The sequence below is a fragment of the Bradyrhizobium diazoefficiens genome, from assembly GCF_016612535.1.
In the GTDB taxonomy this organism is placed as follows: domain Bacteria; phylum Pseudomonadota; class Alphaproteobacteria; order Rhizobiales; family Xanthobacteraceae; genus Bradyrhizobium; species Bradyrhizobium diazoefficiens_C.
The window spans coordinates 1,123,377-1,179,031 of the sequence record NZ_JAENXS010000001.1 but is presented as its reverse complement, the minus strand read 5'-3'; the positions used below and the strand labels follow the sequence as shown (position 1 = coordinate 1,179,031).

Genomic DNA, 55,655 nt, shown 5'->3' with positions numbered 1-55,655 from the left:
ATTCGCAGCTCGTTCACTCTGATTGGCGGTTTCCACCGCGCAATAACGACCACTTAGGCGATGGCCATTCATAAAGTCACCCGGGAGAAATAGGCAGAAATGCCCGGGAGTTAAGATCGTGCAGACGACCCTCGCGCGCACCTTTGCAGCGTTGAGTGCCATCAACGAAGCGATCCTCTACGCGAAATCGCCGGACGAGCTGTACCAGAAGGTCTGCGACGCCGGGTTTTCGAGTGGGGACTTCATGGCCGTCGCCGTGTTCCTGCTGGAGCCGGACGGCCCTCGGTTGCGCTTTGCCGCCGGCTGTGGCGACGACGTGGCGCGCCTGCGCGCGATCGAGATTACCACCGAAGCCGGCGTGCCCGAGGGCTCGGGCGTCGGCGGCGAGGCGTTTCGTAACCAGAAGCTCTGCATCAGCAACGACTATTTGAACGACCCACGCTCGCAGGCGTGGCGTGTGGGCGCGGCCAAGGCGAATATCGGCGCGGCCGCGGCACTACCGCTCTCTTGCAACGGCAAGAGCGTCGGTGTTCTGTTCGTGACGCGCAGCGAGGCCGGCTCGCTGAGTGCCGAGATGGTGTCGCTGTTCGAGCGCATGTCGGCCAACATTTCCTACGCCCTGGACAATTTCGCGCGCGAGACCGCTCGGCAGACCGGCGAGCGCGCGACGCGCCGGCTCAACCGCATGTTCGGCGCTCTGAGCGCCACCAACGAAGCGATCCTGTACGCCAAGACCGAACTGGGCATGTACCAGCGTGTCTGCGATGCGGCGGTCCATAGCGGCAAATCGCTTGCCACTTTCATCCTGCTGCGCGAGCCGAATTCGCATTGGTTGACGCCGGTCGCCGCGACCGGACAAAACCTCGATCTGATCAGACAGGCGCGCTATTCGATCGATCCGGACAACCGCTATGGCAAGGGCATTTCCGGCCAGGTCTTCCGAACGCAAAAGCCGATCGTCGAGGACGATCTCGCCCGCCGCACCAGGGGAACGGCCTGGGAGAAGGCCAACGTCAACGCCGGGGCGGTCGCTTGCGTTGCGACACCGCTGATCAAGCGCGGAGCCAGTGTCGGAGTGATCTTCTTCTTCGTCGGAAAGTCGTGGGCGAAGGACGAAGAGGTCGTCGCGCTCCTGCTGCGCATTACGGAAAACGTTTCCTTCGCGGCCGAGAGCTTCGATCGCGACGAGGAGAAGGCGTTGATCGCTGCCGAAGAGGAGCGCCTGGCGCGGATGTATGCCGCTCTCAGCGAAACCAACGAGGCTATCATGCGCGCGCGGTCGCGCGCCGAGCTGTTCGATCTGGTCTGCGAGGCTTCGGTGCACGGCGCCAAGTTCGGCTCGACCACCATTGCGCTCGCCGATCAGGGCGACGAACTGCTCCGGGTCGTCGCCAGTGCCGGCCCGAACGCCAGGGAGATGCGCAGCCTTCTATTCGTCACGACGGAGAAGGTCGCCGAAGGGAGGGGCCTGACCGGAACCGCGTTCCGAACCAGGCAGCCCTGTGTCAGCAACGACCTCCTGGTCGAGGAGCGCTGCAGGCCCTGGCAGGAAAGCATCCACCGCACCGGGATCAAATCCTCGGCTGTGTTGCCGCTGCTCAATGGCGAGCGTGCGGAGGGCGTGTTCATCTTCAACTCGCTTGAAGTGGGCACATTCACCCCTGAACTGCTCCAACTGCTGGACCGACTGGCCAAGAATGTGTCCTTCGCCCTTGAGAGTCTCGATCGTGCCGAGCAGAAAGCCCGTGCCGAAAAGCAGAAGGATCGGCTTAGCGGCATGTTCCAGGCACTCAGCGCCACCAACGAAGCCATCATGCGGGCCAAGACCCGCGAGGAACTGTTTGAAGTGGCGTGCCAAGCGGCGGTGCTGGGCGGCGTGTTTGGCTCAGCGACGATAGGCATCATGGATTCCGATCGCGAGTTCGTTCGGGTCGTGGCCGCGAAAGGACGCATGCACGAACGGATGTTGGGCCGGGCCTGCACAGTCTCGGCCGACCACCCAGAAGGCCAGAGCCTGATCGGGATGTCGTTGCGCTCGCGGCAGCCCTGTGTGATGAACGATTATCTGAACGATCCGCGATCCGAATACTGGCGCGCCAGGGCGACCGAGGACGGCACGCTTGCCGCGGCAAGCTTCCCGCTGCTGCGCGCCGGGCGGGAGTCCATCGGCATCCTGTTGTTCCTGGCGCCCGAGAAGGATACGTTCACGCCCGACCTCGTCGAACTGCTTGGACGGCTGGCGGAGAACGTTTCTTTTGCGCTCGACAATTTCGACCGCGCCGAAGAGAAGGCTCGAACCGACGCGCAGAAGGAGCGGCTGACGCGCATGTTCGCAGCGCTGAGCGCCACCAACGAGGCGATCATGCGTGCCAAATCGCGCGCCGAGCTGTTCGACCTCGTCTGTCTCGCTGCATCGAACGGCGCCAAATTCAACTCGACGACCATTGCGCTCGCGAAGGCCGGCAGCGACCAGCTCGAGATCGTGGCTGCTGCCGGGCCGTCCGCCGACACCACGCGCAACGTTCGTCTCTCCATCGACCCCGAACGTCCCGACGGGCGGGGCATGAGCGGCACGGCCTTCCGCACCCGTCAGCCGTGCATCAGCAACGACTATCTCAATGACGACCGCGTCCGCGCCTTCCACGCCGTCGTCCGCGTCGACGGCGCGCGGTCGGGCGCGGCCTTCCCGCTGGTCGCGCACGAGCAGGCCGTCGGCGTCATGATCTACATGTCGACCGAGTCTGGCACTTTCACGGACGAGTTCGTCGAGCTGTTGCAGCGTCTCGCCGAAAACGTCTCGTTTGCAATGGAGAATTTCGATCGCGCCGATGAGAAAAACAAGGCCGATGAGCGGATCGAGTATCTCGCCTCGCACGACAGCCTGACCGATCTGCCGAATCGCGAGACGTTCAACAGCCTGCTGCGCACGGCGATCGATACGGCACAGCGCCATGACCACCGCTTCGCGGTGCTGTTCATCGATCTCGACCGCTTCAAGGTCATCAACGATTCGCTGGGCCACGAGGCCGGTGACCTGCTGCTGCTCGAAGTGGCCGCCCGCCTGCGACGCGCGCTGCGGGCAGGCGACGTGGTGGCGCGCCTCGGCGGCGACGAGTTCGTGGTGATCCTCGACCAGTGCGGCGAGATCGACGACGTCCAGCGCATCGCCAGCGGACTGCTCACGGCGCTCGCCGAGCCCATGGAGCTCGCCGGCCATGAGTGCCACACCACGGCCTCGATCGGCATTGCGATGTATCCGGCCAACGGTGCCGACGCCCAGACGCTGACCAAGAACGCCGACATGGCGATGTATCTCGCCAAGGAAGACGGCAAGAACGGCTATCGCTTCTTCTCCAAGGAAGTGAAAACGCAGTCGATTGAACGGCTGTCGCTCGAAAGCGCGCTGCGTCGGGCGCTGGAGCGCGAGCAGTTCTCGCTGAACTACCAGCCCAAGGTCGACATGGAAACCGGCCAGATCACCGGCGTGGAAGCGCTGTTGCGCTGGAACCATCCCGATCTCGGCAATGTCTCGCCGGCGCAGTTCATTCCGCTTGCGGAGGAGACCGGCCTGATCGTGCCGATTGGTCGCTGGGTGGTGAGGGAGGCCTGCGCGCAGGCGATGGCCTGGCAGCGCCGTGGTCTGTTGCCGGTGTCGATGGCGGTCAATTTGTCCCCGCGGCAGTTTGCCGACGAGCATCTGTTGCAGGACGTCGACGAGGCGCTGGCAGCCTCCGGCATGTCGCCGGTGCTGCTCCAGCTCGAGGTCACCGAGAGCATGATGATGCGCAATGTCGGACGCGCGCTGAAAGTGCTCGACGCCATTCAGAGCCGCGGCATCCGCCTTGCCATCGACGATTTCGGCACCGGCTATTCGTCGATGTCGCTGATGAAGCATTTCCCGATCGACACCATCAAGATCGACCGCTCGTTCGTGCGCGACCTGCCGCATGATTCGGAGGACCAGGCGATCGCGCAGGCGATCATCAGCATGGGCAAAGCGCTCGGCATGACCGTGGTCGCCGAGGGCGTCGAGAACGCCGAGCAGGAGGTCTTCCTGCGCACCCATGGCTGCGACGAGATGCAGGGCTTCCTGATCGCCAAGCCGCTGCCGGCGAAGCAGATGGCCGAGTTGCTGCGGCCGATGGAGCTGCCCGTTGCGCCGCCGCTTCAGCCGGAGGCGGATCCGGCCTTGGACGAAACCGTGGCGCAACGGCTGAAACGCGCTGTCGTCTGACGGCAGCGTTGCCTAACGCGGCTTCAGCGGATGCGCCTTCTGGTGCCAGGCCCAGGCGGTCCGGATCACGGTCGACAGGTCGGAATGGCGCGGCACGAAGTCCAGCACTTTTCGCGCAGCCGAGGGGTCGGCGACGAGATAGGTCGGATCGCCGGCGCGGCGCGGCTTGACGGTGTGCGGCACTTCGCGTCCGGTTTCCTGCCTGATGGCGGTAAGGATCTCGCGCACCGAGAAACCCGAGCCGGTGCCGAGATTGAAGCTGCCACCGGCATGTCCCGCTTCCAGGAGCTTCAATGCCGCGACATGCGCTGCGGCAAGGTCGGTGACGTGGATGTAGTCACGGATCGCGGTGCCGTCGGGGGTGTCGTAATCGTCGCCGAACACGGCGAATTCGACATGGCCCTGCAACGCCATCATGGCGCGCGGAATGAGATGCGTCTCGTTGTCACGCAATTCGCCGATGCCACCGGCGGGATCGGCGCCGCTGGCATTGAAATAACGCAGGCAGAATGCGCCGAAGCCGTAAGCTGCGCGATAGTCGGCGAGCATGCGCTCGATCATCCATTTCGAAGCACCGTAGGGATTGATCGGCGCGCAGGGAAAGTCTTCCGGCAGTTCCTTGGAATCGGCGTTGCCGTAGACCGCGCCGGTCGAGGAGAACACGATGCGGTGACAGCCCGCGTTGCGCATCGCCTGCAACAGCGACAGCGTGCCCTGCACATTGTTGATGTAATATTTCTGCGGGTCGGTCATGGACTCGCCGACGAGGCTCGCTGCCGCGAAATGCATCACCGCGGTAACCTTGTGGTCGGCAAAGGCGCGCGCCAGCGTTGCGCCATCGAGCAGATCGCCCGTGACGAGTTCCCCGGACACGAAATTGCGATGACCTGTCGAGAGATTGTCATAAACGACGGGCCGAAAGCCGGCAGCGGCCAGAGCGCGGCAGGCGTGCGAGCCAATATAGCCCGCGCCTCCTGTGACGAGGACTGTCGGTCGATCGGTCATCGTTTGTCTACTCTTCTCAGCGATTGAAGGGCCGGTTGCGGCTGAAGAGAAGATAGATCGCGCGGGGGTTGGTGGTCAAATAGCGCCACAACAGGCGGCGCGGCTCCAGCCAGGTGCGCCAGGCCCATTCGAGCCCGATTCTCTGCATCCATTGCGGCGCCCGAGAGCGGCTGCCCGACAGGAAGTTGAAAAGGCCGCCTGACGTCTTGATGACGCCGACATTGGTCAGCAGCGGCGTGTATTCCTTAACGAAGGCCTGCTCGGATGGCACGCCGAGTGCGACCCACAGGAAATCCGGCGCGAGAGCGTTGATCTCCTCCACCTTGGCCCGCAGTGCGTCGCGTTGGAGATAGCCATGGCTATATCCGACGATCTTGAGCTTCGGATACATGTTCTGGACTTTTTTCACCGCCGCGGCGTTCTCTTCCTCACTCGCGCCGAGCATGTAAAAGCTGCGGCCGGCGACTTCCGCCTTGCGCGCGACGACATGGAACAGGTCCGTGGTGGCAACGCGCTCGGGGAGCGGAAACCAGGATTGCAGTCTCGACACCGCGACCAGAGGCTGGCCGTCAGCATTGATCAGATCGGCGGCACGGAACAGGCGCTCGGTCTGCGGCTCCGTCGAGCAGCGCGCCAGCACCTCGCCATTGGCCGAGGTCAGGTACAACGGACGACCGATGCGGTGACGCGGATCGGTCGCCTCCATCATGAAATCGGCGGTCGCTTCCATGTCGAGCGCGGCCATGCGAAGGCCGCCGACGGTAATGCGTGGCACCTCTGCGGTCGCGGCCCGACCGTCCAGATTGACGCGGCGCTCAAGCATATTGTTTGCCTCGCTGGCGCGCTTGGGTTGCGGGGGTGAGCTCGTCGAGCACGACGCCGACGAGCTTGCGCTGGGCACCGCCGAGCGCGGCCAGGATCTCTTCCATGCTGTCGTTGATGTCGAGGCTGGTCGGCAGCACCGCCACCAGAGCATCGGTGCTTTCGAGCAATTTACGGCCGGCGGCGGAGAGCGGCATCGCGGGGCCGTCGAGAATGACGAGGTCATAGCCGCCCGCCGCGCGCGCCTGCGCGATCGTCTTGCGGATGGCGTCAGCGGCCTTACCGGCATCGGTTTCCGCGGCCGGCAGCACCGAAATGCCGTTGACGGTCTTGATCTCGCGCGCGGCCTTGCTGCCGATCGATAGCCAGCCGAGCTTGCCGGGTTCGCTCTTGGCGGGGCGGTTGACCTTGCTTGAGAGCGCATGCGCGTGATGGTCGGCGTCGATCATCAGCACACGGCTGCCGTCGCGGGCCGCCGCCAGTGCAAAATTCAGCGCGGTCACGCTGCGTCCGGTGGTGTCGCCGGCGCCGACCAGGGCCATCACCGGCAGGGTCTTGCCGCCGGCACGACGAGCCATCGCCGCGCGCATGTCGCGCAAGGCGTTGAGCAGCCTCGTCAGCGGAAATCCGGGACGCAGCGTCGGCCAGCCGACGCGCGTCAGATCGACGCCGCCGCCGGTGGCTAGAATGGCGCCGAGCGTGCGGATCACGTCGGCCTCCTGGAGCCTGGCGATCAGGGGCTTCTCGACCAACGAAAGCACTGGCGGAGGCGCCTCGGCTTCCAGCTTCGGTCTCGAAACGTCCGGTGCGGACGTGCGTTCGCGACGACTTGGCTCGGGGGCAGTCGCGCCGACGAACAGATGCTCGGCGGCCACGAACCAGCAGGCGGCGGCCAGCCCGCCGAAGATGAAGCCGATCATGGCGAACAGGCTCATCGCCGGCGGGAACGAGCGACGCTGCGGTACCGTCGCTTCGCCGATGACACGGGCGGCCGAGGTGTTCAGGGTCTCCTGCTCTTCGGTCTCGCGCGAGCGCTTGAGGAAGGATTGATAGACGTCGCGGCTGGCATCGGCCTCGCGCTCGAGTTCGCGCAGGCGCACGGCAGCCTGGCTCAACTGGACGCTCTGCCGTTTCTGCACCTCCAGCGCCCTGTTGAGCGAGGCCTCATAGTCGCGGGCGCGCGTCAAATCATTCTTGGCGGATTGGGCGAAGCGGTCGATCTCCTCGCTGATGGTGCGCTTGAGATCCTCGACCTGCTTCTCGGTCTGGCGCAGCGCCGGATGGCGCGGTCCGAGTTCGGCGGTCTGCTCCGCATATTTCTTGCGGGCATCGGCATATTGCGCGCGCAGGTTTGCGATCGTCGGCGATTGCAGCGCTTCGGGGATCGCGCCGGCATCCGCGGCGGTACGCTTGTTCGCCTCGATCTGGTCCAGGCGGGCCTGTGCGTCCATCGTCGCGGCGCGGGCCGCGGATAGCCGCTGGTTGCTGGAGGAGAGCTGCTGGTCGCTGATCAGCGCGTCCTGCGTGCCGACGAAATTATTCTGCGCTTTGTAGGTGGCAAGCGTGGTCTCGGCGTTACGCAGCCGTTCGCGCAGCTCCTTCAGTCGGCCGGACAATTCGCTGGTGGCGCGACGGGCCGCCAGGGCCTGCGAATTGCGCGAGTCCGTGAGGTAGGTGTTGGTCAGCGTGTTGGCGAGCATCGCCGCCTTGGCCGGATCGGTCGACCAGATCTCGATGTCGACGATGAAGCTCTTGTCGCCCTTTCGGATCGTGATGTGCTTGTTCAGCGCGTCGAGGGCCGCAAGCTGCACGTCCTTGATGTCAGCCGCCGACGGCGCGCGCGGCTGAAAGCCGATCAGGCCCAGCAGCGACGTCATCAAGGTCCTGGCATCGCCGCTGCCGCCGAATTCGGGATCCTTGTCGAGACTGGCCTGCTGGATCACCTGGAGCAGCACGCCGTTGGATGTGATCAGGCGCGCCTGGCTCTCGATCACCATCGACATGCCGGATAGGTCTTGCGCGCGCGGTGTGAGCTCGCGATCGACGAGCTGAAGCTCGCGCGGATCGACATAGAGCTGGGCGGTCGCGGTGTAGCGGGGTGTCAGGCTCTTGCCGATCGTGACGGCAAGGCAGGCGCCGAACAGGGCGGCGGCGGCAATCGCAATCTTGCGCCGCCACAGCAGGTTGACGAGCTCCAGCACGTTGAAGCCGGCCTCGGACCTCCGCTGTGGGGGCTCTGGTCTGGCCCGATCTATCGGCTGGTTATAGTCAAGCATAGTCCCCAGCTTCCATTCCAACTGCCGCGGGCTGAGGGGTTACTCTTCGCTTTACGCCACGCACCGGGTATATAGGCGCAATCAACGCAACAGGGAAAATTAACCATACTCATTGAGGGACTATTCACCGAAATGGCAAACAAAGCGTTTAAGCTCATGCTGCTGTTTGCCGCGTCGTTGTGAAGCTTTCGGCGCCTCGGTCCCGTAGTGATTAACAGTTCGTTACCGTGCGTGCTTCGTGGCGCGCGCATGTGGCTTTGCAGGGTCACGGCGCGCCTGCGCGCGTAGTGCTTGAACTTGTCCACCCGACTCCTGCGTTTCGATGGCATCATTCCCGCGCCCATGCCCGCCTATTCGTCGTCGCGGAACTGCTTGACGATAGCCGCCGGGTTTCCGGCGACGACCACGCGCGGGGGGACGTCCTCACGGACGACCGTTCCGGCGCCCACAACGGAGTCGTCGCCGATCGTTACTCCCTTGAGCACGATCGAGCGCGCGCCTATCCAGACATTGTCACCGATGTGTACCGGCGCGACGGTCCGAGGAACCAAGGGCTCGTGTCGAAGCCGCGGGGAAAGGTTATGAAAGGCAGTGTCGGCGATGTCGCAGTCGCTGATCAAGCAGAACGAGCCGATATCGACCTTTTGTTCGCAGCCGATCCAGCAGCCGTTGAGCAAGGTGTCGTTGCCGACCGTCACTTGGCCACGCCCGGTGATGAGCACGCGCTTGCCGATCCGGCAGTTCGCGCCGATCGACACCCGCACGCCGCGACCGAGCACCAGCCGACCCGTGAACACAGTCCCAGGTCCAAGCTGGAGCCGGCGCCCGTACCGCATCGTGAGCCACGCGCGCCGATAGGCGAAGAGCAGGAGCGCACCGGCTCGTAGCACCGGGTTCTCGATCTTGCGCACCACATTCGCTCCTGGTCCTTGCGGCGCTCCGCGCCTCTCACGCCGGCTCGAGTCGAGATCGTATCGGCATCGCGATAGTGCGTGTCATTCCGACCGCGCTTATTCGACTCAAATTTACAGGAAAAATCTCTCGTTCGCGAAGAGCAAATCCAATGCCGCGTGCCCTCACCGAGTGCGGTGCTTACGGCTGGGTTAATTCGAACATGCGTTAACTAAGGCATTGCCCATGTCGCGCCGTCGGTGGGCGATGGACTGCAATTTGCAGGACCGCTCGTGCGGCAATTCGCAGGGAAAACACGCGAAAAGGTAAGCGCATGACAGGATGCGTCAAAGCGAGAACATTAGCGTTGCGGTGCAGTCTAAGCGCCGAAGCAAGCCGTTCATTTTGGGACGTATCTGTCCCGCGCGGGCGTGTCGTCCTGAGACAATGCGCGCAAGGCTTTCTCAATATGTCTCAGCCATCTAGAAGGCCATGACGCTGATCCCGACAGATTTGTCCGCCAGCCGGATCTCGGATGCCGTGCGAGACTCCAACCGGGAGATCGCGGCGAGCTCGCGCGTCATTGATCTCTCGGTCGGCATCGTCGTCTGCATTCCCTGCTTCCGCCGCCCCCAGCATCTGCGGCTGACGCTTGACTCGCTGGTCAATCAGCGCACTCCGCGCTCCTTCGCGGTGGTCATGGTCGAGAACGACGCGGCGGGACGTGCGAGCGCCCCGGTGGCCGCGGAATATCTCGCTGCCGGAAAGCTCCAGGGCGTCTGCTTGGTCGAGAAGCGGCAGGGCAATTGCCAGGCGATCAACGCCGCGTTCGAGACGGCGCAGGCGCTGTTTCCCGCCGCAACCCGCTTCCTGATGATCGACGACGACGAGATCGCTTCGCCCGATTGGCTTGAGCTGATGGTCCGTACTGCGGAGGCGACCGCCGCCGACGTGGTCGGCGGACCGGTGCTGCCAGTGTTCGACGACGACAGCCAGCCCTGGCTCGCGCGTCATCCGGCCTTCTGCCCCACTTACGATTACACCGGTGCGGTGCCGCTGATCTATGGCTGTGGCAATTGCCTGATCACGCGCGGAACGTTCGAGCGGCTCGGCAGTCCCGCCTTCGATCTGCGTTTCAATTTCCTTGGCGGTGGCGACTGCGATTTCTTCAATCGCTGCCGTGATGCCGGTCTAAATTTCTACTGGACGGCAGAGGCCGTCATCACCGAGACGGTGCCGCAGAGCCGCAGCAGTCCGGGGTGGATCGCAAAGCGTAGCCTGCGCATTGGCGTGATCAACTACAGTGTGCAGGTCAAGGCCGCGCGGAGCGCGGCGGCGCGGATGGGTCTGTTTGCACAGACGTTGGCGCGGTTGCCGCTGTCGTTGGCGCGCTCGGCTCGCCTGCTGGCATCATCGAAAGCGGTCGTCGCCATGCACCCTATGCTGATGGCTGTCGGTTCTGCGCTTGCGGCTCTTGGTTACGATCCGAAGCCTTATGAGGCCTCGAAGATCGTTTCCTGACGCGTTTGAGCCGAACCGCCGCTAGATACCAAGATAGGAAAGAGCCATCTTGGCCGCGGACCGCAGCATCGCCTTGAGTGAGCGCCGGCCGACCATGCCAAGATAAGCCAGCGCGTCGCGATATCTTCCGAAGCGGACCGCTTGCGTCGCCGCATAGGTTACGAGATGGATTTCGGCAGCTTGCCGTAGCCGGGGCGCCGTGCCCGGTGGCAGCTTACCCAGGACTAGCGGATCGTTGAACACGCGTGCGACAGCCGGGAAGAAATCCTGCGGCGTTCGCACCGCCGCATTCATCGTGTTGGCCGTGTGCAGGCGGTAGTCGAGCAGAAGTTTCGGAACGTAAGCGAACTCGCCGAGCGCGGCGAGGCGGCACCAGCAATGCCAGTCCTCGCAATAGCGGAGCGAGACGTCGAAGCCACCGGTTGCGCGGAAGGCGTAGGCGCGAACCAGCATGATGCCGCCGTTGACGATAAAGTTTCCGCCGGCGAGACGTTCCAGCACGTTGCCGGATGGTTTTTGGCGGCCCTTCAGCACGGCGCGGCGGCCGCTCGCGCGCCCTTCGCTGTCGATCGTGTTGTAGTCGCCATAGACCAGAACCGCGTGCGGGGCGGCCTTGGCTGCCACCAGCAGCGTCCTCACCGCGTCGGGCCGCAGACGATCATCGGCATCGAGGAACATCAGCCAGTCGCCGCGCGCGCTGCGTGCGCCGAGGTTGCGCGCGGCCGACACGCCGCTGGCGTCGTTGGTCATCAGGCGCAGCCGCGGATCGCGAATGGAACGGACGATCGCCACGGTGTCGTCAGTCGAGCCGTCGTCCACGACGATGATCTCGGTGACGTCGGCCTGCGCCAGCGCGCTGTCGATGGTTTCGTCGATATAGGCCGAGGCATTTTTCGCGGGGATAACCACCGAGACGACAGGCGACATCGCGCGCGCATTCCTCGCCGCGGGCACGGCGGTCGGTGCATCGAGCATGGCGTCGGCGAGGGGCAAGCGATGGCTCGTCGTGTTTAACGATCTGTTAACCGGCGGCTTGTCGAAGGCGGCAACCCGGCCGCCGCGGATGATACCCCATATGGCGATCAAATCGTTGTTGCGAAGGCCGCCGCCCCGTCGGTTTCGTAGATTAGCGTTAAGCCTGTGGCATTAAGTCTGTCGCAGCTTTCAAGAGGTGCGGCAGCCGGTCTCATGCGAGACTACAGGCCCGATGCCGCGGATGGACCCGGTGCCCGCAAAGACATTTGATTACGATTCCGACGCCATGATCCTCAACCTGTTCTACGAGGACAAGGACGATCGCTGGTTTCCCGGCGACCGGCATCTGCGACGCATGGCGCGCAAGATGTTGTTTGGCGAGCCGCGCATGAGCGGACAGCTGCGCGTGTTCCTCAATCTCTGCGCAGGGCTCGACCGGCTCGGCATCCGCTACCGCGTCAACGACTACGGCCACATCGCAGAGCATCCCGGCGAACTCGCCTGCATCATCGGCCGCACCTTCCTGCTCGACAAATTCGCGTGGAAGAACCCGATCCTGCTTGGCGTTGCCGCGTATAATCATCCACTCGACGACCCTGACCTGTTCAAGCGGCTGCCGGTCAGGAAGGTCGTGGTGCCCGGCCCATGGTACGCCGACATGTACCGGCCCTATTGGCCGGAGACGGAAGCCTGGCCCGTCGGCATCGACACCGATCTATGGGCGCCGTCGCGCCCGCGCGACAAGACCGTCGACGTCCTGCTTTACGACAAGGTCAGCTGGGATCGCGAGCGCTACGTCCCGGAGCTGGTCGAGCCGGTTCGCGCGCGGCTGGTCAAGGAAGGCCGCTCGTTCACCGAGCTGCGTTACGGCAGCTACAAGGAGGAAGACTATCAGGCAGCGCTGGCGCGCTCGCGCGCGATGATCTTCCTGTGCCAGAACGAGAGCCAGGGCATTGCCTATCAGCAGGCCCTGTCCAGCGGCGTGCCGGTGCTCGCCTGGGATCCCGGCGGTCCCTGGCCGGATCCCGACTATTATCCGCATCGGGTCAAGTTCGAGCCGGTGTCATCGGTGCCCTATTGGGACGACCGCTGCGGGCTCAAATTCACCGATCGCGCCGGCTTCGAGGACTGCTGGACCGATTTCTGGTCGGGCTGCACCGCGGGCAAATTCGATCCGCGCGGCTACATCCTGGACAATCTGACGCTGGAGCAGCGCGCGCTGCAATATTACGAGATCGCGCGCAGCGTCGCACGGCAGAGCCAGGTTCCTGCCGCCTCCGGCATGCTGGTTGACGGATGGTTAACGGGGATGGGCTAGACCTGCGAGGTCCCCGTTCGTCCCCTACCGGCCTTGAGACATGGATCGCAGCGCCGCAGACATGACTGACGTCGAGGCCCGCTCGCTCGGCCGGGCGCTGCGCGACGAGCTGACGAGGCTGAACGTTGTGCAGATGGCGCGCTGCCTGATTGCGATGGCGGCTCTGCTCCTGGTCATGATCACGCTCGATCCGTTCGCCGATTTGCGCAGCGAGGATGTCGCCAACGTCATCGGCGGACGCATGGCGCTGGACTACGTCACCTTCGGCCTGCTGGCCGCGGTCGCCGTGCTGTTTGCCCTCGCCACCGATGCACCCTCGCTGAAGACGCTGGTGACGCCGCTGCATCTCTGCTTCGTCGGCTGGATGCTGCTCAACCTGGTGCTCTCGGAGAGCCGCGAGGTCTCGATCCAGCGCTTCGTGCTCGCCGCCAGCGTGACGTCGCTCGCCGTGCTGCTGCCGCTGTTGCCGCCGACGCAGCGGAGCTTCAATCTATGCCTCGGCGGCGCCGCCCTGGCGCTGCTGGTGCTGTGCTATCTCGGCGTTGTCCTCGCCCCGCAATATGCGATCCACACGGCGCTCGACATCGCGGAGCCGCAGCTCGCTGGCGACTGGCGCGGCAGTTTTGGCCACAAAAACGTCGCCTCGCCCGTCATGACGATTCTGGTCTATGTCGGCATTTACCTGTCAGCCGTCGGCTCGTTCGTCATGGGACCCACGATCGCCGTGCTGGCCGGCATCTTCCTGATCTTCACGGGTGGCAAGACGTCGTCGGTGCTGTGCCTTACCATCTATGCCCTGGCATCGCTGGTCTATGTGGCGCGGGGCCTGTGGCTGAAGCGGATCATCTGCTTTGCGCCACTGATCGTGATGAACCTGCTGACGGTTGGCAGTGTCGTGAGCCCGGTGCTCGGCAGCATCACGCGGGCGCTTCCGGTCGATCCCACTTTCACCGGCCGTTCCGACGTCTGGGAGTTTGCGCTCGCCGCGGTCGCGGAAAAGCCGATCACCGGTCACGGTTATGCGGCGTTCTGGGACGGCGTGACGGAGCGGCAGACCGCCCAGGGCTCGGAATGGGCGGTGACGGCGGCGCACAGCCACAACAGCTATCTCGACCTCGCCGTCACCATCGGCCTGCCCGGCCTGCTGCTGGTCGTCCTCATCTTCGTGTTTGAGCCGCTGCGCAATTTCCAGGAGGCTCAGGCCCACAACCGCAGCAACGCGCTGGGCAAGTTGTTCCTGACCATCTGGCTGTTCGGCCTGTATTTCGGGACGACGGAGACTTTCCTGCTCGAGCGGCAGAATCCGGTCTGGTTCATGTTCGCGATGGCGGTCGCCGGATTGCATTTCCTGGCCAGGTTCCAGTGCGTCGCGCAGATGGAACCCGACCGCTGACAATCTGTCGCAGCCGTGCGTTTCATATCGGCACATGAGAGACAGCGCGCGTGCCGCGACGGTATCCATTTAACGATAAGCAGCGACATAACTTGTGGTCTGCGGCAAAACATAATCTATCTGGAAACGTTCAGTAATTGTATGCCCCGCAAATGGCGTTTCTCAGCGTCGAACAACTAGACGGTCAGGTGTCCAGCACGTCGGGAATCTCAGTCGATTTCATGCGTGACTGGCCGAGGGCCGCATTGCGCCTGAACGCTGGCCATCGCACCGCATTTCAACATGGTTACTGGCTCGGCGCCTGGTACGAGGCCTTTCATGGCGTCGCGCCGCTGATTGCCGTGATCTCCGATTCCGCGACCGGCAAGGACATCGCGGTGGTGCCGATGATCAGCCACATGCGGCGCGGCATCCGTGTCGTCGAGTTTGCCGATCTCGGGGTTTCCGACAACAATGCGCCGGTCCTCGCCTGCGACGCGACGTTCGATGCGAGCGGTGCGCAGGCGATCGGCGCGGCGCTGGTCGATGCGTTGCGCGCATTGCCTGATGGCTTCGACCTGCTGCGCCTGAAGAAGATGCCGACCTATGTCGGCGCCAGGTCGAACCCGCTGGTGGCACTCGGCCGTCTCGGATCCTGCTCGCTCAACGGCAACCTCGTGCTGACCGGCGACGACTATGCGGACTACCAAGCCTCGATCAAGCGCATGCAGATGCCGCGCTGCTGGCGTGTGTTCAGCCGCCATGCCGGCGCGCGGTTCGAGATCGCGACCGATGTCGCGCGCGCGCGCGAGCTGCTCGAGGTGATGGATGTCCAGCAGCAAGAGCGCATGCAACAGCTCGGCTCGCGGTTCGTCCTCAACGACGAGGCGCATGCCAGATTTTACCGCGAGGTGGCGCGGCAAGGCGTCGCAGAAGGTTATGCAATCGTCTCGGCGCTCGTCTGCGACGAGGGTATCGTCGCCACCACGCTCGGCGTCAGATACGGCGCAACTTATTTCCTGCTGCGGATCGGTCACGCCGGCAAGTCGTGGGCGAATTGCTCGCCGGGGCTTCTCGTCACCGAGCGCACCATGGCGGCGCTGCATGCGCAGGGCGTGCGGCGCTTCGATCTCAGCATCGGCAATCACGACTACAAGCGGCGCTTCGGCGCCGAGCCGGTACCGCTGACTGATGTGAGCGTCGCGCTGTCCTGGCGCGGGCTGCCTTACGTTCTGCGCGACCATGCGGCGCAGGGCTTGCGGCGTCACCCGAAGCTCGCCGCCTTCGCGGCGCGAGCGATGGGCAGGTCGGCACGCTGAAGCGCGCAGCGCCGCCGGTTGCGGCAGTCACTCGAATATCGCATTCGTTGTGCTATCGTTGCCTCCGCAGCCCGGAGGCGACATGGACAATCGTTCGGACAAATATCGCGCGTTCTATGCGCAGTTGGTCTGCGCCGCAGCAAAAGCCACGGACCCTCGCATCGAGCAGGCGTTTCGCAACGTGAGGCGCGAGTCCTTCGCCGGACCCGGGCCGTGGTCGATCTCGCTCGGCGGTCACCCCTATGTCGTGACGCCCGACGACGATCCCGCCTTCCTTTATCAGAATGCGCTGCTGGCGCTGGACCCGGCGCGCGGCATCAACATCGGCATGCCCGGCGCGCACGCTTATTGGCTCAGCGGCTGCGGCGTCAGGGAAGGCGAGACCGTGCTGCAGATCGGTGCGGGCACTGGCTACTACACCGCCATTCTCGCCGAGCTCGTCGGACCCAATGGCCGCGTCTATGCTTACGAGATCGACGAACGCCTGGCGGCGCTGGCGCGCGAGAACCTGAAAGACATCGTCACAGTCGAGTTGCGCGAGCGCTCGGGCATTGCGTCCGATCTGCCTGATGTCGACGTGATCTATGTCTGCGCCGGCGCGGCGCAGCCGGCCATCGAATGGCTCGATGCGCTGCGGCCGGGCGGGCGGCTGGTATTTCCGCTTGCGCCGGAGGGCGTGCTCGGTGGCATGCTGATGATCACGCGGCCGGAGCAGGGCGCAATTTGGCCGGCCAAATTCTTAGGCCGCGCCCAGTTCATCGGCTGCGCGGGACTCCAGGATGCCGAGGCCGGCCGGCGACTGGCCGAGGCTTTCGCAAAGGGGTGGGAGGGCGTGCAGTCGTTGCGGAGAGGGGACACGCCCGACGAGACGTGCTGGTTCGCCGGCGACGGCTGGTGGCTTTCAACGGCGCCCGCATCTGCGCCGGCGGTCAGCATCCCGGCGCATGCGGACATCACGCAGACCTAGCAAGTCGCTTGTGCGATCGAGTGGATGTGAATCGGGCGGCATTCTCTTGAGAGAACGCCGCCCGTATCGCATCAGCCGTGAAGCTTCTTGGCGGTCTCCGCGATCTGGCGCCCCTGATAGCGTGCGCCGGCGAGCTCGTTGGCGCTGGGTTGGCGGCTGCCGTCGCCGCCGGTGATCGTGGTGGCGCCGTAGGGCGCGCCGCCGGTGACCTCGTCGAGCTTCATCTGCCCGGCGAAGCCATAATTCATGCCGACGATCACCATGCCGAAATGCAAGAGGTTGGTGATGATCGAGAACAACGTCGTCTCCTGGCCACCATGCTGGGTTGCGCTTGCGGTGAAGGCGCCGCCGACCTTGCCGTGCAGCGCGCCCTTGGCCCAGAGCCCGCCGGCCTGGTCCAAAAAGTTCGCCATCTGCGAGGCCATCCGACCAAAGCGGGTGCCGGTGCCGACGATGATCGCGTCGTAATTGGCGAGGTCCTCGATCTTGGCGACGGGAGCGGCCTGATCGACCTTGTAATAGGAAGCTTTCGCGACTTCGGCCGGCACGAGCTCCGGCACGCGCTTGATGTCGACGGTGGCGCCGGCTTCACGGGCGCCTTCGGCGACGGCATTGGCCATCGCTTCGATGTGGCCATAGGCGGAATAATAGAGGACGAGAACTTTGGTCATGGTGGTCTCCGTTGGGATCGAGTGAGTCGATTGGTTGCTTGGGTCGTTATGCCGCGTCGACGAGCACGAGCTCGGAATCTTCCAGAGCCGTGATCTTCAGCCTGGCCTCGTCGCGGATCGCGGCGCCGTCGCGGGCGTTGACGCGGATGCCGTTGATCTCGACCGCGCCTGCCGCAGGCACCAAATAAAGGTGCCGCGACGTCTGCGGCTCGTACTCCGCGCTCTCGCCGGCCTTCAGCGTGGTGGCGAGCACCCGCGCATCGGCGCGGATCGGCAGCGCGTCGGTGTCACCTGCGATGCCGCTCGCGATGGTGACGAGCTTGCCGGAGCGGTCCGACTTCGGGAACGGCTTTGAACCCCAGGTCGGCTGTCCGCCGCGCGCGGTCGGCTCAATCCAGATCTGGAAGATCCGCGTCTTGGTCGGTTCGAGATTGTACTCGGAGTGACGGATGCCGCTGCCGGCACTCATCACCTGCACGTCGCCCGCCTCGGTCCGGCCCGCATTGCCGAGACTGTCCTGATGGGTGATCGCGCCCTCGCGCACATAGGTGATGATCTCCATGTTGGCGTGGGGATGGGCGGGAAAGCCGGTGTTCGGCGCGATCTCGTCGTCGTTCCACACCCGCAGGGCGCCGTGACCCATGTTGTTCGGGTCGTAATGGCTCGCGAAGGAGAAATGATGCTTGGCATTGAGCCAGCCGTGATCGGCGCCGCCGAGTTTTGCGAAAGGTCTGAGTTCGATCATGGGAGTGGTCCTCGTATGGAATTGTTGATGGTTCGATCAGGCGCCAAAGCCGCCGTCGACGTTGAGCACGGTGCCGGTGACGAAGGAGGCTTCCGGGCTTGCGAGGAAGACCACGCCGGCGGCGACTTCCTCGGGGCGGCCGAAGCGCTGCAACGCGTGTTGCTTGCGCTGGGCTTCCGCGAAGTCGCGGTCGTCGTCCGGGTTCATGTCGGTGTTGATCGAGCCGGGTTGCACGACGTTGACCGTGATGCCGCGCGGACCGAGATCGCGTGCCGCACCCTTGGTGTAGCCGACGACCGCTGCCTTGGTGGCGACGTAGTCGGCCAGGCCCGGGAACGAGGCACGGTCGGCAAGCATGGAGCCGACGGTGACGATGCGGCCGCCTTCACCCATCAACTGCGAGGCGGCGCGGATCGCGGCGATCACGCCATGCACGTTGACCTGGTCCTGCCGTTCCAGCGCGGCGGTGTCGGTATTGGCATCGTCGGTCGCGCCGCCAGCGGCCACGCCGGCATTGTTGACGAGGATGTCGAGGTGGCCAAATTCCTTCGCCACGTCGTTGACGAGCTTGGCGACGTCCTTGGCGGAAGCCTGGTCCGCCCGGAAGGCGCGGGCCTTGACGCCCCGGGCCTTCAGTTCGGTGACGACCGCTTCGGCCTTTTCGGGCGAAGCGACGTAGCTGATGGCGACATCCGCGCCTTCGTCGGCGAGAGCGCGGGCAGAGGCCGCGCCGATGCCGCGCGAGCCGCCGGTGACGAGGGCAACCTTGCCTGAGAGCTTCTTTGTCATTGGATTTCTCCAGTCCTGAATTTCTGATGACCCTTGGATAAGCCTGCGCCTGTGGTATAGAAATAGAAACTGTCGAAACGCATTGTTTCATTAAATAACCCATTGGACCAACTGCCATGGCCAAACTCCCCGATTTTGAAGCGCTCGCGATTTTCGCGAAAGTCGTCGAGTTACGGTCGTTTGCGGCCGCGGCCGGCGAACTCGCAATGTCCAAGGCGACGGTGTCCAAGGCGGTGACCCGGCTGGAGGAGCGGCTGGGCGCCCGGCTGTTCAACCGCACGTCGCGCCGGCTCGCGCTGACCGATGCCGGGCACAAGCTCGCCGACCGCGCGACGCGCCTGCTCGCCGACGGCGAGGCGGCCGAGAACGAGGCGCTGGCGCAATCGGTGGCGCCGCGCGGCCTCGTGCGGCTAGCAGTGCCCATGACATTCGGGACCAAGGCGGTGGCGCCGCTGTTGCCGGAATTCTTCGAAACCTATCCCGAAGTCTCGGTCGATCTGCATTTGAGCGATGCGACCGTCGATCTCATTGGCGAAGGTTTTGACATGGCGGTGCGGATCGCACGGCTGCCGGATTCCTCGCTGATCGCGCGGCGGCTCTTCACCATGCCGCGCTTTACGGTGGCCGCGCCGTCCTATCTCAAGAAGCACGGTCGGCCGACGCATCCGATGCATCTCGCCGAGCACAAATGCTTCAGCTACGCCTATCTCTCGACCCCGAACGTCTGGCACTACACCAATTCCGCCGGCGAGCAGGCGAGCGTCCGTCCGGGTGGCCAGCTTCGCGTCAACAATGGTGAAGCCGTCATGCCCGCACTGATCGCCGGCCTCGGCATCGCGGAGCTTCCCGAATTCATCGTCGGCGAGGCGATTTCGTCCGGCGAGGTCGAAGTCATCCTGAAGGACTGGAAACAGGCCGAAGGTGCCGTGCACCTGGTGACGCCGCCCGGTGGCCCGCGCCCCGCCCGCGTCGAAGCGCTCGGCGACTTCCTCGCGGCGAAGCTGCCGGGCACGTGCAAGCGGCGGCCGCGCGGGAAGGCAAAGGCGTAGAGCGACCAGCTTCCACGACCTCCGTCATTGCGAGCGTAGCGAAGCAATCCAGAATGTCTCCGCGGAGGGATTCTGGATTGCTTCGTCGCAAAGAGCTCCTCGCAATGACGTCGTTCGACTACGACACCTTCACGCCGTCGCTCGCGACGATGCGCAGGCTCGGCTTCAGCGTTTCGTCCAGCCGCGTCTTCCATTCGTGGACGCGCGGGTCGGTCGAGCGTGCTGCGCAGACCGCATATTGATGCACGGACTGCGCCAATGCGCGCCGCGCTTCCGGCGTTCGCGTCACGTCCGGCTTCGAGAGCCGCAAGACGATCGCGGCGAGATTCACCAGCATCTCGTCCAATGCGAGGTCGATGGTTGCGAGCTTTCCCATGCGAGCTTTCCCATGGCAGACTCCCGAACGGCAACGTTGGCTGCGGGGATGCGTTCCGGACCGGGCTGAACATGGATAATGCTTCGTAAATCCCACCTGGCGACCTGTTTCTTGCGGACCACCGCGAGTTGGGGTTGGGCGCGCGGCTGATTACGGCCGTCAGGCAATCGGCAAGGTGGAATAGTTCCAGTCGTGTTTTCACATTTTTTTGTTGGTTCAGAACCTGTCCGCGTCTCATTGATTGATGAGAATTCGAGAGACTCGGGAAGGGATTAGGACCATGAGAACGGAGCGGATTGCGCTGGGTGTGGCGCTTGCGATTGGCGGCATCGTCGCGCAGAGCGCTGCGTCCGCCGAAGAGTATCGCGGAACCATGGAACAGCAGATGGCCTGCACACCGGACGTGTGGCGGCTGTGCAGCGACCAGATCCCGGACGTGAACCGCATCACGGCTTGTCTGCGGCAGAACACGCCGCAGCTCTCGAGCGGCTGCCGTGCAGTGTTCCAGTCCAACAACCAGATGCCGCAGCAGCAGGTTCCGCGTGGCCGCGCCGTGCCGTCACCGCGCTACAATGCTGCGCCGCCGCCCCCGCCTGCACAGCCCCGGCCTTACGACGATGACGACGACTAGCGTGTTCTAGGGCCTGATCTCGCAGACATCGACCCACTCAGCCGCGGTCAGCTCGGCCATTCGCTCCGGCGTGATGCGTACGGCACTGTGGGTAGAGCCTGCGGCCGGCACCACGATTTCGAACGCCTTCAGCGAGACGTCGCAATAGATCGGCAGCGGCGACTTCAGCCCGAACGGGCAGACGCCGCCGACCTCGTGGCCGGTGATCTCGGCGACCTCTTCCAGCCCCAGCATCTTCGGCTTGCCGCCGAACGCCGCCTTCACCTTCTTGTTGTCCATGCGCGAGGTGCCGGCGGCGACGATCAGGATCACGCGTTCGCCGATGCGCAACGATAGCGTCTTGGCGATCATCCCGGGTTCGACGCCATAGGCTTCCGCGGCCAGCGGTACCGTGGCCGAGCTGATCGGCGATTCCATCACTGATATGTCGGGGGCTTTCTCGGCGAAGAAGGCGCGAACGGATTCCAGGCTCATTCACTTCTCACGGGCGGGCGGCGATGCCTAAGCAATGTTTGGCAGCTCGGAGAGCGTGCGGACACGATGATCCGGCGCAAAGCCGAGTTCGTCCATCTGGGTGCGGATCGCCTTGAACATCGTCAGCGGTGCCACGAGTTCGTTCTCGACGCAAGCCAGCGCCATCGCTTCGGGCGTCACCCGTTCGATCCAGACGACGTTGAGCCCGAACGATTTCGCACCGGCGACGTCCCAGGGATTTGAGGAGACGAACAGCACCTCATCCGGCGCGGTGCCGAGCACCTCGCCGATCAGCTCATAGGCTTGCGGGCTCGGCTTGAAGATCTTCTTCGCATCGACGCTGATGGTGGCATCGAGCAGGCGGTCGAGACCGGAGTTGCCCACCAGCGCATTGAGCATGTCCGGGCTGCCATTGGAGAGGATGGCAAGCTTGCGCGGCTTCAACGCGGTGAGCGCGGCCGTCGCGTCGGAATAAAGATCGAGATGCAGATATTTCTCGATGACGCGCTCGAAAGCCTCGCCCTCATAGGCAAGCCCGAGCAGGCGCAGCGTATAAGCGAGCGAGTCACGGGTGACCGCGGCAAAATCCTGATAGCGCCGCATCAGCGAGCGCAACCAGGTGTATTCGAGCTGCTTGATCCGCCAGACCTGCGTGATGATCTCGCCATAGCCCGGGAACGCATCCTCGGTGATCTCAGCGACCGACTGGATGTCGTAGAGCGTTCCGTAGGCGTCGAAGACGACGGCTTTGATCGTCACGTTGGCCTCGCTAGAGCATGATCCGGAAAAGTATACAGCGATTTTCCGGTCAGATCATGCTCAAAAAACCAAAGCGCGATCGCGCCTAAATCCCCAAAATCTTCCTTGCGTTCGCCTTCAGCACCTTCGGCCGGATCTCGTCGCGGATCTCGATCTTGGCGAAGTCCGACAGCCAGCGGTCCGGCGTGATCACCGGCCAGTCCGAGCCGAACAGCATTTTGTCCTGAAGGATCGAGTTGATATAGCGCACCAGGATCGGCGGGAAATATTTGGGCGACCAGCCGGACAGGTCGATATAGACGTTCGGCTTATGGGTCGCGACCGAGAGCGCCTCTTCCTGCCAGGGGAAAGAAGGATGGGCAAGGATGATCTTGAGGTCGGGGAAGTCGGCCGCGACGTCGTCCATGTACATCGGGTTGGAATATTTCAGCCGCATCCCCATGCCGCCGGGCATCCCGGAGCCGACGCCGGTCTGGCCGGTGTGGAACAGCGCGATCGCACCGCCATTGTTGATCTCTTCATAGAGCGGATAGGCCATGCGGTCGTTGGCGTAGAAGCCCTGCATCGTCGGGTGGAATTTGAAGCCGCGGACGCCGTACTCCTCGATCAGCTTGCGTGCCTCGCGGGCCCCTAACTTGCCCTTGTGCGGGTCGATCGAGACGAAGGGGATGAGGACGTCGAGATGGTCGGAGGCGGCTTCGATCATCTCGTAATTGTTGTAGCGGCGGAAGCCGGTCTCGCGCTCGGCATCGACCGGGAAGATCACGGCGGCGATGTTCTTGGAGCGGTAATAGGCCGCGGTCTCCGGCACGGTCGGCGGATGCTTGTTGGGCGACTTGAAATACTCGGCCATCTGCGCCTGGAAATCGTCATAGCCGTCGTCGGCGTGACAACCGCAGGGCTCCTCGGCGTGGGTGTGGATGTCGATGGCGACAACGTCGTCGATATTGGGCAGCTTCAGCTTCGGCATTGGTTTCCTCCCGACGGGCTGTCAAATTGATTATATGATATAACGAATTTGGCAAGGGCCCCGGCGGGGCATTGGTAGGCGGCCGTCCCTGCGCTAGTGTTTTCGGCAACAATAAAGGCAAGGGAGGCCAAAAATGGCTGAGGCGCAAACCTTCGAGACCGATTTCTGGAAGGACGCTCAATCGCGCAAGGGATGGGACGAGATCGTCCCGGGCGAGCCGCGCCAGACCATCCCCTATACGCTCACCCGCGAAGCGATAGCGCTCTATTGCAAATCGGTCGGAGAGACCCATCCGCTCTATTTCGACGAGGCCTATGCGAGGACGACCCGCTACGGCGGACTGATCGCGCCGCCCTCGATCCACATCATGCTGATGTTTGCCTGCACGCCGGCCGACGACTGGATGCGTTCGCCGGGAACGGTCAATGCGGGGCAGTCCTGGAGCTACAACGTCCCGGCTCGCCCTGGCGATGTGATCCGGCTCGAGGCCCGCGCGCTCGACAAGTTCATCAAGCGCGAGCGGCTGTTCGTCGTGCACGACAACGTCTTCTTCAACAGGGCGGGCGAGGTGATCTGCTCCGGCCGCGGCTGGACCATCCGGCCGATGTGAGGGGAGAGCCACAATGACCGTCACGTTCGAAAGCCTCAATGCCGGCGACTCCATCGAGGGGCCAAGCTTCGCGGTTTCGCGCGAATCCATCCGCCTGTTCTGCGACGCCTCGCTCGACTACAACCCGCTGCATCTCGACGACGACTACATGAAGGGCAGTTTCGGCAAGACCCAGTTCGGCGGCGTGATCATGCACGGCATGAACAATTTTGGCCTGATCTCGCGCATGATCACCGACTGGGCCTATCCGGCCGGCGCGATCCACCGCCGGCTCGAGACAAGATGGGTCAAGCCGGTCCGGCCGGGCGACACCATCCGGCCTTCCGGAATCATCAAGGCGAAGCAGGTCACCGCCAAGTCGCGCTGGGTCGTGATCGATGTCGTCGTGCGGAATCAGGACGAGGAGCGGGTTGCGACCGGCGAGGCCATGGTCGAATTTCCGTTGTAAAACGGCCGGTTCCCTACTTTGCATGGGGTTGTTTTCAAGGATTTGTTGGCTGGGGGGCTGTTTGCATTGACATGCGGTCCCACCATGGCTTAGAAACCGCCGCATCCCGGGCGGTCGGTCCGCCAGCGGGAAAGATCTCATTTGCCACATTCGCGCGTGCCGAAACGGTAGTGCCGAACACGGCCTTTCGAACGTTCAGGATTCTGCCATGAAGGTCCGTAACTCGCTGAAATCGCTGCGCGGTCGCCATCGCGCCAACCGCCTGGTCCGCCGCAAGGGCCGGGTCTATGTGATCAACAAGGTGCAGCGCCGCTTCAAGGCTCGCCAGGGCTGATCTTTGGGCGGCTAAGCTAGCCCTCGCGCGCGCCCCGCAAGACCACGGTTTCACACGAGTTTGACGCCGCCCCTGCTATGCAAGGGCGGCTTTACGCGTTTAGACTTTGGCCATGGCAGTGAGATTCCCTTTCGCGCGCATCCTGTATCTGGCCCTCGTTCTGGGAGCCGCCGGGCTCGCGCCGGCATCGGCGTCGGATGATCCGGCCCCGCCGGCGAAGCAGCAGAAGAAGCTGCCGGAGGCGCCGGCCAAGCTGCCCAAGGCCGACCGCACCAAGAATCTCGACTTCCTGTTCGGCGCGCTGAAGGCCGCCCCTGACGATGCCAGCGCCAAACACGTCGAGGCGAAGATCTGGGCGATCTGGATCCAGACCCCGAGCGACACTGCGGCACTGCTGATGGCGCGGGCCAAGGCGGCCGTCGACGCACAGAAGATCAACGTCGCGATCAAGCTTCTGGATGCGGTCATCAAGCTCCGGCCCGACTACATCGAAGCCTGGAACCGGCGCGCCACGCTTTATTATTTGCAGAACGACTATGCCCGCTCGCTCGCCGACATCCGCGAGGTCCTGATCCGGGAGCCCCGTCATTTCGGCGCGCTCGCAGGGCTCGGCATGATCATGCAGGACGTCGGCGACGAGAAGCGCGCGCTCGAGGCCTACCGCAAGGCGCTTGCCGTCAATCCGCACCTCGAGAAAATCCCCGAGCAGGTGAAGGCCTTGACCGAGAAGGTCGAAGGCCGCGACATCTAGCCTATAACTCGATCATTTTTCGAGCGATTGCGGCGCGCGGTGATTAACCACGATAAGAAGCGCAATGCCGCAAGGACTATTGTCGCTGCGGCCGCAGGTCTACCTGCATGGCAGGAGCAAAAGCCATGAAGCGTTTGATCTTTGCTTGTAGCTTGCTGTTGGCGTCGGGAACGATGAGCCTCGCCGACGGACTGTTCTGGGTGGTCGGCAACCGTGCCACCGGCAAATGCAACATCGTGACCAGCAATCCGGTCATCAACGGCGACATCTGGTTCGGCGATGGTCCTTACAAATCCAAGGACGATGCCAAGCTGGCGCGCACGACCATCCGCGCCTGTCCCGCGCTCACCCCCGACGAGGAAAAGGCCGAGGACGGCGCCGGCTAGTGCAGGACGTTGCCGCCGCGCTCGGTGAGGCCCTGATCGACGGCTGCGGCATAGGCCTTCGCAAGCTCCGCCTCGAGATGCTCGTTAATCAGGAGCAGCGCCCGCACGGCACCGCGCAGGTCACCGTTGCAGCTGGCGACGATCTCGTCGATTGCGGTGTCATTCGATCTGAAGCTCATCGAAAATCCTCCGGTTCAAACCAGGACAATCTTGCCGGTCTTTCCTGCATCCCCTGAGGTTGCGAGGAGGGATCGGCGCCCATCCGAGTCTAGATGGCGGAACCGACCGTGGCGATTATAAGGAAGCTGCGATGACGACTGCATGAAGCTGGTCTGAGGCTTGTGCATCAACAAGCTGGATCATTGATTTTGTTGAATTTTTTGGTTCGGCAATTATGCACATATCCACAGGCCGGCCTTTCGGTGGAAGCGCTAAGCTTCCCTGCGCGAAACGGCCGCCTACGTAACCCGTAACTGCGATGTGCCCTGGATTGCCCGGACTCTCTTCATGATCGTGATGTCAGCCGTGACGGCGCTGGTGCTGCTGGCGCTGGTCACGCAGGCCGGAATTGTTGCCGTACAGCGCGCATTCCCGCCCCAGGGCCGGATGATCGAGGTCGACGGCGCGGCGCTCCATGTCGTCGAGATCGGCCCGCGCGATGCCGGCCTCCCGATTGTGATGTTGCACGGCGCGAGCTCCAACCTCGAAGTGATGCGCCACCCGCTCGGCGATCTCCTCGCCAAAGAGCATCGCGTCATCCTGATTGACCGTCCCGGCCACGGCTGGAGTACCCGCGCACGGCGGCAAGATTCAACGCCGGACATCCAGGCGCGGATGATCGACGAAGCGCTCGGCAAGCTCGGGATTGATCGTGCGGTCTTCGTCGTGCATTCCTGGAGCGGCGCGCTCGGTGCGCGGCTGGCGCTCGATCACGCGAACCGCGTCGCCGGCCTCGTGATGCTGGCGCCCGTGACCCATCCCTGGCGCGGCGGCGTCGGCCGCTACAACGAGATCATCGCAATGCCGGTGATCGGCCCGCTGCTCGCCTACACCATCACGTTGCCGCTGGGGTACTTCGTCGCCGAGTCCGGCGCGCGCAATGTCTTCCTGCCGCAGACGATGCCGGACGGCTTCGTGAAGGACTCGGCGACGCCGCTGTTGCTGCGTCCGCGCGAATTCATCGCCAATGCCTATGATCTGGTGACGCTGAAGGCGTGGGTGGCCGCGCAAGTCGCGCGCTACGGCGAGATCAAGGCGCCCGTCACGATCATCGCCGGCGAGCCCGACAGGACGGTGAAGACTGACATCCATGCGCGCCCGTTCGCCGCGACGGTGCCGAATGCGAAGCTGATCGTGTTGCCGGATCTTGGCCACATGGTGCAGAACGCGGTGCCGGATCTCGTGAAGACGGAGATCGAGACGATGATCGGTCAGATCGTCCCGCCGCGGGCGGCCGCCGACTAAAGCGTTTTCAAGCGAAGTGGATATCGGTTCGCGTGAAGAAAACGCGTCAAAACAAAAAGCTGGAGCTTCGGTTCTGATTCAATCAGAACCGAAGCTCCCACGGCCGCCGTTCACGCGCTTACTGCTTGATCTTGCCGTCCTTGTCGAACTGCGAGACGTAGGCCCAGAGATTGTTGATTTCGGTCTCGTTCTTGATGCCGGCGAATGCCATCTTGGTGCCCGGAATCTTGGCCTTCGGATCTTTGATGTATTCCTTGAACTGCGCCTCGTTCCAGGTGATGCCGGAATTCTTGTTCGCATCCGAATAATTGTAGTCCGGCGCGGTGCCGGAATGACGGCCGTCGAGGCCGTTGAGCTCGGGGCCAACCTTGTTCTTGGCGCCTTCGCCGATGGCATGGCAGGCCAGGCATTTGTTGAACGACGATTTACCGGCGGCGGCATCCTGCGCCATGGCGCTGGAGGCCGTGGCAGTGACGGTGAGGATCATCAGCGCGCCAAAAGTCAGTTTTTTCATAGGGTGCTCTTCGTCTCTTTCCCGGAGGGGGCTCTTATCTGGTCGGCGATCGTCGAACCTGCCGGTTTTGGCATGGCCGGCTCGGCTTGGACAAGCCACGAAACCATGACAGGTTTCATGATTTCCTACTTGTCCCAGAGCGAACTCGCGCAAGATCGTTGCTCCGACTTTCGGACGGCCTACCCAAACCATCGCGGACGTGGTTGATTTGGCGCGACAAATTGATCGTGCGGCGTGAGCCGGAAGGACAAGTCATGAAGGATGTGATATGGCCATCATGATGCCTGCGAGCGACCAGGCGGTGCTTGCGCGCCGCGCTGAGATCGCTTCTGCGTTGCGCGCAATCGTGCCCGGCGAGGGCGTGATCGACAGCGCCGCCGAGATGCGGGCCTATGAATCCGACGGACTGACCGCCTATCGGCAACCGCCGATGGTCGTGGTGCTGCCGGATACGACCGAGCAGGTCTCGCTCGTCCTGAAATATTGTGCAGAGCACGGCATCAAGGTGGTGCCGCGCGGCTCCGGCACGTCGCTGTCCGGCGGCGCGCTGCCGCTGGAGGACGGCGTGCTGCTGGGCCTTGGCAAGTTCAAGCGCATCCGCGAGATCGATTTCGACAACCGGGTCGTCGTCACCGAGCCCGGCGTCACCAATCTCGCCATCAGCCAGGCGGTCGCGCATGCCGGCTTTTACTACGCGCCCGATCCGTCCTCGCAGATCGCCTGCTCGATCGGTGGCAACGTCGCCGAAAATTCCGGCGGCGTGCACTGCCTGAAATACGGCATGACCACCAACAACGTGCTCGGTTGCGAGATTGTCCTGATGAGCGGCGAGATCCTGCGCATCGGTGGCAAGTCGGCGGAGAGCGCCGGCTACGACCTCATGGGCGTCATCACCGGCTCCGAAGGCCTGCTCGGCATCATCACCGAGATCACCGTCCGCATCCTGCAAAAGCCGGAGACGGCGCGCGCGCTGATGGTCGGCTTCGCAGCTGTCGAGGCGGCCGGCGAATGCGTGGCGCGGATCATCGGCGCCGGCATCATTCCCGGCGGCATGGAGATGATGGACAAGCCCGCGATTCACGCCGCCGAAGCCTTCGTCCATGCCGGCTATCCGCTCGACGTCGAGGCGCTACTCATCATCGAGCTCGACGGTCCCAAGATCGAGGTCGACGAGCTGATCACGCGCGTCGAAGCGATCGCCAATGGCTGCGGCTCGACCACCTGCCAGATCTCGACCTCGGAAGCCGAGCGCAACCTGTTCTGGGCGGGTCGGAAAGCAGCGTTCCCCGCCGTGGGGCGCATCTCGCCCGACTATCTCTGCATGGACGGCACCATTCCGCGCGGCGCGCTGCCGAAGGCGCTCGCGCGCATCCGCGAGCTCTCGGAAAAATACCAGCTCGGCTGCGCCAACGTGTTCCACGCCGGCGACGGCAATCTGCATCCCCTCATCCTCTACGATGCCAACAAGCCCGGTGAGATCGAGCGCGCCGAAGCCTTCGGCGCCGACATCCTGCGCGCCTGCGTCGAGTTCGGCGGCGTGCTCACCGGCGAGCATGGCGTCGGCATTGAGAAGCGCGACCTGATGCCGGAGATGTTCAGCGAGATCGACCTCAACCAGCAGCAGCGGCTGAAATGCGCCTTCGACGCGCAGGGCCTGCTCAATCCAGGCAAGGTCTTCCCGACGCTGCATCGTTGCGCCGAGCTCGGCCGCATGCATGTGCATGCGGGCAAGCTCGCGTTTCCCGACATTCCGCGGTTCTAGCATTGCCCCCTCCCACGAGGGGAGGAGGAAACGTATGGCACTGCGCTGGACATCCGTAACGCTCTCGCCGCGGGCGCGATGTGCATGGCTGTGCCCTCGCCCCTTGTGGGAGAGGGCAGCTCCGCTGGTAGACGCGAACTCACTCGGGCGAGGGGTCTGTCTCCGCGGACGACTCTGCGACCGAAGTCTCTTGCAGTTGAGTTCGCCGAAGCAACCCCCTCATCCGGCGCTCCGCGCCACCTTCTCCCACAAGGGGAGAAGGGAAGGAGTCACATCAGCGCGTATTGCATGCGCTCGCGCTTCGCCAGCAGCGGCAGGGCTTGACCCGCGATATACGTCTTGAAGTGCGGGCTGTCCTGGTGCGCCTTGAAGGCAGCCTCGTCGCGGAACAGCTCGTAGAACAGGAACTGCGCCGGATTGTCGTTTGAGCGGCTGATCAGGAATAGTTTTGCACCGGGCTCGCTTTGCGCCTGCGGGAGGAAGTCGCGCAGGATCCCGGCGACCCGCTCGGCCTCGCCCTCTTTGGCTTCCCACTGTGCGACGACCAAAAGGCCGCCACCACTGGTCGCCTCGCCGATGGTTCGCTGGTTCATGATCTGTTGGTTCATGATTGAACTCCTTTTCGCCTTGGCCCGGCGCCTGCGTGAGAGGGGGCACGGGAACTATTCGATCAATAGCGAAGTTTGGAAGGCGATGATTCGATGGTGATCGAAGTGAAGATGTCACGCCGCGTTGCATCATGAGCCGTCGGCGGCCGCGTGCGAATTGATTTCCGCCGCGAATTTCGCTACCGGCTGATGCGTGGATACGCTCAAGGTACGTGACGCCAAAGACGTCCAAGAGGTGGTGCGGGCGGCGATTGCCAATGAGCAGCCGCTCGAGATCATCGGTCATGGCAGCAAGCGCGGCATCGGGCACACCATGGCGACCAATGCCGTGCTCGACGTCTCCGCGATGAACGCCGTCACCTCCTATGAGCCCAACGAGCTGATCGTCACGCTCCAGGCCGGCGCGCCGCTGGCCGACGTGCTGTCGCTGATCGATGCGAAGAACCAGCAATTCGCCTTCGAGCCTGTCAACACCGCGCCGCTGCTCGGCATGCCCGTATCAGGCACCATCGGCGGCATGATCGCTGCTGGCCTCGCCGGCCCGCGTCGGATCAAGGCGGGCGGGGCGCGCGACCATCTCCTGGGGGCGCATGCCGTCTCTGGCTTTGGCGACAGCTTCAAGACCGGCGGCAAGGTGGTGAAGAACGTCACCGGCTACGACCTCTGCAAGCTGCTTTCGGGGTCGTGGGGCACGCTGTCGGTGATGACCGAGGTCACGCTGAAGGTGATGCCCAAGCCCGAGGCCGAGCGGACGTTGCTGCTGCGCGGGCTCGACGATGCCGCCGCCAACAAGGCGATGACTGCGGCGCTCGGCTCGCCCTATGACGTTTCTGCCGCCGCGCATCTGCCGAAATCGGCTTTCCGCGCCAAGACCGATGGGCTTGGCGACATCGCCGGCCAGGGCGAGGCGTTGACGGTGCTGCGGCTCGAGGGCATCACGGCCTCTGTCAGCCACCGCGCCGGCTCGCTGCGCGAATTGCTGGCGCCGTTCGGAACCGCGACTCTCATCGAGGACGCCGCGTCGTCCGCGCTGTGGGCCACCATTCGCGACGTGCTGCCGTTCGCGACCAGCGGCGCACTCGGCACCTGGCCGGTATGGCGGATTGTCTGTCCGCCGGCCTCGGGCGCGGCGCTCGGCACGCAATTGGCGCGCGAGACCGGCGGCGACGTCATCTACGACTGGGGCGGCGGGCTGATCTGGGCGGCGCTGCCGCCAAAGGACGATGCGCACGCCCCGGCCGTGCGCCAGTGGACCGATGCAATCGGCGGGCATGCCACGCTGATCCGGGCAGCCGAGGAGGTCAGGCGCGGCATCGACGTGTTTCACCCGCAGGCGCCCGGTGTCGCCGCCCTCAGCGAACGGGTCCGCGCCAGTTTCGATCCAAAGTCGATCTTGAACCGGGGACGCTTGAGGCGGAGCGCTACGGTATGAAGACCGAATTCACACTCGCTCAGCTCGCCGACCCCGACATCGCGGAAGCCGACAAGATCCTGCGCGCCTGCGTCCATTGCGGCTTCTGCACCGCGACCTGCCCGACCTATGTGCTGCTTGGCGACGAGCTCGATAGCCCGCGTGGTCGCATCTATCTGATCAAGGAGATGCTGGAGAAGGACCAGGCGCCGACGGCTGAGGTGGTCAAGCATGTCGACCGCTGTCTGTCGTGCCTGGCCTGCATGACGACCTGCCCCTCTGGGGTGAACTACATGCATCTCATCGACCAGGCCCGTGTCAGGATCGAAGAGCGCTATCGGCGCCCGCTGGCCGAGCGGCTGTTGCGCCAGGTGCTGGCCTTCGTCCTGCCCGACCCGCAGCGGTTTCGCATCAGCATGCGGCTGGCGCAGCTGGCCCGGCCCCTTGCGGTCTTCCTGCCGACCCCGCGGCCCTCGGCCACGCCCGGACTGATCCAGCGCCTGAAGGCCATGCTGGCTCTGGCACCTGGCCGGCTGCCGGCGCCGGGTGCTCTTCCGGGCAGCGTGTTCGCAGCGCTCGGCAAGAAGCGCGGCCGGGTCGCGCTGCTCCAGGGCTGCGCCCAGCAGGTACTGGCGCCGCGCATCAACCAGGCCGCCATCAACCTTCTCACCCGTCACGGCATCGAGGTCGTCCTGGTCAAGGGCGAGCAATGCTGCGGCGCGCTCACCCATCACCTCGGTCACGACGATGATGCGCTGGCGCGGGCCCGCGCCAACGTTATGGCTTGGCAAAAGGAGGCGGTCGGCGAAGGGCTCGACGCCATCCTGGTGACGGCGTCCGGCTGTGGCACGGTGATCAAGGACTACGGCTATCTGCTGCGTGAGGACGCTGCGTTCGCAGCCGATGCGGCGAAGGTGTCCGCGCTTGCGAAGGACATCACCGAATACGTCGCCGGGCTCGGCCTTGCGCCGAGCACGCAACGGGACAACATCGTCGTCGCCTATCACTCCGCGTGTTCGTTGCAGCACGGGCAGAAAATCAGGGAGCTCCCGAAAGAATTGCTTTCCAAGAATGGATTCGTGGTGAAAGATGTGCCGGAGAGCCATTTGTGTTGCGGTTCGGCGGGGACCTACAACATTCTCCAACCCGAGCTTGCGGGCAGGTTGCGCGATCGCAAGGTCGCCAACATCGCGAGCGTCAAGCCGGACATGATTGCCGCGGGCAATATCGGCTGCATGGTGCAGATTGCCAGTGGCACGTCAGTTCCGGTCGTACACACGATTGAGCTTCTCGATTGGGCTACGGGCGGGTCGCGGCCGGCAGTGAATGCGTCACGCTGAGCTTTCGTCCGGAGGTGACGGCCGAAGGGCGCCCGATCGACCATTGTTCGGCGGCAACAGGAGGACCACGATGGCGAAAGCGACGAAGAAGAAAAGCAAGAAGGCCAAGAAAGCCAAAAAGGCCAAGAAGGTTGTAGCGGCGAAGAAGGCGACGAAGAAGAAAGCGGCCAAGAGGTCCGCAAAGACAGCCAAGAAGTCTGCGAAGAAATCGGCCAAGAAGGCCGCACCGAAGAAGGCGCCAAAGAAAACCGCGGCGAAGAAGGCGTCGCCGAAGAAGGCAGCCAAGAAAGCGGCTCCGAAGAAGGCGAAGGCAGCTCCCGCGCCGAAGCCGGCGGCTCCAGTGGCTGCGCCGGCTCCCGAGCCTGCCGCCGAGACAAGCTGGGCGATGCCTTCGTCTTCTGCGGAACCGACGCCGGCTGAGGGGCAGGGTTAGGCCCAAGGTTCGGCTCAAGGTCAGGCCAAAGGCTGGGTCTGCCCCCACGACAACGATCCACAACAGGAAGGCCGCAGCGGCGACGCTGCGGCCTTTTTGCATCGCTGTCGCGGCTGCGGAGGCTGCCCTTTGATGAGTCAGCTGATTCGTAGCACGCGCGCCACGGGTCCGCGGACCTACGTAGTAACCCGGGCCCCTCTGTGCACTTCGGCGTGAAAATAATGTGATCGAGAAGCAACACCGTCCGACAACCTTTCGTGGAATCGTCAGAACGCCCAAAAAGTCGGCAGATGCCCGTGTTTTTTGCTTCACGGTTCACGTCCCTCACTACAAATTGCGGGGGTAACGCAATTTGCAATCAGGTCGGGTGGCCCCGGGGGGCCTCCGGAACTCGACTGGGGTCAAGAACTGGTGATGGGGATCTAAATGAAAAAAGTGACTTTGTTAGCAACGGCGCTGGCAATGGTGACGAGTTCGGCTTTCGCGGCGGACATGCCCTTGAAGGCTATGAAAGCTCCTCCGGCGCCCGCGTTTGATCCTTGGGACATCGCCTTCGGCGGCGCGATCATGAACGATTACATCTTCCGCGGCGTGACCCAGTCGAACCACAAGCCGTCGGTGGCGGCCTATTTCGAGCCGCGCTACAACATCAACAAGGATCTCCAGCTGTACGCCGGCGTGTCGGCCGAGAGCATTTCCTTCGCCAACCGCGCCGCGGCTGAAGTCGATATCTACGGTGGTATCCGTCCGACCTTCGGCGCGTTCGCCTTCGACATCGGCGTCTGGGGCTACCTGTATCCGGGCGGGAGCTGCGCCGACAACGTGCTCACCGGCGGCATTCCCGGCGGCAACGTCTGCGCCGTCAGCACGAGCACGATCTTCCTCGGCGACGGCAACGTCATGAAAAAGGACGTCAGCTTCTTCGAAGTCTACGGTAAGGTGAACTATACCATCAACGACAGCTTTACGGTCGGCGCGACCGAGTACTACTCGCCGAACTTCCTGAACTCGGGCGCTTGGGGCAACTACGCTTCGTTGACCGCCAAGTGGACGGCGCCGAGCACGACCTTCGGTGCCTCGGGTGTCGGCATGTACGCGTCGGGTGAATTCGGTCGGCAGTGGTTCGGCACGTCGGACGCCTTCTATGGCACCGGTGTCGGCACCGTTTTCGCCAACGGTATCCCCTACAAGGACTACAACACCTGGAATATCGGCATCGGCTTCACGTACAAGGTGTTCACGCTGGATCTGCGTTACTCCGACACCGACCTGAACAAGGGTGATTGCAACGCCTTCACCAGCGCCTTCAACGCCTCTGGCACGACCAACGTCACCCCGATCAACCCCGGCGGTGCCGGCTCGAACTGGTGCGGCGCGGCCGGCGTCGCCAAGCTGTCGTTCGATCTGACCGCGATGAGCAACCTGAAGTAGGTTTCTTCCCGAAGAGACTTGATGAGGGCGGCAGAGCAATCTGCCGCCCTTTTGCTTTGCACCCCGGTATCTCCACGAAGCGTCATGTCCGGGACAAGCTCGGCCATGGGGAGGCGGAAACATCGCTGAGAAGTCCGGCGGCGACTTCGCAATCAGGAAGGCCTGGCTTCCGTTCCGCGGTCGAACCGCTCAACCCGGATTGGCGGCCACGCCTCAGCGCACTGTGCTCGGCTCCGCCTTGGTCCGCTCGTCGCCGAGGACGTGGATGTCGCCGTTCTCCACCATCGTCACCTTGCGGGTGTGGAAGGCGTCGAGCGTCGAGCGGTGACCGATCGAGACGATGGTGGCCTGCGGCAGCTTCTCCGCCAGCAGCCGGTAGAGCCGCGCCTCGGACGGCTCGTCGAGCGAGGCGGTGGCCTCGTCCAGGAACAGATAGTCCGGCGCATGCAGCAGCGCGCGGGCAAGCCCCAAACGCTGCTGCTCGCCGAGCGACAGCATCCGGTTCCAATGACCGTCCTCGTCGAGCCTGTCGGCGAACTCGGGCAGCCCGACGGCAATCACCGCGTCCTGGACTCGTGGCGGCTCGAATGCGCCCCGCTCCGCCGGATAGACCACCGCATCGCGCAACGGTCCGACCGGGAAGTAGGGGCGCTGCGGCAGCATCATCAGCGTGGCGTTTTCCGGAATGGAAATGGTGCCGCTGCCGAACGGCCAGATACCCGCGATGGCCCGGAACAGCGTCGATTTGCCGGAGCCCGAGGGCCCGGTGACCAGCACGCGTTCGGGCGTGTGGATGGTGAAGCCATCGGTTGCGACCAGCGGCGCGCCGTCGGGCAGGTTCACGCGAAGCTGGTCGAGGTGGATGTCACGGCTGCCGATTGCCGCTTCGATGTCGATCGAGGGCTTGCGCACGGCGAGCCTGCCGGTCGAACGGACCGACATCTCAAACCCATCGAGACGGGCGACGACGGCACGCCATTCCGCAATCGATCGATAAGCGGTCACGAAGAAGGACAGCGCGCGCTGCACGCTGCCGAACGCTGAGCCGGTCTGCATCATGTCGCCGAGTTGAATCTTCTTGGCGAAAAAGGCCGGCGCGACCAGTGCGTAGGGCACGATCACGGCGGCCTGGCTGTAGCTCGCGGTGAACGCGGTGAGGCGCTTGGTCCGGGTCATGATCGCGTACCAGTTGCCGGCCACGCGACCGAAGCGATGCAGCAGGCGACCGCGCTCGGCGCTCTCGCCGTTCAGCAGCGCGATCTGCTCGGAGTTTTCACGGACGCGGACGAGGTTGAAGCGGAAGTCGGCTTCATAGCGCTGCTGCTCGAAATTGAGATTGACCAGCGGCGCGCCGATCAGATGCGTCAGGGCCGTGCCGAAGATCGCGTAGACCAGCGCACCCCAGCACAGATAGCCGGGAATCACGACATCGATGCCTAATAGGTGCAAGGGCGCGGCATTGGAGAGACCCCAGAGGATGATGACGAAGGAAAAGAGCGTCACAATCGAGGAGAGCAGGCCGAGTCCGATGGTCAGGGTCTGTTCGACGAAATTCTTGACGTCGTCGGTGATGCGCTGGTCCGGGTTGTCGGCTGCATCGCCCGTGAGCTGCATGCGGTAGTGCGTCGCGTCCTCAAGCCATTCGCCGAGATAATGCTGCGTCAGCCATTGCCGCCAGCGAATCTGAAGCCATTGGTTCAGGTAGAGCTGATAGACGGCCAGTGCGATGAAGCTGGCGGCGAGGATAACGAAGAACCAGACTTCGCTGACGAACCTGTCCCAGTTGTACTCCTGAAGCGCGGTGTAAAATCGGTTCTGCCACCGATTGAAGAGGACGTCGACCGCGACCAGCGCCAGTTCGATCGCGATCACTGCTGCGAGCAGGCCGCGGCCGGCCCATTTGTCCTCCGACCGGAAATAGGGGATGGCGATTCGCCAGACGATCGCGAGCGTGGCGCGGATGGTGTTCACAGAGCTCTTTCTCCTCAGGGGGTGTGCGCAAATGCCCGGCGCCAAAGGGCTGACGCAATGGCGAAAATCGGTGCGCTTAGACTAAAGTCGCAAGTTCTGCAATTTGCGTTGGCTTGTCGCGGCTTGCAACCCTAGCATGGGTGTAACGGCGTGGGGTGGGGGCCTCCAGGACTTCGCGGGCTTGTGAGTGGGACGGGAACCGCGGCACTCGCGAGGAATTCGTGTCCGGCTCGGGGGTTATCGCTTCAGCGTTAAGCAGGATCGGCTGTCCACGCGGCCCGCCTGCCGCACACATGCGTGGGGGAGCAAGACCATGTGGAATCAAATCTATGATCCGCTGCACAGCCCTGTGCTGTCGACGATCGCGGCGGCGATACCCGTCGTTACGCTGCTGGTCCTGATCGCGAGCGGTCGCGTCAAAGCGCACATCGCCGCCGTGGTCGCGGTGATCGTCACCAACCTGATCGCTATCTTCATCTTCACCATGCCGGCAAACATGTCGCTCCGCGCCTCGGTGCTCGGCATCGTCACCGGCTTCTTTCCGATCGGCTGGATCGTCCTCAACGTCATCTTCCTCTACCAGGTGACGGTGACGACCGGACGTTTCGAATTGCTGAAGCGCGCGGTCGGCGGCGTCACCGAGGACCGGCGCCTGCAGCTCCTGCTGGTGGCATTCTCGTTCGGCGCCTTCTTCGAAGGCGCATCGGGCTTTGGCACGCCGGTCGCGATCACCGGCGCCGTGCTGATCGGCCTCGGCTTCTCGCCGCTCGCGGCCTCCGGCCTTTCGCTGATAGCCAACACCGCGCCGGTGGCCTATGGCGCGCTCGGCACGCCGATCCAGGGCCTTGCCTCCGTTACCGGGCTCGATCCCTACATTCTCGGCGCGATGGTCGGACGCCAATTGCCGTTCTTCTCGCTGATCGTGCCGTTCTGGGTGGTGTGGGCGTTCGCGGGCTGGCGGGGCATGAAGGACGTCTGGCCGGCGATCCTCGTCACCGGTGTGTGTTTCGCAGTCCCGCAATTCGTGATCTCGAACTACGTCAACCCCTGGATTGTCGACATCGGGGCGTCGCTGATCTCGATGGGCGGTCTGATCCTGTTCCTGAAGGTGTGGCAGCCGAAGCAGCTCTGGCTGTCGCCGGCGTTGCGCGGCCGCGACGAATCGACCTCCCACATGGGCGCAACCACGCCGCTCGACAAAACGCCGCTCACGCAGGCCGAGCTGTGGAGCGCGCTGCTGCCATGGATTATCGTCTGTATCGTGATGCTGATCTGGGGCAATGGTGCGTTCAAGACCTGGGCGAATTCGATCTTCACCTGGAACTACGCCGTTCCCGAGCTGCACCAGATGATCAACAAGATGCCGCCGGTGGCCGCCAAGCCGACGCCGGAGGGCGCGGTGTTCGCGTTCACCTACCTGTCCTTCACCGGCACGGGCATGCTGATCGCGGCGATCGTCTCGGGCTTCCTGATGGGGGTTGGGCCGGGGCGGCTGTTGGTGGAGTATGGCCGCACCATTCGCCTCTGCGCGATCTCGCTGATCACGATCTCGGCGATGCTGGCGATCGGCACGCTCACTCGTCTCTCGGGTGTCGACGCAACGCTCGGTCTCGCCTTCGCAGCAACGGGCGTGCTCTATCCCTTCTTCGGCACGCTGCTCGGCTGGTTGGGTGTGGCGTTGACGGGATCGGACACCGCATCGAACATCCTGTTCGGCAACCTCCAGAAGATCACGTCGCAACAGATCGGCCTGTCGCCGATCCTGATGGCGGCAGCGAACTCTTCCGGCGGCGTGATGGGCAAGATGATCGATGCGCAATCAATCGTGGTCGCCTCCACCGCCACGCGGTGGTACGGCCATGAGGGCACGATCCTGCGCTTCGTGTTCTGGCACTCCATCGTGCTGGCCTGTCTGGTCGGCGTTCTCGTGACGCTCCAGGCCTATGTCTATCCGTTCACGGAGCTGGTCTTGAAGTAGCAGGCGGCGCCTGGCCTCGACGCAAATCCCCGCGGGAGCATCCCGCGGGGATTTTGCCGCTTGTACCGACGAACCTTCTCAAAGGCTTCGCCGTCTTATAGAAAACCCCGGCGAATCGGGTCGGTCGAGAGGTCTCATGGTGTCGTTGAAGCAGATGGTCTGTGCCGCGGCTGCGTTGCTTGCGACGTCCGCGGTCGCGCATGCGGAAGAGGGCTTTCCCTTCGGCACCGAGATGACGCTGGAGGCTGTGCCGCAGCCCGGCTCGAAGCGGATCCCGAACATCGAGATCGGTGACAATGGCGAGGTCGTGCTCGAGCTCTGGTGCAAGGGCGGCAAGGGCCAGTTCTCGGTTGCCGGCAACACCGTGATCTTCGTCCCCGCCCAGATTCAGGACCGTTCCTGTCCGCCGGCAAAAGCCCTGGCCGATGACGATCTCGTTGCGGCGCTCAGCAGTGTCGAGACCTGGAAGCGCCAAGGCGACGTGCTCACGCTGATCGGCCCGAAGCCGCTGCGGTTCCGTACCAACGGGAATTAGCGCTCTTGCGTCCCGGACGCGGTGCGGCACGAAGTGCCGCCCCGCTGAGCCGGGACCCAGAATCTATCCACGATTTCGCTCGAGGCTTCTGGGCCCCGGCTCTGCAGCACACCGCTGAAGAAGCGCTGCGCTGCGTCCGGGGCACGAGAGCCTATTTCCACACCGACTTGTCGGCGTCCCAGCGCTGGCCCTTCAGCTCTTTGGCGAGCGCCTCGACCGAGCCGTCGTCGTCGGGTTGGTCGCCTTCTTCATCCGCGGCCGCCTCGTCCGACACGTTGAGCTTGGCGCCGATGCTCTCATCAGTGGTCGTGGTCGAGGGGCTGCCGATCCAGACGATCAGCTTGTCAGTGCTGCCCGGCTTGTCGGCCGAGACGAGGCCCGAGATCTCGATCGTGTCGGTGAGCTCGAGTGCCGGGAAATCCTGGTTCGGCCGCTTGAAGACGAGCTTCAGCTTCCCGGTTGCGGGGCTGAAGCTTTGCGAGACTGGCTTTGCCGCGAGCGTCTTGCCCAGCACGCCGGCAATCGCGGTGGCGAGCTTGTCGCGGTTGATCTTGTCGCCGTCGCGCCAGTCGGCGGCGGGGATGCGGATGGTGCGGTCCATCTCCGCCAGCCCCGCGGTCCAGCCGGCGGCCGTGACACCGGGCATCGCCCTGAATTTCGCGAGCAGTGCGGCCGCGTGCTCCGGATCGACCGACATGTTGATGGTCTGCTCGCCGGCGCGCAACGCGTCGCAGCCGACGGTCAGGCTTGCCAGCGTCACCTCGACGTCCTGGCCCTTGAGGCTCTTCAGGAAGTCGGTCGCGGCATCCAGCTTGACCTTGACCGCGATCGCCTCCGGCGAGACTTCGGTAAAATCCTTCGGCTGGGGCGTGATGCCGTCGTCGGTGGTCTGGTTGTCGAGAAATTCCTTCTCGCTGAGATCGGCATTGTCAGGCGAGGTCACCTCGGTCACGGCCTGGCCGATGCCGATCTGGCCGCGGAACTCGAACGTGTCGCCGGTGGCTTTGCGCGTCAGCTTGACCGTGACCGGTGCCTTCGCGCCGAGGCTTGAGGTCGTGCCGGTCAGCGTCTGGCCGGAGATCTGGAGATTGACGACGAAACGGTCCTTGCGGTCGGAGTTCTTGGCGACGGGGTAGCAGACGTCGAGCACGGCGGCGGTGAGCGTCTTGCCGCTCCGAGTCTCCTTCAGGATTACGTCGGCATTGCCGTCCATGAGACCGTCGATCGAGGTGAAATAGCGCGTTTCCGTGCCGCCCGGCGCCGCGGCCTTCGGCGACAGCTTCATCTGGGCAGATACGAGCCCTGGTGACATGACGAGCAGGGCCGCCAAAAGAGCCGTCGGGCAAACCAGAAGCGCGCGCATTGACGAAATCCTCGATCAAAAAGGCATGATCCGGAAAAGTGTGAAGCGGTTTTCCGAGAAGATCATGCCCAAACAATAACCTAAAGCGCGATGACGGTTCCGGCGGCTTCGCGTTTTAGAATCGGCGCCACCGTAGTGGGTTTTGGCCGCCGGTTGAATCGGAAAGCGCAGCGTATGATCGGCAAAAAAGAAGGCCGCCCGGAGGCGGCCTTCGCAACATTGTCAGGTGAGGATGGGCTTAGAAGCCGCCCATGCCGCCGGCCGGCATGCCGGGCGCGGCTTCCTTCTTCGGCGCCTCGGCGACCATGGCCTCGGTGGTCACCAGCAGGCCGGCGATCGAGGCGGCGTCCTGGAGTGCGGTGCGCACGACCTTGGCGGGGTCGATGATGCCCTTCTCGACCATGTCGACATAGTCCTCGTTCTGGGCGTCGAAACCGAAGGTCTCGGACTTGTTCTCGAGGATCTTGCCGACCACGATCGAGCCCTCGACGCCGGCATTCTCCGAGATCTGGCGGATCGGAGCTTCCAGCGCCTTCAGCACGATGTTGATGCCGGCCTGCACGTCGGCATTGGCGTGGGTGAGACGACCGACCGCCTTCTTGGCGCGCAGCAGCGCGACGCCGCCGCCGGGGACGATGCCTTCCTGCACCGCCGCGCGGGTGGCGTTGAGCGCGTCCTCGACGCGGTCCTTCTTCTCCTTGACCTCGATCTCGGTGGCGCCGCCGACGCGGATCACCGCGACGCCGCCGGCGAGCTTGGCAAGGCGCTCCTGCAGCTTCTCACGGTCGTAATCCGAGGTGGTCTCCTCGATCTGGGCCTTGATCTGGCCGACGCGGGCCTCGATCTCCGGCTTCTTGCCGGCGCCCTTGACGATCGTGGTGTTCTCCTTGTCGATCACGACCTTGCCGGCGCGGCCCAACATCTTCACGGTGACGTTCTCGAGCTTCATGCCGAGGTCTTCGGAGATGAGCTGGCCGCCGGTGAGGATCGCGAGGTCCTCCAGCATGGCCTTGCGGCGATCACCGAAGCCCGGCGCCTTGACGGCGGCAACCTTCAGGCCGCCACGGAGGCGGTTGACGACCAGGGTGGCCAGCGCCTCGCCCTCGACATCTTCGGCGATGATGACGAGCGGCTTGCCGGACTGCACCACGGCTTCCAGCACCGGCAGCATGGCCTGCAGGCCGGAGAGCTTCTTCTCGTGCAGGAGGATGTAGGCGTCCTCGAGCTCGGCGGTCATCTTCTCGGGGTTGGTGACGAAATAGGGGCTGAGATAGCCGCGGTCGAACTTCATGCCCTCGACGATGTCGACTTCGGTGTCGAGCGACTTGTTCTCCTCGACGGTGATGACACCCTCGTTGCCGACCTTCTGCATCGCCTGTGCGATCATCTTGCCGATGGCGGTGTCGCCGTTGGACGAGATGGTGCCGACCTGGGCGACCTCGGAGGAGGCGGCGACCGGCTTGGCGCGCTTCTCGATGTCCTTGATCACCGCTGCGACCGCGGTGTCAATGCCGCGCTTGAGGTCCATCGGGTTCATGCCGGCGGCAACCGCCTTGGCGCCTTCGCGCACGATGGCCTGGGCCAGCACGGTGGCGGTAGTGGTGCCGTCGCCGGCGGTGTCGTTGGTCTTGGAGGCGACCTCGCGCACCATCTGGGCGCCCATGTTCTCGAACTTGTCCTCGAGTTCGATCTCCTTGGCGACGGTGACGCCGTCCTTGGTGATGCGGGGCGCGCCGAACGACTTCTCGATGACGACGTTGCGGCCCTTCGGGCCGAGCGTCACCTTGACGGCGTTGGCGAGAATGTCGACGCCGCGCAGCATGCGATCGCGCGCGTCTCCGGAAAACTTGACGTCCTTGGCAGCCATGGTCTGCAATCCCTGTTATGTCGTGATGTATCGTGTTTCGTGGTGTATCGTGTTTCGCGGTGTGTCTCGGGTCGAACCCTGCGGAATGATGGATGCCCGGATCGTGCGACCCGGGCATGGCATTCAGCGGCCGTTCAGGCGTCTGGCCTTAGGCCATCACGCCCATGATGTCCGACTCCTTCATGATCAGGAGCTCTTCGTTGTCGATCTTGACCTCGGTGCCCGACCACTTGCCGAACAGCACGCGGTCGCCGACCTTGAGGTCGATCGGGATCAGCTTGCCCGCCTCGTCGCGGCCGCCGGGGCCGACGGCGACGACTTCGCCCTGGGACGGCTTTTCCTTGGCGGTGTCGGGGATGATGATGCCGCCCCTGGACTTTTCCTCGGCGTCGATACGTTTGACCACGACACGGTCATGCAGCGGACGAAATTTGGACTTAGCCATGACGTTTCCCTTTGGAGGCGCGCTTTTCCGAAAGCAGCGGAAGGTGGGTGAGGGCGGCGCTCCCGTCCAACCTCTCCCCGAGGATCGAACGGCGCGCTTAGCAATCGGTCTTTCCGAGTGCTAATAGTGTGCGCAGGGGATATGGCTTGGCTGCGATCCTGTCAAGCAAAGGTGGTTAAGCGATTGGTGAGGCGGATATAGGATGGTGTCTTCGGAAACTCGATTCCGGCGCGGGCGTAGTTTAGGACGTCATTGCTACGGCTGCGGTTTTGCGCTTGGCTGCGGGAGGGATGCGGCCATGGTTTTGTTCGGGGGAATGCCATGATCAGTTCAGCTCACGCGCGCACGGTTGCCCATCTGGCCGTCGCCTCTTGCCTGGCGCTGCTGCTTGGCGCCTGCGGCGGTGGTTTCAGCCTGCCGTCGTTTTCCTCGTCCCAGCCGCCACCCGCGGCCGAGGCGGGCCCCGGCCCGGAAATGCCGGCGTCGATCCGCGCCGACGAGATCGTCGGACGCTGGGGCCTCGCCTCGTTCCAGAACCCGGCCGACCGTGCCCGCACCGAGGCGGCCGCGCGGGCCCAGTGCAAGAATCCTTACGTGATCGGCGCCGGCACCTCTGGCGGCGTGGTCATGCATCTCGCCGACCAGGCCACGCCGCAGGAACTGCGGCTGAAGGGCTCGCCGGGCGGGAAGAACTATATCGGCCCCTCCGGCCCGACGCCGGGCGAGCAGGACCGCGAGATCGTCTCCTTCGACGGCCGCGTCATGATCACCCGCTTCGTCGACAAGGACGCCGCCACCCGCTACGGCAACATGGTCTACGTCCGCTGCGGGCCAAGGGCGTGATCGGATGTCCGGCCTAACCCTTCGTCATTGCGTGCAATGACGAAGACAACAAAAAACGCCGGCTCTCGCCGGCGTTTCGCTTTTCCGTATGGCGCGTCCGCTCAGTCGAACAGCGCGTCGATGTCGTCCTGCGAGGCGTGGCCGACGTCGCCGGCGAGCTTCGGGCCGTTGAGCAGCTTTTCGTCCTCGCTGCGGGTGTCGGCCGGCGGCGGCACGTGGGACTTGATCGCGTCGACGCCGCCCCAGATGTCCATCATCGTGTTGATGTGCTGCTCGATGAACTTCATCGTGGTCATGACCTTGCTGATGCGCTGGCCGGTCAGGTCCTGGAAGTTGCAGGCTTCGAAGATCGAGATGACGCGTTCCTGGATGTCGTCGGCGAGCCGCTTCTGCTGGTCGACCGATTGGACCTTGGACATCGCGCTGGCTGCCTGGTCGATCGACTCGGCCGCTTCGAGGATCTGCTGGGTCGCCTGTTCGGTGCCGCCGACCACTGCGCCGAGTTCGCCATTGACCTTGGCCATTTCGCCGCCGTCGAAGCTCTTGCCGTGCAGCGTCGCGATCTCGCGCTTGGTGCGATCGATGGCGTCATGGATGAGGTCGAGCTCGACCTTCAGCTTCTCGCACTGCTCGATCTGGGCGCGGTAGGTGTCCAGCAGCGCGCGCGTATCCGCAACTTCCTGCGCCACGACGGCGTCGCTCGCCGGCAGCACGGCGTGGCTGCTTCGTGCCATTTGCGTGCGGATCGCGCGCAGCTCGGCCATGATTTCGTTGTGCATCGGCGCAGCCTCCTCGATCATTTCGGGGCTGGGCATCTCGCCGACAATAGCCTCCTCGACACGAAAACGTTTGCGGTGAATAGCCATCAGAAACTCCCCCCACCTCACTCACGCGTCTTTGTAGGCAGAAGCAATTTAACACGAGGTTCACAGCGGGAACTGTCGCGCGGCCGCGCGCGACGGCATGAAAACGAGCGATTAACCATGAGGCTGCGCTCTTCATCGAAAATAAACGCTGATCGCCAAATTGCCCCGCCGCTCGCGACGTGGTGAATCGAAACGCCTGATACGTTTACCAAACGAAACAGAGTTTGCTCTTTATTGACCACGTCGAGGACGCGGGAATCAGCCAACGCGTTCGGCGACGAATGCAACTAGACGAAACAGTACAGAGTACGTCGATGTTCAAGAAAATGTCTGTCGCGCTGCTCGGCAGCGCTTGCGCCTTCATCGTTGGCGCCGATCGCGCCAGCGCCTTCGACAATACCGTGCCGAACGATCCGCCCGCGGTGCTCTACCAGCCGCGGGTCTCCCCGGCGCCGGTGCGCGTCGCCTCCAATGCCAACATGGGCGGCGGCTTCATTGAGTTCCTGTTCGGCGATGGGCCCGGCCGCGGCCCGGCCTATGCTCCGCAGCAGCCGATCTATCAGCAGCAGCCCGCCTACAACGATCCGCGCGGCATGCCGCCGATGGGCGAGCCGCAGATGCAGGGTGGATATCAGCAAGGCGCAGGTCTCCAGCAGGAGGCGATCGATCCGCGGCAGCGTCCGTTCGATCCGAAATTCGAGAAGCAACTCGTTGACTATAGCGGCAAGGAAACTGCCGGCACGATCGTGGTCGATTCTTCGAACAAGTTCCTCTATCTGGTCGAGGGCAATGGCCGGGCGATGCGCTACGGCATCGGCGTCGGACGCGAGGGCTTCACCTGGTCCGGCGTGAAGTCGATCACCGCCAAGCGCGAATGGCCGGATTGGACGCCGCCGGCGGAGATGATTGCCCGTCGTCCCGATCTGCCCAGGCACATGGAGGGCGGCCCGGAAAACCCGCTCGGCGCGCGCGCGATGTATCTGGGCTCCACGCTTTACCGCATCCATGGCTCCAACGAGCCCTGGACCATCGGCACCAACGTCTCCTCCGGCTGCATCCGCATGCGCAACGAGGACGTCATCGATCTCTATGGCCGCGTCAATGTCGGCACCAAGGTCGTGGTGATGTGATCACCTGACGTTCGAAATGAAAACGGCCGCCTCATCGGCGGCCGTTTCTGTTTGGCGTTGAGAGCGGCCTCACGCGTAATCGCTGCCGCCGTCGTCTCCGCCGCCGAAATCGCTGTCGTCGGCCGTGTCCATGTTGCCGTTGTTGTCGTCGTCATTTTGATCGTTGTCGTTCTGGTCGTCGTTCGAGGCCTGGTCGAAGAAGCCCTGACGGGAATCCCGGTTCGAACCGATGTCGTCGAGGCCGGCATCGCGGGCGAGCGAGCCGCCGGACTGGTCGCCGCCCCAAGGGCTGCCGCCTGTGCCGCCGCCGCGCTCCTCGATGATGGTGGTGTCGCCGAAAGCCTGATGCGATCCGCCGCCCATCATGCCGCGGATGCTGGAGAGCAGCAGCGAGCCGCCGACCATACCGGCTGCAGCGGCCGCCGCCGTGCCCAGGAACGAGCCGCCGCCACCGCCGACCGGCGGAGCGCCATAGCCTTGACCATAACCTTGGCCTTGCCCGTAAGCCGGCTGGCCGTAACCCGGCTGGGGCTGCGTCTGTTGCATCGCCTGGCCGCTGTTCCAGACCGGCCGCTGCTCGCGTGGCGGCACGTTCGGAACCGAGCCGCGCGAGGGGCCTCCGCCGAACAGCGTGTCGCGCATGGTGTCCAGGAAGCCGCCTGACTGGGCCTGTTCGGGCGCGTGCCCGGCTTCCAGCTCCTGGATGCGGGTATGGGCGCGCTTCAGCGCCTCGTCCTGCAGCAGCACGGTCTGCACTAGCGCATAGACCGCGCCGGGGGCCTTGCGCAGGCCGTCGGAGATCGCAGCGATCGCGTCGGGATCGCGCGGTGCATTTTCCACTTTCGAAAGCCGATCGAAAAGCTCGTCGACGAGCTGGCGTTCCTGCGGCGTCATGATCAATCTCCCTCGCGCGAAACAAGCGCAAGCGGGATGTAGGGTTCCATTGTGGCCCCAACAGTGGCGGCCGGATTAAATTTCGGTATGCGACAAGCTGCCCCGCGCCTGGCTTTCGCAGGCTTCACCCCAATGTCACATTGCTGGCTGTGAGCCGCTGCTCAAAGGAGTCGCTCGCAAGATACGCGTGCTCGCGTTCCCTGACGTCCGTCATAGGGTCGAGGCCGGTGAGGACCTCGTCGACGAAGCCGGGATGGCACATCACGAGGCCACCCTCGGGAAGGCCCTCCAGGAACTGCCGCATCAGATCGCCGAAATCGGCCGCGCGCGTGAAATCATAGGCGCCGGCAAAAGCCGGGTTGAACGAGAGACCGGCGCGCGCGGCGCGGCGGCGGAATTGCGCGCTGAGGATATCGAGCACCATCGCTTTGGGTGAAGCGAGCCGCTGCGCCAGCGGCAGATCGCGTCCGCCCTGCCGCACCCATGCGTTTGGCGCCGCTTCGCAGACGGCATCGACAAAGCCGTCGCGCACTTGCGGAAACAGCTGCACATGCTGATGGCCGTCGACGAAGTCGGGCGCGCGGCCGAAGGCTTCCGCGAAGGCCGCCAACTGCGCTCTTACCTCATTGCGAAAGAACTCGCTGTCGAGGCGCCGCATCAATCCGGCGCGCAGCAGCTTCGGAAAGGCCATGAACATGTCGCCGTCGAGCGGACGGAAATGCATGGTGAGGGGGCGGAACGGCGCCGACAGCGTCACATGCAATCCGATCGCGCAGCGCGGGCTCGCTTTCGCCGAGGCCTGAAGCGCCTCGATCTCGCCGCGCTCGATCGCAGGGCCCACCATCATCACCGACGTCGCGTTGAGACGGCCGCGTTCGATCAGGTCGCGGATGGCGCGGTTGACGCCCGGGCTGATGCCGTAATCGTCGGCGCAAAGCCAGATCCGGCGCGGCGCTGCCGCCGCACTCATTCGGCCGCGGTCCTGTTCGATGCGTCCTTGCTTGAAGCGTCTTGGGCCTTGTCGGCTTCAAAATGCTTTTCGCTGTGCTCGGCGACGAAGTAGATCGGGCGCGCTTTCAGCTCGGAGAGGATCTTGCCGATATATTCGCCGACGATGCCGATCATGATGAGCTGCACGCCGCCGATCGTCATCAGGCCGATCACGAGCGAGGGATAGCCGGGCACCTGCTTGCCGGTGGTGAAGACCTCCCACAGGATCGAGAGGCCGAACAGGAAGGCGCCGCCGGCGAGCAACACGCCGAGCAGGCTGGCGAAGCGCAACGGCGCCACCGAGAACGAGGTCACCCCTTCGATCGAAAGACCAAGCAGCCGCGCCGCGCTGAAGGTCGTCACGCCATGGGTGCGCGGCGCGGGCTCGTAGTCGACGCGGATCTGGCGAAAGCCGATCCAGCTCGCCAGGCCCTTGAAGAAGCGGTTGCGCTCCGGCAGCTGCCGCAGGGCTGCGACCGCGCGCGGCGACAGCAGGCGGAAGTCACCGGCATCCTCCGGAATCTTCTGGCGTGCACCCCAATTGATCAGAGCGTAGAAGCCGTGCACGGCGAGCCGCCGGAGGAAAGGCTCGTTGTCGCGATGCGCCTTGGCGGTATAGACGACGTCATAGCCGTCCTCGATCCAGTGCCGAACCAGTTGCTCGATCAGCGCCGGCGGATGCTGGCCGTCGCCGTCCATGAACATCACCGCGCCGAGCCGGGCGTGGTCGAGGCCGGCCATCAGCGCGGCCTCCTTGCCGAAATTGCGCGACAGCGAGACCACCTGGAGGTCGATCGTATCGGCCGGCAGGCTGCGGGCGATCGACAGCGTCGCATCCGCACTGCCGTCATCGACATAGACGACTTCGCAGGCGAGGCGATAGCGTTGCCGCAGGGTCTTTGCGAGATCGCAGACGCGCTGGTGCAGGGAGGCGAGCCCCGCCGCCTCGTTATAGACGGGGACGACGATCGACAGTCCCTTCGCCGCGGCGCTGGCCGCGGTGGTTGTCAGGCCGGAAACGTCAGAGCCCAGCGTCATCGATCAAGGTTCCAGAGGCGTCGAAATCATCTCAACAGCATATGATAGCTGCGGCTTGCTGTCGCTACGCTGAACGAAGCTGCTCGACAAACTTTGGGCTCACTGCCGCAGGAATGCTTCGAGCTTGGCGAACAGCGGGTTCTCCCGGTCGAACACGTAGTCGAGCGAGACCGCCGAGACGGTCTCGGCGCCATGCTCGCGCAGGAAGCTCGCCAGCGCATAGAGCTGCCCCGGTGGGCAGTGCAGCGTGAGCATGCCCGACGAGGTCGGCCCGCCGAACGGAGCCTCGACGCCGAACCGCTCGTGAGCTTCGTCGAGCAGGGCCGCGTCGCACTGCCGGAAGCGGGTGCGGACCTCGCGGTATTTGTTGGCGCGCGCCCGTGCCGCGATGTGGTCGAGGATGATTCGCGCGGTCTCGCGGGCCTGCGGCGACCAGTCAGCGCCTTTCGAGGCGACCAGATTGGCCTGGCTGCGCAGGATCACGCCGTCGTCGAGCACCCGCAAGCCATTGGCCGCGAGCGTCGCGCCGGTCGTGGTGATATCGACGATCAGCTCGGCGGCGCCGGCTGCTGGCGCACCTTCGGTCGCACCGGTGCTTTCGACGATGCGGTAGTCGGTGATGCCGTGGCTCTGGAAGAATGCGCGTGTGAGGTTGATGAACTTGGTCGCGACCCGCATCCGCATGTGATGCTGCTCGCGGAAGCCGGTGGTGACGTCGTCCAGATCCGCCATGGTGCGGACGTCGATCCAGGCTTGCGGCACGGCGACCACGACGTCCGCATAGCCGAAGCCGAGCCCGTCGATCAGGGACACCCGCTTGTCGGCGTCCGCGATGGTCTCGCGCACCAGATCTTCGCCGGTGACGCCCAGATGCGCGTAGCCGCGGGACAGTTGTGCCGCAATCTCGCTCGCCGACAGATAGGCTATTTCGACATTGTCGAGGTCCGCGATCGTGCCGCGATAGTCGCGCGCGCCGCCGGCCTTCGACAGCTTGAGCCCGGCACGGGCGAAGAAGGCTTCGGCGTTTTCCTGAAGGCGGCCCTTGGAGGGAACGGCCAGAACGAATGGCGCGCTCATGACTTAAGCTCCCACCTTGCGGCCGATCCTGGTCAGCGCGTCCACCCAGACGGAGAAGCCGACCGCCGGGATCGGGGCCGGAGATCCGAGCTGGGTCATCAGTCCATCATAGCGGCCGCCGGCAACCAGCGGCTCGGCGCCGTTGCCCCGGTGATGCAGCTCGAATTCGAAGCCGGTGTAGTAATCGAGGCCACGCCCGAACGCGGTCGAGAAGCGGGTCTTCTTCACGTCGATGCCGCGCGCGGCCATGAAGCCAACCCTGCTCTCGAACTGGTCGATTGCGCCGGCAAGGTCGAGCTTTGCGTCAGCGGTGAGCGCGCGCAGCGCAGCAATGGCATCATCCGGATTGCCCGATATCGACAGGAAACGCTTCAGCACGGTGATCGCCTCACGCGGCAGCGCGCCGCCCTTCAGCGTCGACTGCTCGAGGAAACGGTCGGCAATCTCGGCGGTGGTACGGCCGCCGACATTGGTCGTGCCGGCGATCGACATCAGATCGGTGACGAAGGCCAGCGCCGCCTTGCGGTCGGAGCCGGCGAGCGCGGCGAGCACGCCCTCATATTCGCTGCGGGTGGTGGCAGTCGTGCGCGCCAGCCCCTCCAGATCCTGATCGAGGCTGATCTTGCGGTTGAAGTCCTTGACCAGGCGGCGGCGCCAGACCGGATAAAGGTCGAGCGCGTCCAGCAGAGCGTTGAACAACGCCACGTCGCCGGTGCGGATCTCGACGTCGCTCACGCCGAAGGCGGCGGTCGCCTCCAGCGCCAGCGCCAGCGTCTCGGCATCCGCGGCGGCGGGGTCCTGGCGGCCGAACGACTCGATTCCGGCCTGGAGGAATTCACTGGCCTGTCCGCTGCGGTAGCGGAACACGGGACCCAGATAGCTGAAGCCGGCTGGCTGGCCGGCGCGGCTGGAGGCGAGATAGTCGCGCGCCACGGGGATCGTCAGATCGGGGCGCAAACAGAGTTCTTCGCCAGAGAGGTCCGTCGTCAAATAGAGGCTTTTGCGGATGTCCTCGCCGGACAGGTCGAGGAACGGCTCGGCCGGTTGCAGGATGGCGGGCTCGGCCCTGACGTAGCCGGCCTGCGCAAACGACAACAGCAGCGTATCCGCCCAGGCGGCGGAGCCGGCAGCATGTGAGGAGGCAGTCGCGGTCATCTCGGGGTCCATCGTTCCGGCGAATCCGGGCAGGCAAGAGGAGGCCAAGGGGAGGCCAAAGGGGTGCCAAGGGAGGCACAGGAATTGGCGCAGGCCTTAGCATGGCCGGAAAGCGGTTTCGACCTCCAAAGGATCAATCGCTTAACGACCTTCGAGCCGTCCGGACGATCTTGTCTGGGGTCTGCCGCTGGGCCGGCCATGTTAGTTGATATAGGTAGTTTAATACCTTTTTCCTGCGTTGATTGCGCCGGCACCGACCGGTGCGACGGAGGCAACTCGCTTCATTCAATTCGGTCAGGGACGTCTCTGCACGCATCTGCGGTCGACCCCCCGGCGTGTCCCGTGGCGTCCCATGCAGCGTCATCGGCGAGTTGCTCCGCCAGATTGAGAATTCTCTGCCGCTCGTACGGGTCCGTGATGCTGAGAAATGCCTTGATCAGACGCAATTCCTGCCGCCGCCCGACATCGTCGTCCATGGCCGTTCGTTCCCGCCCCAACTGCCGGCTGACTGGAGCTGGCATCAATGAAATAGTTGGATGCCGTGGTCGGGTATCGAAGTCGCGACGGCCGTCGGTCTGACTGTCATGTCGCAGCCGCGATGCCGGTCGCGAGATCGTCCGACGCACTCGCCCCATGCACTTGTAACGCAGCCCAACTCACAGCGAATCACAATGAGAGATTGAGGCCCCTTGGCAAGTTGTCACATACTCAATTTGGGTATGCGGATGACCCGTTCGCTGCTGCCTTCGTTTACAAGATGAATGTTGGTTTCCGATTCATGCGCAATGCTTCTGATATCATTCGGACGGTCTCGCGACACACGCTGGCCTATATGCTGTTTTCGATCAGCGAGATGTTCCGGAATTACGACGAATTCGATCCGATGGACCTTCTGATCGTTCACGCGATTCTCAATGCGAACGTCATCAATGTGATGAACGATCCGTCGCTGGACGAGAAGTTTTCCAGCATTCACACGGTCGAGCCGGACGTGATCAAGCAAGGCGTGTCCCGCGCGGCGCTCTCTCGCTTCCTCAGCCTGCCGCTGGAGACGGTCCGCCGTCGCGTGGCGGGATTGAAGAGGCGGAAGATTCTCGCCGAGACCAAGGCAGGGCTGATCGTGACCGAGCAGAACGCATTCAGGTTTGGCAACAACCACGAGCTACAGAAGACCAACATGCTGCTGCTGACGAAGCTGCTTCGCGATCTCAAGCGTGCCGGCATCAACGGACCGGATGATCTCAGTGCCGCCAAAGTCGTCGTGGCGACGAAGAAGACGAAGTAAGCGGCGGGACATGGATCAAAGCTATCTCAACATTGCTGGCGATGGAGTTCAAAAAAGCGCTACGGAGCGCTTGTTGTCGTTCCAGGGGCTCAAGCCATCCTCGGCGCTCGAGCTCCGATCGTATGACATCGACCATTTCGGCGACAGTGAGAGATATGCTGGTGCGTCCAGCATGCCGTTATCTGCCGGGTCGACAGCGATCATGCGCGCGCGGCTCAGTCTGCCGACCCTGAGCCTGTCGCTGGTGAAGACCTTCCCGCGGATCATTCGCGGGTATCAGTTGGCGCATGCCGCCGCCGTGGTGGTGCCGATGGATCATGTGACCTCGACCCGCATCAATGGGCAGTCAATCGGTAATTCCATAGTCATTCTGAAGGGCGCGTCCGATTGCCTGGTCTATGAGCCGGTCGGCCGTCTGATCGGTGTCGTCTACTTCACTCCGCCCGCGTGCGAGCCCTGGCCTGGACTGGATGGCTATCATCTGCTGAGCCCGGCATCGGACGTACTCGCCTCCCTGCGCGGCCTGATCTCCGCAACGCTTGAAACCGCCGCCAATGATCCGGACTTCCTGAACGAGCCGGCGTCGCGGGCGGTTGTCGAACAATCGCTGCTCAGCGCAATCGAAGGCGCCGTCCAGACCAGCGTGGATAGCAGGTCTGTGCACGCCACGACGGAGAACTATCTGCGGATCGTCGTCGACATGGAAAGATTGATCCGGCACGATCTGACGATCTGGCTCAAGACGACCGAAATGGCCGAGCGGGCGGGCGTCTCGGCTCGGACTCTCCAGAGCGCGACGCAGGCCATCTGCGGCATGAGCCCGCATCGCTATAGCCGGGTCTTGCGGCTCTGGTCGGTGCGCCGGCAGCTACGCACCGGCCCGGGACGGCGCAGCGTGAAGGCCTGCGCCATTGCGCATGGCTTCTGGCATTTGAGCGAGTTCGCGGCGAGTTACAGGGCGGCGTTCGGAGAGCTGCCATCCGAGACTCTGCATCGATCGATGCGCGAGGTTGTCTAAGGCGCGATCGCGGCTTAGACGGTTGCTAGGCATGATCTTTCGGAAAACCACTACGCACTTTTCCGAATCACGCTCTAGCCGCTTCCGCTGCCCCAATCGCCCAGCACCGCCTGCACCAGCGCCAGCGCGGCCACCGCGGCGGTGTCGGCGCGAAGGACCCGCGGGCCGAGCGCCAGCCGCAGGATCTTGGGCTGACGCAGCAGCAGAGCCCGTTCTTCTTCGGCAAAGCCGCCCTCGGGGCCGATCAGCACGTCGATACCGTGTCCGGCTGCGCGCGCCTGTTGCAGGCTTTGAATCGGGTTTTCGACCTCGGCCGCCTCGTCGCAGAACACCAGCAGGCGGTCGACGGCGCGTTGGCTGAGATAGCGGTCCAGCGGTGCGGGTTCGGCTACAGTGGCGAGGCTCAGGATCCCGCATTGCTCAGCCGCCTCGATCACATTGGCGCGCATCCGCTCGGTGTTGACGCGGGAGGCCTGGGTGAAGCGAGTCTGGACCGGTTGCAGCATGGCGGCGCCCATCTCCACGGCCTTCTGCACCGTGTAATCGAGCCGGGCATGCTTGAGCGGGGCGAAGACATAAGCGAGGTCGGGTAGCCGATCCTGGGGGCGGGCCTGCTGGAGGATGACGAGGTTGTCGGGGCGCTTGCGGCCTTCGATCGCCGCCTGCCATTCGCCGTCGCGACCGTTGAAGGCCAAAACCTGGGCCCCGGCGGCCAACCGCAGCACATTGCCGAGATAATTGCTCTGGTCGCGGTCGAGCGGAACCCTGGCATCCTGGACCAGGGGGGCATCGACGAACAGGCGGGGGCCGCGAAAATCGTGGGAGGGCATCGATCAAAAGTCCGATTTGCCGCCGTTCTTAACCGAAAGCAGCCATTTCGGGGGTAAATAATGCCGAATTGGTGCGTCGGCGCGCCGCGCTCTTGCCCTATTCGACGGGTTGTTAAGCGCCGGCGGGAATCGTAAAATCGCGAGCACGCTGGTTGCGCTTCAATTGGGAAGACGCCGAGCCCGTAAGCTCCTGCCGGAGAGACTATCTTGATGATCCGTCGTTTGATGGTTCCGATCACCGCCGTCATGGTCACCGTTCCTATGGTTGTCATGGGTGCCGCGGGGGCTCATGCCCAAGGATTCCCGGCGCCGCTGCCGGGCCGGACCGCACCCGATCCCGCGTTTCCGCCCGTGAACGGCTCGGCCCCGGTCGCCTCCGTCGGTGGCGCGCCGCAAGCATCCTTCCCCACGAACGGTGCCGCGCCCATCGGCGGCGCCGGCGCGTTCAGCGCGGCCCCGCCGACGCAGGGCGGTCCGGGCGAGGACTGCATGAAGGCGTTCATCCCGCTCCGCGAGGAGGCCGAGAAGCGCGGCAAGATGATCAAGGCCGCGAGCGACCGCCACGCTCCGCCGGAGGAGGCCTGCAAGCTGATCAGGAATTTCGGTCAGGCCGAGTTCAAGATGATCAAATACGTCGAAACCCATGCCGCGAAATGCGGGATCCCGCCGCAGATCGGCGATCAGATGAAGGCCGGCCACAAGAATACCGAGGCCATGCAGACGAAGGTCTGCAACGTCGCGCAGCAGATGCAGAATCAGCCGCGCGGGCCGGCCGGTCCGTCGCTGAGTGAGGTGGTCGGTTCGGGTTCGGCGCCGGAGGCCAATGCCGGCAAGAAGGGCGGCAGCACCTTCGACACGCTCAACGGCAACGTTCTGACCCGATGAGCGATACATCCGCCCGCGTTGCCGATTCCACCGGCAACTGGGTCGATACGCTCGCGCCGCCATGGGCGCGGCCATATTTGCGCCTGTCCCGCTTCGACCGTCCGATCGGTTCCTGGCTGCTGCTGATGCCGTGCTTGTGGTCGGCAGCGCTCGCCGCTGGCATGGCGCATGACGTCTACCGCCTGCCACTCGTCATCGTGCTGTTCTTCATCGGTGCCTTCGTGATGCGCGGCGCCGGCTGCACCTGGAACGACATCACCGATCGTGACCTCGACGACAAGGTGGAGCGCACCCGTTCGCGGCCACTGCCGTCGGGGCAGGTGACCACCAGGCAGGCGCTGGCCTTCCTGGTCGCGCAGGCGCTGATCGGGCTCGTGGTGCTGCTGCAGTTCAACCGCTTCGCGATCTTGACAGGCGTCGCTTCGCTTCTGATCGTTGCGATCTATCCCTTCATGAAGCGCATCACCTGGTGGCCGCAGATCGTGCTCGGGCTGGCCTTCTCCTGGGGCGCCTTGATGGGTTTCGCCGTCACCTTCGGGCACATCGACGTCACCGCGCTGGTGCTCTATGCCGGCGCGATTTCGTGGGTGATCGGCTATGACACGATTTACGCGCATCAGGACGCCGAGGACGATGCGCTGATCGGCATCAAATCCACCGCGCGCCTGTTCGGCGCACATACGCACCAGGCGCTGATCCTGTTCTATGGTCTTTCCGTGATGCTGATCGGCGTCGCGCTGGCGTCAGGCGATGCGCGCTGGCCGGCGTGGATCGGGCTTGCGGCCTTCGCGATGCATCTGGCGTCGCAGATTGTGCGCTTGAATATCAG

Annotated in this window: 54 protein-coding genes (1 of these 54 only partly in view); 27 read left to right on the top strand and 27 right to left on the bottom strand. The window is 64.1% G+C overall.

Annotated features, from left to right (window positions below; all coding sequences use genetic code 11):
• The first annotated feature begins 118 nt into the window (after window positions 1–118).
• A complete protein-coding gene (locus JJE66_RS05630) occupies window positions 119–4,234 on the top strand; it encodes a GAF domain-containing protein (protein WP_200513100.1) in 4,116 nt (1,371 codons plus the stop codon).
• Window positions 4,235–4,246: 12 nt separating this feature from the next.
• Here JJE66_RS05630 and galE read toward each other — a convergent pair whose 3' ends face one another.
• From galE to JJE66_RS38400, 4 genes are all read right to left on the bottom strand, one after another.
• Window positions 4,247–5,239 carry a UDP-glucose 4-epimerase GalE gene (galE, locus tag JJE66_RS05625; protein ID WP_200513099.1) on the bottom strand — a complete coding sequence of 331 codons (993 nt, stop codon included), beginning with the start codon at window positions 5,237–5,239 and terminating at the stop codon, window positions 4,247–4,249.
• Between the two features lie 16 nt (window positions 5,240–5,255).
• Window positions 5,256–6,062, bottom strand: coding sequence for a WecB/TagA/CpsF family glycosyltransferase (locus tag JJE66_RS05620; RefSeq protein WP_200513098.1), 807 nt, complete (start codon window positions 6,060–6,062; stop codon window positions 5,256–5,258).
• Window positions 6,055–8,337 carry an exopolysaccharide transport family protein gene (locus tag JJE66_RS05615; RefSeq protein ID WP_200513097.1) on the bottom strand — a complete coding sequence of 761 codons (2,283 nt, stop codon included), beginning with the start codon at window positions 8,335–8,337 and terminating at the stop codon, window positions 6,055–6,057. The genes JJE66_RS05620 and JJE66_RS05615 overlap by 8 nt, the downstream gene beginning before the upstream one ends.
• Window positions 8,338–8,687: 350 nt before the next feature.
• Window positions 8,688–9,248, bottom strand: coding sequence for an acyltransferase (locus tag JJE66_RS38400; RefSeq protein ID WP_311979827.1), 561 nt, complete (start codon window positions 9,246–9,248; stop codon window positions 8,688–8,690).
• Between the two features lie 472 nt (window positions 9,249–9,720).
• Here JJE66_RS38400 and JJE66_RS05605 point away from each other — a divergent pair, with 472 nt between their 5' ends.
• A complete protein-coding gene (locus JJE66_RS05605) occupies window positions 9,721–10,749 on the top strand; it encodes a glycosyltransferase family 2 protein (protein ID WP_200513095.1) in 1,029 nt (342 codons plus the stop codon).
• Between the two features lie 21 nt (window positions 10,750–10,770).
• Here JJE66_RS05605 and JJE66_RS05600 read toward each other — a convergent pair whose 3' ends face one another.
• On the bottom strand, window positions 10,771–11,724 hold the full coding sequence (locus JJE66_RS05600; RefSeq protein ID WP_200515276.1) for a glycosyltransferase: 954 nt from the start codon (window positions 11,722–11,724) through the stop codon (window positions 10,771–10,773).
• Window positions 11,725–11,974: 250 nt separating this feature from the next.
• On the opposite strand from JJE66_RS05600, the gene JJE66_RS05595 reads away from it, so the two are divergent.
• The 4 genes from JJE66_RS05595 to JJE66_RS05580 all read left to right on the top strand — a co-directional run bounded on the left by JJE66_RS05595 (window position 11,975) and on the right by JJE66_RS05580 (window position 16,700).
• Entirely contained in the window at window positions 11,975–13,042 is a 1,068-nt protein-coding gene (locus JJE66_RS05595; RefSeq protein WP_200513094.1) for a glycosyltransferase, read from the top strand.
• A 40-nt stretch (window positions 13,043–13,082) separates the two neighbouring features.
• A complete protein-coding gene (locus tag JJE66_RS05590) occupies window positions 13,083–14,435 on the top strand; it encodes an O-antigen ligase (RefSeq protein WP_200513093.1) in 1,353 nt (450 codons plus the stop codon).
• Between the two features lie 152 nt (window positions 14,436–14,587).
• Entirely contained in the window at window positions 14,588–15,733 is a 1,146-nt protein-coding gene (locus tag JJE66_RS05585; protein ID WP_200513092.1) for a GNAT family N-acetyltransferase, read from the top strand.
• 82 nt (window positions 15,734–15,815) lie between these two features.
• A complete protein-coding gene (locus JJE66_RS05580; RefSeq protein ID WP_200513091.1) occupies window positions 15,816–16,700 on the top strand; it encodes a protein-L-isoaspartate O-methyltransferase in 885 nt (294 codons plus the stop codon).
• A gap of 71 nt (window positions 16,701–16,771) precedes the next feature.
• Here the strand turns inward: JJE66_RS05580 and wrbA are convergent, their stop codons facing one another.
• Genes wrbA through JJE66_RS05565 form a run of 3 tightly spaced genes read right to left on the bottom strand, consistent with a single transcriptional unit; the run spans window position 16,772 to window position 18,905 of the window.
• Window positions 16,772–17,371 carry an NAD(P)H:quinone oxidoreductase gene (wrbA, locus tag JJE66_RS05575; RefSeq protein ID WP_200513090.1) on the bottom strand — a complete coding sequence of 200 codons (600 nt, stop codon included), beginning with the start codon at window positions 17,369–17,371 and terminating at the stop codon, window positions 16,772–16,774.
• Between the two features lie 46 nt (window positions 17,372–17,417).
• Window positions 17,418–18,116: a pirin family protein gene (locus JJE66_RS05570; protein WP_200513089.1), complete on the bottom strand. Its 699-nt coding sequence runs from the start codon at window positions 18,114–18,116 to the stop codon at window positions 17,418–17,420.
• Window positions 18,117–18,152: 36 nt separating this feature from the next.
• Window positions 18,153–18,905 (bottom strand): SDR family NAD(P)-dependent oxidoreductase, encoded by a 753-nt coding sequence (locus JJE66_RS05565; protein ID WP_200513088.1) that lies wholly within the window; start codon window positions 18,903–18,905, stop codon window positions 18,153–18,155.
• Window positions 18,906–19,021: 116 nt separating this feature from the next.
• On the opposite strand from JJE66_RS05565, the gene JJE66_RS05560 reads away from it, so the two are divergent.
• Window positions 19,022–19,954 (top strand): LysR family transcriptional regulator, encoded by a 933-nt coding sequence (locus JJE66_RS05560; protein WP_200513087.1) that lies wholly within the window; start codon window positions 19,022–19,024, stop codon window positions 19,952–19,954.
• 118 nt (window positions 19,955–20,072) lie between these two features.
• On the opposite strand, the gene JJE66_RS05555 is transcribed toward JJE66_RS05560, so the two are convergent.
• Window positions 20,073–20,330, bottom strand: a complete 258-nt coding sequence (locus JJE66_RS05555) for a hypothetical protein (RefSeq protein ID WP_200513086.1) — start codon at window positions 20,328–20,330, stop codon at window positions 20,073–20,075.
• 280 nt (window positions 20,331–20,610) lie between these two features.
• Here JJE66_RS05555 and JJE66_RS05550 point away from each other — a divergent pair, with 280 nt between their 5' ends.
• Window positions 20,611–20,961, top strand: a complete 351-nt coding sequence (locus tag JJE66_RS05550; RefSeq protein WP_200513085.1) for a hypothetical protein — start codon at window positions 20,611–20,613, stop codon at window positions 20,959–20,961.
• A gap of 6 nt (window positions 20,962–20,967) precedes the next feature.
• Here JJE66_RS05550 and JJE66_RS05545 read toward each other — a convergent pair whose 3' ends face one another.
• The 3 genes from JJE66_RS05545 to JJE66_RS05535 form a co-directional block, all read right to left on the bottom strand.
• The gene (locus JJE66_RS05545; protein ID WP_200513084.1) at window positions 20,968–21,435 is read right to left on the bottom strand and encodes a YbaK/EbsC family protein; all 468 of its coding nucleotides are present in this window, start codon (window positions 21,433–21,435) and stop codon (window positions 20,968–20,970) included.
• A 27-nt stretch (window positions 21,436–21,462) separates the two neighbouring features.
• Window positions 21,463–22,194, bottom strand: coding sequence for a haloacid dehalogenase type II (locus tag JJE66_RS05540; protein WP_200513083.1), 732 nt, complete (start codon window positions 22,192–22,194; stop codon window positions 21,463–21,465).
• 85 nt (window positions 22,195–22,279) lie between these two features.
• Window positions 22,280–23,164, bottom strand: coding sequence for an amidohydrolase family protein (locus tag JJE66_RS05535; RefSeq protein WP_200513082.1), 885 nt, complete (start codon window positions 23,162–23,164; stop codon window positions 22,280–22,282).
• Window positions 23,165–23,297: 133 nt separating this feature from the next.
• Between JJE66_RS05535 and JJE66_RS05530 the strand changes: the two genes are divergently transcribed.
• From JJE66_RS05530 to JJE66_RS05510, 5 genes are all read left to right on the top strand, one after another.
• Complete coding sequence (locus JJE66_RS05530; RefSeq protein ID WP_200513081.1) at window positions 23,298–23,774, top strand: MaoC family dehydratase N-terminal domain-containing protein; 477 nt, start codon at window positions 23,298–23,300, stop codon at window positions 23,772–23,774.
• 13 nt (window positions 23,775–23,787) lie between these two features.
• The gene (locus JJE66_RS05525) at window positions 23,788–24,222 is read left to right on the top strand and encodes a MaoC family dehydratase (RefSeq protein ID WP_200513080.1); all 435 of its coding nucleotides are present in this window, start codon (window positions 23,788–23,790) and stop codon (window positions 24,220–24,222) included.
• Window positions 24,223–24,430: 208 nt separating this feature from the next.
• Entirely contained in the window at window positions 24,431–24,556 is a 126-nt protein-coding gene (ykgO, locus tag JJE66_RS05520; protein ID WP_006611362.1) for a type B 50S ribosomal protein L36, read from the top strand.
• Between the two features lie 112 nt (window positions 24,557–24,668).
• Window positions 24,669–25,307, top strand: coding sequence for a tetratricopeptide repeat protein (locus tag JJE66_RS05515; RefSeq protein ID WP_200513079.1), 639 nt, complete (start codon window positions 24,669–24,671; stop codon window positions 25,305–25,307).
• A 125-nt stretch (window positions 25,308–25,432) separates the two neighbouring features.
• Window positions 25,433–25,693, top strand: a complete 261-nt coding sequence (locus JJE66_RS05510) for a hypothetical protein (protein ID WP_200513078.1) — start codon at window positions 25,433–25,435, stop codon at window positions 25,691–25,693.
• On the opposite strand, the gene JJE66_RS05505 is transcribed toward JJE66_RS05510, so the two are convergent.
• Window positions 25,690–25,872 (bottom strand): hypothetical protein, encoded by a 183-nt coding sequence (locus JJE66_RS05505; RefSeq protein ID WP_200513077.1) that lies wholly within the window; start codon window positions 25,870–25,872, stop codon window positions 25,690–25,692. The genes JJE66_RS05510 and JJE66_RS05505 overlap by 4 nt on opposite strands.
• A 328-nt stretch (window positions 25,873–26,200) precedes the next feature.
• Here JJE66_RS05505 and JJE66_RS05500 point away from each other — a divergent pair, with 328 nt between their 5' ends.
• On the top strand, window positions 26,201–27,157 hold the full coding sequence (locus tag JJE66_RS05500) for an alpha/beta fold hydrolase (RefSeq protein WP_200513076.1): 957 nt from the start codon (window positions 26,201–26,203) through the stop codon (window positions 27,155–27,157).
• Between the two features lie 118 nt (window positions 27,158–27,275).
• On the opposite strand, the gene cycA is transcribed toward JJE66_RS05500, so the two are convergent.
• Entirely contained in the window at window positions 27,276–27,671 is a 396-nt protein-coding gene (gene cycA, locus JJE66_RS05495; protein ID WP_200513075.1) for a cytochrome c-550 CycA, read from the bottom strand.
• A gap of 268 nt (window positions 27,672–27,939) precedes the next feature.
• Between cycA and JJE66_RS05490 the strand changes: the two genes are divergently transcribed.
• Window positions 27,940–29,433: an FAD-linked oxidase C-terminal domain-containing protein gene (locus tag JJE66_RS05490; protein ID WP_200513074.1), complete on the top strand. Its 1,494-nt coding sequence runs from the start codon at window positions 27,940–27,942 to the stop codon at window positions 29,431–29,433.
• A gap of 269 nt (window positions 29,434–29,702) precedes the next feature.
• Here the strand turns inward: JJE66_RS05490 and JJE66_RS05485 are convergent, their stop codons facing one another.
• Window positions 29,703–30,041 (bottom strand): putative quinol monooxygenase, encoded by a 339-nt coding sequence (locus JJE66_RS05485; RefSeq protein ID WP_200513073.1) that lies wholly within the window; start codon window positions 30,039–30,041, stop codon window positions 29,703–29,705.
• 193 nt (window positions 30,042–30,234) lie between these two features.
• On the opposite strand from JJE66_RS05485, the gene JJE66_RS05480 reads away from it, so the two are divergent.
• From JJE66_RS05480 to JJE66_RS05465, 4 genes are all read left to right on the top strand, one after another.
• Window positions 30,235–31,473, top strand: coding sequence for an FAD-binding protein (locus tag JJE66_RS05480; RefSeq protein WP_200513072.1), 1,239 nt, complete (start codon window positions 30,235–30,237; stop codon window positions 31,471–31,473).
• Window positions 31,470–32,792 carry a glycolate oxidase subunit GlcF gene (gene glcF / locus JJE66_RS05475; protein ID WP_200513071.1) on the top strand — a complete coding sequence of 441 codons (1,323 nt, stop codon included), beginning with the start codon at window positions 31,470–31,472 and terminating at the stop codon, window positions 32,790–32,792. The genes JJE66_RS05480 and glcF overlap by 4 nt, the downstream gene beginning before the upstream one ends.
• Before the next feature lie 70 nt (window positions 32,793–32,862).
• Window positions 32,863–33,225 carry a histone gene (locus JJE66_RS37885; protein WP_246756098.1) on the top strand — a complete coding sequence of 121 codons (363 nt, stop codon included), beginning with the start codon at window positions 32,863–32,865 and terminating at the stop codon, window positions 33,223–33,225.
• Between the two features lie 426 nt (window positions 33,226–33,651).
• The gene (locus tag JJE66_RS05465; RefSeq protein ID WP_200513069.1) at window positions 33,652–34,656 is read left to right on the top strand and encodes a TorF family putative porin; all 1,005 of its coding nucleotides are present in this window, start codon (window positions 33,652–33,654) and stop codon (window positions 34,654–34,656) included.
• Between the two features lie 213 nt (window positions 34,657–34,869).
• Here JJE66_RS05465 and JJE66_RS05460 read toward each other — a convergent pair whose 3' ends face one another.
• Window positions 34,870–36,627 (bottom strand): ABC transporter ATP-binding protein/permease, encoded by a 1,758-nt coding sequence (locus JJE66_RS05460; RefSeq protein ID WP_200513068.1) that lies wholly within the window; start codon window positions 36,625–36,627, stop codon window positions 34,870–34,872.
• Window positions 36,628–36,940: 313 nt separating this feature from the next.
• Here JJE66_RS05460 and JJE66_RS05455 point away from each other — a divergent pair, with 313 nt between their 5' ends.
• Window positions 36,941–38,605 (top strand): L-lactate permease, encoded by a 1,665-nt coding sequence (locus JJE66_RS05455; RefSeq protein ID WP_200513067.1) that lies wholly within the window; start codon window positions 36,941–36,943, stop codon window positions 38,603–38,605.
• A gap of 136 nt (window positions 38,606–38,741) precedes the next feature.
• Complete coding sequence (locus JJE66_RS05450; RefSeq protein WP_200513066.1) at window positions 38,742–39,140, top strand: META domain-containing protein; 399 nt, start codon at window positions 38,742–38,744, stop codon at window positions 39,138–39,140.
• A 151-nt stretch (window positions 39,141–39,291) separates the two neighbouring features.
• Here JJE66_RS05450 and JJE66_RS05445 read toward each other — a convergent pair whose 3' ends face one another.
• From JJE66_RS05445 to groES, 3 genes are all read right to left on the bottom strand, one after another.
• A complete protein-coding gene (locus JJE66_RS05445) occupies window positions 39,292–40,503 on the bottom strand; it encodes a hypothetical protein (protein WP_200513065.1) in 1,212 nt (403 codons plus the stop codon).
• Window positions 40,504–40,741: 238 nt separating this feature from the next.
• Entirely contained in the window at window positions 40,742–42,370 is a 1,629-nt protein-coding gene (groL, locus tag JJE66_RS05440) for a chaperonin GroEL (RefSeq protein WP_200513064.1), read from the bottom strand.
• Window positions 42,371–42,518: 148 nt separating this feature from the next.
• On the bottom strand, window positions 42,519–42,815 hold the full coding sequence (groES, locus tag JJE66_RS05435) for a co-chaperone GroES (protein ID WP_200513063.1): 297 nt from the start codon (window positions 42,813–42,815) through the stop codon (window positions 42,519–42,521).
• Between the two features lie 321 nt (window positions 42,816–43,136).
• Here groES and JJE66_RS05430 point away from each other — a divergent pair, with 321 nt between their 5' ends.
• Window positions 43,137–43,658 (top strand): hypothetical protein, encoded by a 522-nt coding sequence (locus JJE66_RS05430; protein ID WP_200513062.1) that lies wholly within the window; start codon window positions 43,137–43,139, stop codon window positions 43,656–43,658.
• Between the two features lie 101 nt (window positions 43,659–43,759).
• Here the strand turns inward: JJE66_RS05430 and JJE66_RS05425 are convergent, their stop codons facing one another.
• Entirely contained in the window at window positions 43,760–44,524 is a 765-nt protein-coding gene (locus JJE66_RS05425; protein WP_200513061.1) for a protein phosphatase CheZ, read from the bottom strand.
• Between the two features lie 314 nt (window positions 44,525–44,838).
• Here JJE66_RS05425 and JJE66_RS05420 point away from each other — a divergent pair, with 314 nt between their 5' ends.
• Window positions 44,839–45,654 (top strand): L,D-transpeptidase, encoded by an 816-nt coding sequence (locus tag JJE66_RS05420; RefSeq protein WP_200513060.1) that lies wholly within the window; start codon window positions 44,839–44,841, stop codon window positions 45,652–45,654.
• 69 nt (window positions 45,655–45,723) lie between these two features.
• Here JJE66_RS05420 and JJE66_RS05415 read toward each other — a convergent pair whose 3' ends face one another.
• The 6 genes from JJE66_RS05415 to JJE66_RS05390 form a co-directional block, all read right to left on the bottom strand.
• Window positions 45,724–46,548 (bottom strand): DUF2076 domain-containing protein, encoded by an 825-nt coding sequence (locus JJE66_RS05415; RefSeq protein ID WP_200513059.1) that lies wholly within the window; start codon window positions 46,546–46,548, stop codon window positions 45,724–45,726.
• 124 nt (window positions 46,549–46,672) lie between these two features.
• Complete coding sequence (locus JJE66_RS05410; RefSeq protein ID WP_200513058.1) at window positions 46,673–47,518, bottom strand: ChbG/HpnK family deacetylase; 846 nt, start codon at window positions 47,516–47,518, stop codon at window positions 46,673–46,675.
• Complete coding sequence (locus tag JJE66_RS05405) at window positions 47,515–48,576, bottom strand: glycosyltransferase family 2 protein (RefSeq protein WP_200513057.1); 1,062 nt, start codon at window positions 48,574–48,576, stop codon at window positions 47,515–47,517. The genes JJE66_RS05410 and JJE66_RS05405 overlap by 4 nt, the downstream gene beginning before the upstream one ends.
• A 99-nt stretch (window positions 48,577–48,675) precedes the next feature.
• The gene (gene hisG / locus JJE66_RS05400) at window positions 48,676–49,653 is read right to left on the bottom strand and encodes an ATP phosphoribosyltransferase (protein ID WP_200513056.1); all 978 of its coding nucleotides are present in this window, start codon (window positions 49,651–49,653) and stop codon (window positions 48,676–48,678) included.
• A 3-nt stretch (window positions 49,654–49,656) separates the two neighbouring features.
• Complete coding sequence (locus tag JJE66_RS05395; RefSeq protein ID WP_200513055.1) at window positions 49,657–50,808, bottom strand: ATP phosphoribosyltransferase regulatory subunit; 1,152 nt, start codon at window positions 50,806–50,808, stop codon at window positions 49,657–49,659.
• Window positions 50,809–51,089: 281 nt separating this feature from the next.
• Window positions 51,090–51,284, bottom strand: a complete 195-nt coding sequence (locus tag JJE66_RS05390; RefSeq protein WP_200513054.1) for a hypothetical protein — start codon at window positions 51,282–51,284, stop codon at window positions 51,090–51,092.
• A 302-nt stretch (window positions 51,285–51,586) separates the two neighbouring features.
• Here JJE66_RS05390 and JJE66_RS05385 point away from each other — a divergent pair, with 302 nt between their 5' ends.
• The gene (locus JJE66_RS05385) at window positions 51,587–52,093 is read left to right on the top strand and encodes a hypothetical protein (protein WP_200513053.1); all 507 of its coding nucleotides are present in this window, start codon (window positions 51,587–51,589) and stop codon (window positions 52,091–52,093) included.
• A 202-nt stretch (window positions 52,094–52,295) separates the two neighbouring features.
• Entirely contained in the window at window positions 52,296–53,111 is an 816-nt protein-coding gene (locus JJE66_RS05380; protein WP_246756093.1) for a helix-turn-helix domain-containing protein, read from the top strand.
• A gap of 74 nt (window positions 53,112–53,185) precedes the next feature.
• Here JJE66_RS05380 and JJE66_RS05375 read toward each other — a convergent pair whose 3' ends face one another.
• Window positions 53,186–53,941 (bottom strand): 16S rRNA (uracil(1498)-N(3))-methyltransferase, encoded by a 756-nt coding sequence (locus JJE66_RS05375; protein WP_200513051.1) that lies wholly within the window; start codon window positions 53,939–53,941, stop codon window positions 53,186–53,188.
• Window positions 53,942–54,151: 210 nt separating this feature from the next.
• Between JJE66_RS05375 and JJE66_RS05370 the strand changes: the two genes are divergently transcribed.
• Window positions 54,152–54,826, top strand: a complete 675-nt coding sequence (locus JJE66_RS05370; RefSeq protein WP_200513050.1) for a hypothetical protein — start codon at window positions 54,152–54,154, stop codon at window positions 54,824–54,826.
• Window positions 54,823–55,655, top strand: the 5' portion of a protein-coding gene (ubiA, locus tag JJE66_RS05365; RefSeq protein WP_200513049.1) for a 4-hydroxybenzoate octaprenyltransferase. Its footprint extends 100 nt past the window's final position; the window shows 833 of its 933 coding nt (coding positions 1–833); the start codon lies at window positions 54,823–54,825; the stop codon falls past the right edge of the window. The genes JJE66_RS05370 and ubiA overlap by 4 nt, the downstream gene beginning before the upstream one ends.

Coding starts and splice junctions, on each gene's coding strand:
- galE (WP_200513099.1), bottom strand. CDS start 5,239: ATGACCGATCGACCGACAGTCCTCGTCACAGGAGGCGCGGGCTATATT.
- JJE66_RS05620 (WP_200513098.1), bottom strand. CDS start 6,062: ATGCTTGAGCGCCGCGTCAATCTGGACGGTCGGGCCGCGACCGCAGAG.
- JJE66_RS05615 (WP_200513097.1), bottom strand. CDS start 8,337: ATGCTTGACTATAACCAGCCGATAGATCGGGCCAGACCAGAGCCCCCA.
- JJE66_RS05605 (WP_200513095.1), top strand. CDS start 9,721: ATGACGCTGATCCCGACAGATTTGTCCGCCAGCCGGATCTCGGATGCC.
- JJE66_RS05600 (WP_200515276.1), bottom strand. CDS start 11,724: ATGCTCGATGCACCGACCGCCGTGCCCGCGGCGAGGAATGCGCGCGCG.
- JJE66_RS05590 (WP_200513093.1), top strand. CDS start 13,083: ATGGATCGCAGCGCCGCAGACATGACTGACGTCGAGGCCCGCTCGCTC.
- JJE66_RS05585 (WP_200513092.1), top strand. CDS start 14,588: ATGGCGTTTCTCAGCGTCGAACAACTAGACGGTCAGGTGTCCAGCACG.
- JJE66_RS05580 (WP_200513091.1), top strand. CDS start 15,816: ATGGACAATCGTTCGGACAAATATCGCGCGTTCTATGCGCAGTTGGTC.
- wrbA (WP_200513090.1), bottom strand. CDS start 17,371: ATGACCAAAGTTCTCGTCCTCTATTATTCCGCCTATGGCCACATCGAA.
- JJE66_RS05570 (WP_200513089.1), bottom strand. CDS start 18,116: ATGATCGAACTCAGACCTTTCGCAAAACTCGGCGGCGCCGATCACGGC.
- JJE66_RS05565 (WP_200513088.1), bottom strand. CDS start 18,905: ATGACAAAGAAGCTCTCAGGCAAGGTTGCCCTCGTCACCGGCGGCTCG.
- JJE66_RS05560 (WP_200513087.1), top strand. CDS start 19,022: ATGGCCAAACTCCCCGATTTTGAAGCGCTCGCGATTTTCGCGAAAGTC.
- JJE66_RS05555 (WP_200513086.1), bottom strand. CDS start 20,330: ATGGGAAAGCTCGCAACCATCGACCTCGCATTGGACGAGATGCTGGTG.
- JJE66_RS05550 (WP_200513085.1), top strand. CDS start 20,611: ATGAGAACGGAGCGGATTGCGCTGGGTGTGGCGCTTGCGATTGGCGGC.
- JJE66_RS05545 (WP_200513084.1), bottom strand. CDS start 21,435: ATGAGCCTGGAATCCGTTCGCGCCTTCTTCGCCGAGAAAGCCCCCGAC.
- JJE66_RS05535 (WP_200513082.1), bottom strand. CDS start 23,164: ATGCCGAAGCTGAAGCTGCCCAATATCGACGACGTTGTCGCCATCGAC.
- JJE66_RS05530 (WP_200513081.1), top strand. CDS start 23,298: ATGGCTGAGGCGCAAACCTTCGAGACCGATTTCTGGAAGGACGCTCAA.
- JJE66_RS05525 (WP_200513080.1), top strand. CDS start 23,788: ATGACCGTCACGTTCGAAAGCCTCAATGCCGGCGACTCCATCGAGGGG.
- ykgO (WP_006611362.1), top strand. CDS start 24,431: ATGAAGGTCCGTAACTCGCTGAAATCGCTGCGCGGTCGCCATCGCGCC.
- JJE66_RS05515 (WP_200513079.1), top strand. CDS start 24,669: ATGGCAGTGAGATTCCCTTTCGCGCGCATCCTGTATCTGGCCCTCGTT.
- JJE66_RS05510 (WP_200513078.1), top strand. CDS start 25,433: ATGAAGCGTTTGATCTTTGCTTGTAGCTTGCTGTTGGCGTCGGGAACG.
- JJE66_RS05505 (WP_200513077.1), bottom strand. CDS start 25,872: ATGAGCTTCAGATCGAATGACACCGCAATCGACGAGATCGTCGCCAGC.
- JJE66_RS05500 (WP_200513076.1), top strand. CDS start 26,201: ATGATCGTGATGTCAGCCGTGACGGCGCTGGTGCTGCTGGCGCTGGTC.
- cycA (WP_200513075.1), bottom strand. CDS start 27,671: ATGAAAAAACTGACTTTTGGCGCGCTGATGATCCTCACCGTCACTGCC.
- JJE66_RS05490 (WP_200513074.1), top strand. CDS start 27,940: ATGGCCATCATGATGCCTGCGAGCGACCAGGCGGTGCTTGCGCGCCGC.
- JJE66_RS05485 (WP_200513073.1), bottom strand. CDS start 30,041: ATGAACCAACAGATCATGAACCAGCGAACCATCGGCGAGGCGACCAGT.
- glcF (WP_200513071.1), top strand. CDS start 31,470: ATGAAGACCGAATTCACACTCGCTCAGCTCGCCGACCCCGACATCGCG.
- JJE66_RS37885 (WP_246756098.1), top strand. CDS start 32,863: ATGGCGAAAGCGACGAAGAAGAAAAGCAAGAAGGCCAAGAAAGCCAAA.
- JJE66_RS05465 (WP_200513069.1), top strand. CDS start 33,652: ATGAAAAAAGTGACTTTGTTAGCAACGGCGCTGGCAATGGTGACGAGT.
- JJE66_RS05455 (WP_200513067.1), top strand. CDS start 36,941: ATGTGGAATCAAATCTATGATCCGCTGCACAGCCCTGTGCTGTCGACG.
- JJE66_RS05450 (WP_200513066.1), top strand. CDS start 38,742: ATGGTGTCGTTGAAGCAGATGGTCTGTGCCGCGGCTGCGTTGCTTGCG.
- JJE66_RS05445 (WP_200513065.1), bottom strand. CDS start 40,503: ATGCGCGCGCTTCTGGTTTGCCCGACGGCTCTTTTGGCGGCCCTGCTC.
- groL (WP_200513064.1), bottom strand. CDS start 42,370: ATGGCTGCCAAGGACGTCAAGTTTTCCGGAGACGCGCGCGATCGCATG.
- groES (WP_200513063.1), bottom strand. CDS start 42,815: ATGGCTAAGTCCAAATTTCGTCCGCTGCATGACCGTGTCGTGGTCAAA.
- JJE66_RS05430 (WP_200513062.1), top strand. CDS start 43,137: ATGATCAGTTCAGCTCACGCGCGCACGGTTGCCCATCTGGCCGTCGCC.
- JJE66_RS05425 (WP_200513061.1), bottom strand. CDS start 44,524: ATGGCTATTCACCGCAAACGTTTTCGTGTCGAGGAGGCTATTGTCGGC.
- JJE66_RS05420 (WP_200513060.1), top strand. CDS start 44,839: ATGTTCAAGAAAATGTCTGTCGCGCTGCTCGGCAGCGCTTGCGCCTTC.
- JJE66_RS05415 (WP_200513059.1), bottom strand. CDS start 46,548: ATGACGCCGCAGGAACGCCAGCTCGTCGACGAGCTTTTCGATCGGCTT.
- JJE66_RS05410 (WP_200513058.1), bottom strand. CDS start 47,518: ATGAGTGCGGCGGCAGCGCCGCGCCGGATCTGGCTTTGCGCCGACGAT.
- JJE66_RS05405 (WP_200513057.1), bottom strand. CDS start 48,576: ATGACGCTGGGCTCTGACGTTTCCGGCCTGACAACCACCGCGGCCAGC.
- hisG (WP_200513056.1), bottom strand. CDS start 49,653: ATGAGCGCGCCATTCGTTCTGGCCGTTCCCTCCAAGGGCCGCCTTCAG.
- JJE66_RS05395 (WP_200513055.1), bottom strand. CDS start 50,808: ATGACCGCGACTGCCTCCTCACATGCTGCCGGCTCCGCCGCCTGGGCG.
- JJE66_RS05390 (WP_200513054.1), bottom strand. CDS start 51,284: ATGGACGACGATGTCGGGCGGCGGCAGGAATTGCGTCTGATCAAGGCA.
- JJE66_RS05385 (WP_200513053.1), top strand. CDS start 51,587: ATGCGCAATGCTTCTGATATCATTCGGACGGTCTCGCGACACACGCTG.
- JJE66_RS05380 (WP_246756093.1), top strand. CDS start 52,296: ATGCGCGCGCGGCTCAGTCTGCCGACCCTGAGCCTGTCGCTGGTGAAG.
- JJE66_RS05375 (WP_200513051.1), bottom strand. CDS start 53,941: ATGCCCTCCCACGATTTTCGCGGCCCCCGCCTGTTCGTCGATGCCCCC.
- JJE66_RS05370 (WP_200513050.1), top strand. CDS start 54,152: ATGATCCGTCGTTTGATGGTTCCGATCACCGCCGTCATGGTCACCGTT.